The sequence below is a fragment of the Arenibacter algicola genome, from assembly GCF_018860365.1.
GTDB classification, from domain to species: domain Bacteria; phylum Bacteroidota; class Bacteroidia; order Flavobacteriales; family Flavobacteriaceae; genus Arenibacter; species Arenibacter algicola_B.
Window position 1 is genome coordinate 1 of record NZ_JAHKPO010000028.1, and the last position, 47,728, is coordinate 47,728.

The following is a 47,728-nucleotide window of genomic DNA, read 5'->3' on the forward strand; positions in this document are numbered from 1 at the left end:
CCTCGGACAGGGGATGCTTTGATACTCGTAGTATAACTATTGACGAACCTACACTAGTAGATGTAAGCGCAACTGCTACAAGTTTTGCTTGTAATGTCAATAACCAAGCATCTCAGGCCGTGATAACCGCAGTGGGAGCGGGAGGGACAGCTCCATATACTTATAGCATCAACGGAGTGAACTTCTTTAGCTCAAATACCTTTAACATAACCAATAACGGATCTGATAGGATGATAACGGTTACTATAAAGGATGATAACGGATGTACAGATGTTACCACCGTCAACATCAGCGCCCTTAACAAATTTACTGCTACATTGGCCCAGGATGCGGCCATATCTTGTGCAGGACCTGAAGAAGTAACAATAACTGTAAACGACAATGGCAATGCGGCCAATGTTTATACCTATCAGTTGTTACCTGTTGGCAATACCAATGCCACACTAACAGGAAATCCAACTTATAACAGTGCCACCTTTAATTTAACCGCTGTGGGAAGTTATACCTTTAGGATTACCGATACCACAACCGGATGTTATGTGGATACTGCTGCCTATAATATTGCACCTTATGATTTGATCAAGGTAAGCGCTACAGCAATTACGCCTGTAACCTGTTTTGGAGATAATAATGGTGCCTTGCAAATAAATGTAAGCGGCTATTCCGGCCCTTATAACTATACCGTATATACCAGTGCAGGTGTAGCCACCACAATTACGGGATCGGCCAACACATCCACTAATCCATTGACCATTAATGGACTAACAGGAGGAAACTATTATGTAAGGGTTACCGAGACCAATGTTCCATTGTGTTTTGAGAATTCCAATACAGTAAAAATAATTTCTCCTGATAGGGCACTGACTGCAATTGTTGATCCAATTGCCAATGTTACCTGCTCCAATGACCAAGGTGAAATAATAGTAGACCCAAGTGGAGGTTATGGTCCTTATGATATTGTACTGACCAATACCACAACCGCAGAGGTATACAATGCCACCGACGTTAACGTAATAGTATTCATCGAACTCTCAGCGGGGAACTACACCATTCAGATTACGGATGCCAATGGCTGTATCCTAAACGATACCGAAACTTTGGTGCAACCAGCCCCGATTACTGCAGATATCACTCCTTTATCCACAACATTGGATTGCTACGGAGATAGTGATGGTGCATTGACCGCTATAAATATGGCTGGGGGAGAAGGTATATACCAATATCAATTAAATGTTTATGATTCAACAGGCAGCAATATTGTATATACTTCTGGTGGACAAGTTAGTCCAATATTCAACAACCTGAAGTCCGGTATCTATACCATTACTGTATCTGATGGTTGGGGATGTGATGTTGAAACCGTACAGGCCACTATAATAGATCCTACGGAAGTTTTTGCCTCTTTGATAAGGACAAGTCCATTAACTTGCTTAAACGACGCAGAATTGTTGTTAACAGCCCATGGTGGAACAGGTCCTTATGAATATAGTTTGGACGATATTAATTATTTCCCAATGAGCGGTGGTAACACACATACTTTCACAGTGCCTGCAGGAACGTATAGATACTATGTTAGGGATTCATTTGGATGTAATTCCATTTTGTCCAATCAAATCAAAGAAGATGCCATTGAGCCATTAACGGTAACCATGGATACTTCTGCGGCAGTTATTAACTGTAACGGTGATAATACCGCCATATTGATTGCCAAGGCAGATGGAGGATTGGGTAATTACCGTTATGAATTGTTTACCGATGCCTCCTTGACCAATAGTATTGCAGGACCCCAAACAAACCGCGAATTCAGCAACCTTACAGTTGGCAGTTACTGGGTCAGGGTAACAAGTGATGATTGTGTAGTGGTATCCAACGAAAACAGAATAACGGAACCAACCCCGTTGGTGGTGGACGATTCCTTTATGAACGTCACCTGTAATGGTGCCAATGATGGTAGTATAACCGTTTCCTTGAGTGGTGGTTCCGGTGGATATCAATATTCCATTTCACCTAACTTGGACAAATTTGATACGGTAAATACATTCACCGATCTAGCTCCCGGTAACTATACTGTAATTGCACAGGATATAAATGGATGTTTTGAACAATTGAGATATACCATAACAGAACCGGCAATTATAACTGCAGTACCTACTACCACACCGGAAATATGTATTGGTAGTGAGGATGGAACCATTTCCTTGACCATTTCCGGAGGAACTGCACCCTATAGTACTAGTATAAACTCTACTGCAGATAGCGATTTTGTCCTGGACAGAACCATGTTCACCAATCTGGCTGCTGGAACTTATGCAGTATTCGTAAAGGATGCACAGGGTTGTATGATCAACTTGGCTGTAACCATTGATCCAGGAGTAAACTTAAATGCAACAGCTACCCCAATCTATGAATGTACGGGCAACATCCCTAACAATTCAATTGATCTGGTATTGGAAGATCCAACTGTTGGCCCGGATGTAATGTATGCCCTGGACTCCACCGATCCAAATGACATGGTCTTGGAGCCCAATTTTGCCAATATTGCTCCTGGAGCCCACTATATTGCCATTGCCCATGCCAATGGTTGTGTATTGACCATAGATTTTGAAATAGAGAACTTTGAACCCTTGGTTCTTACCTTGGCACCAGGGAACATCAATGAAATTTCGGCTGTTGCCACAGGTGGACAACAAGAATACACTTTCTATTTTAACGACAAGGATAATGGTACGGATAATACCCATTATATAACAGAAACAAAAACCCATATCGTTAGGGTTGTAGATGAGAACGGATGTGAAGCCATTGCGGAAATCTTTATGGAGTTCATTGATATAGAAATCCCAAATTTCTTTACCCCTGACGGTGATGGACAAAATGATTTCTGGAGACCTAGAAATCAAGAAGGATTCCCAAAGATACTAACCATAATATTTGACCGTTATGGTAGGGAGGTTTACAGAATGGGTCTCAATGACCAAGGATGGGATGGACTATACCATAACACCGAACTTCCAACCGGAGATTACTGGTATGTCATTAAACTCAAAGGAGAAGAAGATGATAGGGAATTTGTAGGACATTTTACATTATATAGATAAAAAACTTAACCATAAATACAATGCGCAGTAAACTATTAACTTTTGTGTTGCTTTTAAGTACCTTGATCACTAGTGCCCAAGAACTTAATTCACCCCAGCTTTCACAATATTTGGCAGACAATCCTTTTGTACTATCCCCAACATATGCGGGTATTGGTGACCATGTAAAAATTAGGTTGAACGGACTTGCGCAATGGGTTGGAATCAAGGATGCACCCAGGACCCAGTCCTTGGCTGCCGATATGAGGTTAGGGGAAAAATCGGGAATAGGATTATTTCTATACAACGATTCCAATGGCTATACTAAACAACAAGGTGCACGTATATCCTTTGCCCACCATTTAACTTTAGACCGCTATGAGGACGAATTTTTATCCTTCGGTATCTCCTATAATTTTAATCAATTTAGATTGGATGTAGAAGAATTTATAGATGCCGGTTTCGATCCAGGGGTAACTGATGATAGATCCACATCCAACCACAACTTTGATGTAGGTCTTTTGTACCGAAAAAATTCCTTTTATTTCAGTGTAAACGCCTCCAACGTCATCAACAAGGATGTATATATTTTCGATCCCATCTATGAACCCAACAAACTTAGAAACTTCTATGCCTATACTGGATACCGATATAAAAAATCCAGAAACAGTAATATGGAAATAGAACCCTCCCTTTTGTACAAAATATTTGAAAGTGATGGTAGGTCAGAAGCGGATTTAAACCTAAAATTTAGATGGTATGATTTTGAAGATTACTATTATGCAGGTGTTACCTACCGTTTTTTAAATGATCAAATTGGACGGCCACTATACATAGCTCCTTTGGCCGGACTTAAAAAAAGTAATTTCTATTTCGGATATTCCTATCAGATCATTCTTAACGAAATATTAGGCTATAGTACAGGTACCCACGTGGTAACTATTGGCGTAGACCTATTCCAGGGTATCAGTAATTGTAGATGTACCTATTAACCCATTGTCCTTGGTATATATAAATGGGAATCTAAATTATTTGTAAAATGTATTCTTTTAAGCTTGGATTGATTTAATTTTGTACAAATTATTAATGTGTTGGGGAAAATAAGGGTAAGCAATATTAAAGTTTATGCCAATCATGGTTGTCTTAAGGAGGAGACCCTTATTGGAAGCGATTACCTAGTAAATGTTGAAGTAGATGCCGATTTAAAAAAAGCATCACAAACCGATGAACTTTCGGAAACGGTTGATTACGTTCATATAAATTATATTGTAAAGGAAGAAATGGCTATTCCTTCCAAACTATTGGAACATGTTGCAAAACGCATTCTAGATAGAATATTTGCCGAAATACCCATAGCAAAAAAAGTAAAAGTTGCGGTCTCAAAAATCAACCCCCCTATTGGTGGGGATGTCCAAGAAGTGACCATAATACTCAAATCCAAAAGATAAAGCTTTTAGTTTTTGAAACATAAAAAAAGTATTACCTTTGCACTGCAAAAAGGCATTGTGGCCGAGTGGCTAGGCAGAGCTCTGCAAAAGCTTGTACAGCGGTTCGAATCCGCTCGATGCCTCCAAAACCTTCATCTTAACAGATGAAGGTTTTTTTATGTTACTTACCTTTCTATTACAGCTTATTCTATTTAATAAGTTCTATTCCCTTTTCTATATTCAATTGATCTTTAGGGAGAAAACCTTTTATTATCAGAACAATTCCACAAATAACAAGTATTATTCCAATGACTTTTTTAACCAAAAGAATTCTTCTTTTGGTCAACTTTTTGCGCAATTGTTTGGCCAATAATATTTTAAAGATATCTGTAACAAAATAGGCCCCGACCATAGCCGAGAAGAAAAGTATTATTCTATTTGGATCATTATCCAAGCTAGGTCCTACGACAATAATAATACCCAACCAGAATACCAAAACACCAATATTTATAAAATTCAGCAAGAATCCCTTGATGCACAAGCTAAAATAATCTCCCTTGGTAATCCTTATTTTATTTTCTTGTTTAACGGACTCTTTCTTAAAGACATTGGTAAGCCCATAAACCAATAAAATGGTCCCTCCAAAAACATAGAGACCAGGATGATTACTAAGATTTTCCAACAATTGAAAACTACTGAAATAGGCTAAGGAAATAAAAACAACATCGGCAACAATTACACCAACATCAAAACAAAGTGCAGCTCTAAACCCTTTAATTGCACTAGTTTCCAAAAGAACAAAAAAAACAGGCCCAATCATAAAGCTCAATAAAAAGCCCAATGGAATTGCCGCCTGAATATCCTCTATCATAAAATTTTATTACTTACATTCTGGTAATCTTTCCTCCAAAAACCGTTTTTTCTTCCATTTTGGTAGGATTGCCATATACCATAACCTCTCCACCGGCCTTTACTGCCGCCTTTACATAATCGCTTGCAAAAACTTCCGCCCTAGAACCCGCATTTACATTAATAGTACTAAACTTCGTTTTGAAATCCTTACCCTTGTAAATACCTCCTGTATTTATTTGAACGTCTTGAATGTTGGAAGAACCGGAAGCTGAAATAATACCTCCAGTTACACTTTTTATCAGCATTTGATCTACTTGTGCACTGATTATCAACTCTCCACCTTCCTGAGCCTTCAATTCCAAAATGTCCTGCTTTATAGGTTCTTTGGACGAAATCCTGGCATCCTCGTTAGTATCAATAACAACAAGTTTTTCAGTGTAATGGACATCTACAAAAGTTCTATAGCCACTGAATAGTTTAGTCACTTCCATTCTAATCTTAAGAATGCCATCATTGTTTACAATAGCAACATTGTTAGTATTGGCACCAGTAATTACGGCCTTATTAACATCAGATTTTATAAGGTTCACGGACAATCCATCAAAAGCCTTAACTTCTTTGAACGGTTGTAAATTCTGAGTTACCTTTTCGTTTTGCGACCTTAGTGATTGGGTAGCAACCAGTAACAAAAGTATTACTATTAATTTTTGATCCATTATCTTAGAGCTATAGTTTATTGGCTAATTATTATTAACCAATAAACATATTTTCCGGAACAATTCCGTGACACATATTTATGCAATGGCAACCTTTCTTTTAACTTAACTTATCTAGTTACCCAGTATAGTTAAACAAATTCCGTTCCAAAACAAAAATTTAGGCGTTTTTTCCGATTAAGGAAAAATCCAAATGGCGCTTTATTAAATCTGTACTCTTAACCATCACAACAACTTCATCACCCAATTGATAGGTTTTCTTGGTTTTTTCACCAACTATAGCGTACTCCTTTTCATCAAAGGTATAATAATCATCCTTTATATCCCTAATTCTCACCATTCCTTCGCACTTATTCTCAATGATCTCTACATAAAGTCCCCATTCGGTAACCCCAGAAATTACACCTACAAACTCCCTATCCTGGTGATCTTCCATAAATTTAATCTGCATATATTTTATGGAATCGCGCTCAGCATTTGCAGCCAAACTCTCCATATCCGAAGAATGCTTACATTTTATTTCATAGGGTTCTGCCTTTGGAGTCTCCCCCCCATCCAAATAATGCTGTAATAATCGGTGCACCATTACATCCGGATACCTTCTAATTGGCGAAGTAAAATGCGTATAATAATCAAAGGCCAAACCATAATGACCAATATTTTCAACTGTGTAAATTGCCTTGCTCATACTACGTATAGCCAAAGTATCCACTAGGTTCTGTTCTTTCTTCCCTTTTACATCTTCCAATAGTTGGTTCAAGGAATTACTTATAGATTTTTTATCCTTAAAGTCGAGCTTATGACCAAAACGTGATATTATACCGTTAAGAGCCATTAATTTATCTTCATTGGGTTCATCATGTACCCTATAAACAAAGGTTTTAACAGGTTTTTGCTTTCCAATATACTGTGCTACCCGTCTATTGGCCAATAACATAAATTCCTCTATAAGCTTATTGGCATCCTTAGATTCCTTAAAATAAACTCCTTCGGGTTCCATTTTTTCGTTGAGATTAAAACGTACCTCAATTTTATCGAAAGAGATAGCTCCTTGCTGCATACGATTATCCCTCATGATTTTGGCAAGACGGTCCATGGTCAAGGTAGCATCAACAACCTCATCACCAACGCTATAAGCATCTTCCCTTATGGATATTTCCGAAGGAATAGATCCCTGCCCGGTCTCTATAATATGTTGTGCCTCTTCATAGGCAAATCTTTGATCGGAATTAATTACCGTACGGCCAAACCATTCATTTTTTATAACGGCTTTACCATCAATTTCAAAAATGGCAGAAAAAGTATATTTCTCCTCATTAGGACGAAGGGAACAGGCATTATTGGATAATACCTCTGGTAACATAGGTACAACCCTATCTACCAAATATACAGAAGTTGCCCTATCATAGGCTTCATCATCCAAGATGGTATCAGGTGTTAAATAATGGGACACATCGGCAATATGGATTCCAATTTCATAATTGCCATTTTCCAATATTTTAAAGGAAAGGGCATCATCAAAATCCTTGGCATCCTTGGGATCAATAGTAAAAGTCAAAGTTTCCCTTAGATCCCTTCTTTTAGCTATTTCCTCTTCTTTTATACTTGTATCCAATGTATTGGCAAACATATCCACCTCCACTGGAAATTCATAAGGCAAACCATATTGGGCTAAAATGGAATGTATTTCGGTATTATGTTCCCCTGGTTTCCCCAATACTTGGGTAATCGTTCCAAAAGGAGAATCCGCATTATCCGGCCATTCATTTATTTCTACAATTACCTTATCGCCATCTTCTGCAGTAGAAAACTTATTCTTTGGCACAAAAATATCCGTATACATTCTATAATCCGTAGGCCGCACAAAAGCAAAATCCTTTTGCATATCTACGATACCCACAAAGGAAGTCTTATCCCTGGAAACGACTTTTGTAATTTCTCCTTCCAATTTTTTTCCCTTTCTTCTAGGAAAAATATATACCTCTACAACATCTCTGTGAAAAGCTTTTTTTAATTTATTGAACGGAACAAAAACATCATCATCCAAACCTTCAACTACAATGTATGCATTTCCTCTTCCTGTAATATCAACGGTTCCAGTATGGTAAGTCTTATTGGAAGCTACAGCTTTGTATGAACCTCTTCCTTCTTCCAATATTCTTTTCTTTTCCTTTAATTCTACCAACCTTTTAATTAGAGTATTTCTATCATTAGCCTCTACAACTCCAATTTTAGCAGCAATTTGCTTATAATTAAAAGATTTTTCCGGCTCCTTTTCAAGAACCGTAAAAATACCTCTGGTTATTTCGTTTTTTCTTTGATTTTTGTTTCTCTTGTTATTCTTTGACATTAACACTTTTATTTTTGGAAAATTACGAATTATAATCCATTGTCCTTGGATTCCAATTTTAAGTTTCCTTCTTCTTTAATAAATATTGTTATCAACATTTATATTATATATATATTTTCTTTTTTCTAAAATTTAAAATAAAATGGTGATTATGATGGCTTGTTTATAGTGGATATAAAAATTTACCTTTAAACTTGCTTTAAACCAATAAATAAGTTTATTGACAATTTATACAGAGAGTAAAGATTATAAATCAAGCTTTTAAATGGGTTATTAATATTTGTTGACAACCCATATGAACATAAAAATATTGAAAAGTTAATGTTACGTGAGTGTTAATTACTTCTTTTAATTATTTAATATCTTTCTACAAGAATCTAAGAAGTAAATTATTCTTTTACGATAACATTTTGTAAAGCAAAATTAAGGCGGATAATAAAAATTTAATATTTACTTTTTATAAGTAGTTTGTTAACAATGTGTCATTATTAGTAAACGACTAAATAACAATGCTTTTGAGTTTTTTTAAAATTTATGTTGTTAATAACCCCATTTCTGTGGTGAAACCATAGGTATTTGTACATTTGTGTGAATAGAACTACTTGTTTTGTATAATTTTTATTTTACTTCATTCATTAATAACCATCCATAAACAATGAAAATAGCTATTGGTAATGATCATGCAGGTACAGAATATAAACTTGCCATAATTGGATTGTTGAAATCTATGGGTATAGAAGTAATAAATCATGGTACCGACGGGTCTGACAGTGTTGATTATGCAGATTTTGTACATCCTGTAGCCACTGAAGTGGAGGAAGGAAATGCAGATTTGGGTATTATTATTTGTGGCAGTGGCAATGGTGTTTCAATGACGGCCAACAAACATCAAAAAATAAGGGCCGCCCTGTGTTGGACAACTGAAATTGTACAATTGGCCAAGGAGCACAATGATGCCAATATATTAAGTTTGCCGGCCAGATTTATTTCTTTGCCTCAGGCATTGGAAATGGTGAAAACATTTTTGAATACTTCCTTTGAAGGTGGTCGTCATGAAAGAAGAATAGAGAAAATTCCCTGTAAGTAAAATAATTATTAATAAACCAATAGTTAAAGGGAGTATTATATAACATTCTTTGCCCAATAATGTGGCTGTATTACTTAAATTCCCCTGGTAAATAATCTATTGGATTTTGTAAAATTAAAGACTACTTATATTATTATAGATATATAAAGTATGAGAATTGAAATAAAAAAATTCCAAGAACTTGATTTAGAGGAGTTATATGATGTTTTACAATTGCGTAGCGAAGTATTTGTAGTGGAACAAGATTGTGTTTACCAGGATATGGACTATAAAGATCAGCTTGCCCTTCATATAATTGGGTATAAGGACACAAAAATTGTAGCCTATACCAGAGTATTTAAAAAAGGAGACTATTTTAAGGAAGCAAGTATTGGTAGGGTAGTGGTACGGAAATCCGAACGTCAGTATGGATATGGATTGGAAATAATGAAGGCTTCCATTGAAACTATACACAAGAAATTTGGTCCTACCGCTATACATATTTCTGCCCAGAAATATTTGACCAAGTTCTATACCTCCCTTGGGTTTAAGATTGTTGGTGAGGAGTATTTGGAGGATGGTATTCCCCATGTTGGTATGATCAAGGATTAGCCTTTATATTCCGAAATTAATTTCATAAAAAAAGAGCTGTACTTTACAGCTCTCAATGTATATGATATTAATATTCCAATTTATATTTTAATAGGTGTTTTATCACTTAAATTGATATCCTCCAACATATTGTCGGTAAATTTATAGTGTCCTTTAGTGGTGATAATTTTAAAACGATTGGAATTCATTCGGCTTAGAGTATCCAAAAACAACCATTTGGATTTCAATAATAATGGCCTATCGGATTTTAAACTAATCTCGAAATAGTATTTTTTGCCATTCTTTATAGCCACAATATCAGGGGTAATTTTGGTGTCGCTACCTCTTTTTAAATAGGATTTTGGACAATCATAACCTTCAATATCCGCCTTGATTTTTTCAAAACCGTGCGCTTCCAAGTGGGAAATGGACTTCTTTATGAACTCCTCGTTTGCTGATTTTTCAATTTTTATCATAATTGTAATGTATAAAAAAAATCGATAAAAAGCAAATAAATACGCTGATTAACAGTTATTTAAGTGCATTTTAACAAATTAATGGACATTAAGGGAACTAATCTATTTTGGATCAAGACAATTACAATTAACCTTGGATTTTTTAATTGTTATTTGGAACATTTGTTTTAATAGGGTCCACTAATTAATTTTTTTAGTAACTGTCCGCTGTATAATCTTGGAAGTGAAACCTGCCCACCAATTGATAAGACTAAGGTTTATCATATTTTTTGTTCTTAGCAATCTTTTTCTGAAGCTTCTAATTCCGGCAAATAATTTTATTGTTTTTCAATTTTTGGTGATACAAATGTCCAAAAACCAGGCAAAAAAGTAAGTGATAATATTAAATATTGGAATTGTGCTGCCCGCATTCCTTAAATTTTTATAATTTTCCAAGTTTCAAATAAGATTTTGTATTAACCATCATAGATTTTTTAATGAATTGCTGCCGAAAAGAAATAATTTTTATACTAATTACAGGAGTTTTTTTATTTATATCCTGTGAACAAAAGGTTGAAAAGGATGAGCTTACCATTAATAGGATGATGGAAGACATAAAACAGGAATTTGCCCCGGACAAAAGGGTAGCCCTTTTTAATATAGAATATGTTAGAAAGGGTAATGAAACCATACTTAGGGGAGAGTCCAACCTACCGGAAGCTGTTACCAGCTTTAAGCAAAAGCTGGCGGAACAAAAAATAGACTATCTAGATAGCATTCAATTATTGCCTTCATCCAATTTAAATGGTTTTACCCAAGGTCTTATTACAATATCCGTGGCCAATTTGCGTGGTAAGCCTGCACATTCGTCTGAGTTGGTTACCCAGGCTACTTTGGGAACGCCTGTAAAGGTATTGAAGGAAGAGAATGACTGGTATTTGATTCAGACTCCGGATAAGTATTTGTCCTGGGTAGATAGGGGAGGAATAATGCCATTGTCAACTGAAAAATATACACAGTGGAAATCCACTCCAAAAGTTATATACACCAATACTATAGGTCATTCTTATAACGATCCTAACAAGGATTCCCAGGTCGTTTCCGATATGGTTGCCGGAGGTGTTTTGGAACTGATAGGTGATGAAAAGGAATTTTATTATGTGGTTTTCCCAGATGGTAGAAAGGCTTATGTCCTTAAAACTGAAGCCATGGATTATGACACATGGTTGGCGGCATTGGATCCTAGTCAGGAATCCTTGGTAAGTACTTCCAAAACTTTAATGGGCGTCCCATATTTATGGGGTGGTACCTCTACCAAAGGAGTAGACTGTAGTGGATTTACCAAAACCATTTATTTTTTAAATGGGATTGTTTTACCAAGGGACGCTTCCCAGCAAATACATACGGGCAAGGAGATAGATGCGGTTAAGGATTTTGATAAGTTGGAGCTAGGAGATTTATTGTTTTTTGGAAAACCGGCAACAGATACCACTAAGGAACGCGTAATCCATGTAGGGATGTGGATCGGTAACAATGAATTTATACATTCTGCCGGAAGGGTACATATAAGCAGTGTGGACAAAGACGCGCCAAATTTTGACGAGTACAACCTAAATAGATATTTACGTTCCAATCGTTATCTCAAGGAACCAAAAGACGGATTGATAGAGCTTGCTAAAACCCCTGTTTTTAAGGACTGACCTAGGCTTATTTGAGATCCACAGCCATTATAAAGTCATCTGCGGTCATATAGAGCCTTTTCTGATCCGTATCAAAAGCACAATTGGCCGTAGCCTGTCCAGTATGGATTCTGGCCAAAGCTTTCCCTTTGGGATTAAAGATCCAAACCCCACCGGGTCCAGAGGCAAATAAGATTCCATTGTTGTTTACTTTTAATCCGTCGGGCAAGCCTTGTTGACCTTCATTTCCAATTAGATTCGTTACTTCATAAAAAAGTTTTTTATCGGCTACCTTCCCAGGTTCCGTAATCTTGTATTGATACCAAGCGGCATGTTCAGGATCTGAATTTGCAACATAAAGGACATTACCATCCGGGGATATTCCTATTCCGTTAGGACGGGAAATTGAGTCGAGCAGTATTAATTCCCCGCTAGTCATTAGACAATAAATTCCTTGGAAATCCAATTCCTTGCCTTCATCATCCATTCGTTTTGGTAGGCCATAGGGTGGATCTGTAAAATAGAGGTTGCCGTTATTATCGAATGTGGCATCATTGGGGCTGTTCAATTTCTTGCCCATATAGGAATCCACCAGAGTCGTAAATTCAGATGAAGGGGAATTTAGGGGTGCATTCATTTTAGCTACTTGACGGTTCCCGTGTTGCATCAGCACCAACTCGCCATCTTTATTAAGCAAAAGACCATTGGAGCCCGGTTCTTCACCAGTAAAATCGGTTCCTGAAAACCCCGAGGGATGCAAGTAGGTGACCGTATCGTTATTTTGGGGATCTAACTTATATATCTTATTATTGGGTATGTCCGAGAACAGCAGATAGTTACCGTCTTTTATCCACAAAGGTCCCTCTGTCCAGGCAAAGCCACTGGCGAGAATTTCAATTTTAGATTTCGGATCAATTATTTGAAGTGCTTCATCATCCAGAATGTCAATGGAAAATGGAGAAGCAATAACTTCGTCGGGTATCGTTTTTTTACTCGATTCTTTACAGGAGGCCCCAAAGAGTAGAATGGAACCTACGGTAATACATGCCAATTTTTTCATTTTAGTGCATTATTTTAACGATTATAGTAATAACGGTCATGGCAGTGCCTCCAAGGACGAATGTACCTGCCGATTGGATCTGATAACCTTGTTTAACGTTCATGCCGGTAAGTTGGGTAAGTACCCAAAAGAAACTGTCGTTTACGTGCGATACAACAGAAGCTCCTGCACCTATCGCCAAAACGGTCATAGTAGCCATAAAGGGATCGTTAAGACCCAAAGCGGGCATTAATGGGGCTATTATGGAGGCGGTGGTTACCAAGGCCACTGTGGAGGAACCTTGTGTGGTCTTAAGACAGGCAGCTAATAAAAAAGGAAGGAACAAACCCAGTTCCATACCGGTAAACTCTGAGGTAATGGTATCGGCAATTCCTGAATTTTGCAACATCTTTCCAAAAATGCCTCCTGCACCGGTAATAAAAATGATAGGGGCTGCCTCCCTTAAGGATTCCCCAAACCAACCTGTGGAGGAGAAAATCTTTTCGTCCAATTTTTTGGGTAAAACAAGGGACAATAAAACTCCAACCAAAAGGGCAATTACAGGCGTGCCCAAAAATGATATGATCGTCTTGAATAGGGAAGGTTCAAAGGTAAATTCAGGATAATCCATGACCGATTTAAAAATAATCAGCAAAATGGGAATAACAATGGCCAATAATGATTTCCAAAGGGCGGGTTGTTCCTGTTTGGTAGTCACTTCTTCGAGGATTATAGGAACATGAATTCGGGATGCGAATTTGGTGGCAAAGAAATAGCAGGCAATTAGTGAAATGCTACTTATAAGCAAGCCCCATATCATAACACTTCCCAAATCTGCTCCTAAAATACCGGCAGCAGCAATAGGTCCCGGGGTAGGCGGTACCATGGTATGCGATGCGGTCAATCCCAACGCCAGTGCTGCAGTGGTACCTGCAAAGGAAACACCTGCCTTGGAGGAGAGCACCTTGTTTAACGGGTTCATTATTAAAAGTGCACTATCTGCAAATACGGGAATAGAAAGTATATATCCTGTAAGGAGCATGGCCAAGTGGATGGATTTTGCACCTATTAGTTGTAAAATTTTGGAGGCGATAACAAAAGCACCACCAGATTTCTCCAGAACCTTGCCTATTGTAACTCCAAACAAGATTATAAGTCCTATTTTACCCATTATATCCCCAAATCCATTATTTATGGAACTGATTATGGATTCTATATCCATCCCGGTCATAAAGCCGTAGGCGATGGCCGAGAAAAGGAGAACAAAAAAGGGATGCACTTTAAATTTGATGATGCCTATGATCAATAGGGCAAGGGAAAGAACTAAGGCGATTAGGTAAGTCATGGTTTTTTTTGGTTGGTTATTGGTATTGTTCGGTTATTATTTTACCATTCTGTAAAGTTTCCATCGGCTCCTCGCCATATAGGGTTGGACCAATTATGGCCAATTTTCTGGCCTTCCCTTAATTTTTCTTCATTCATTTCAACACCCAATCCTGGTTTCTGAAATAACTCTATATAACCATCCTTGATATCGAAAATTTCTGGATTCAGTACATAGTCCAACAGATCAAATCCTTGATTATAATGGATGCCTATACTGTTTTCTTGGATAACGGCATTGGCAGAAACAAAGTCGACATGTAATGCTGAAGCCAAGGATATAGGCCCCAATGGGCAATGGGGGGCCAAAGCTACGTCATAAGCCTCGGCCAAGGTAGCAATACGCCTTACCTCGGAAATACCTCCAGCGTGACTAAGATCTGGCTGAATAATGTCTACAACACCCTCTTCCAGAATTTTCTTAAAATCCCAACGGGAAAACATACGCTCTCCTGTGGCAATAGGGATGCTGGTGTAAGGGTAAATATGTTTTAAGGCATCATTATTTTCGCTAAGTACCGGTTCTTCAATAAACATGGGTTCATAAGGTGCAAGCTCATCTATAAGTCTTTTTACCATGCCTTTATGTACACGGCCATGAAAATCCAGTCCTATGTCCAAATCGGTTCCAAATTCCTCCCTTAATAATCTAATGTTGTTGGCTACCTGTTTCACATCTTTCAAGGTGGAAATCCAGTCCATACCTCCGGTAGCGTTCATTTTTACAGCTTGGAAACCGGCCTTTATCTTTTCGTGCGCCTGTTCCAATAATACTTCCGGGTGATCTCCTCCTATCCAGCAGTACATCTTCATTTTATGTCGAACCGCCCCACCCAATAAGTCATAAACAGGAACACCAAGAAATTTCCCCTTTATATCCCATAGTGCCTGGTCTATACCGGAAATGGCACTCATTAGGATTGGACCACCACGGTAAAATCCTCCGCGATAGAGTATTTGCCATATGTCTTCAATATTTGTGGCGGACTTTCCAATGATATACTGTTGCAGTTCCATTACACAGGCTGCCACCGTATCTGCCTTACCTTCCACAACCGGTTCACCCCAACCAATAATCCCTTCCTTGGTGGTTATTTTAACAAAAAGCCACCTTGGTGGGACTTTAAAAAGTTCAATTTTTTCAATAATAAGTTGTTCCTTCATAATGATTTTACAAATTCTTTAGCCCTTTGCAGGACATTCTAAAAATCGTTTTTTTTGGTTGGTTATATAGATCGAAGCCTTTCCATAGGCACGTGATTCTATAAACTATTTCGGAATTAAATATAACTAATTGTTATGTATATATAGAATATCGGAATTTTTTAACAGATTAAATTAAAGTATAACAGTTTTTCCAGTTCTTACCGACTCGTCGGCAGCCAATACAATTTTTAGACTATTAATGGCATCCGTTAAATGGGAAGAAAGGTCGTGGTCGTTAACAATGGCATTAAACAAATACTCCTGTTCCAATAGACAGAGTCCGTCATGATCCGGCTCATCTTCAGTCCTAATAAAATCGTTTTTTTTTACAAAATCCCCTTCTTCGTTTAATTCGCTGTAATGAAGTTGTAGACTGCCCGTTTTTGTATGTCCCTCTATATCCTGTGAACTATCTTTGGGGTTGTCCGAAATCGAAACAGCTCCTTTTGGGCCAATAACGTCTTTGATAAACACCGCTGTTTCACTCATCATAGGTCCCCATCCGGCCTCATACCATCCTACGGAACTGTCTTTAAAACGAACTTGTAATTGACCGTAGTTGTACATTTTAGCATCAATTTCTTTACTCAAATTAGCTCCAATGGCACTGACACTAATTGGAATGGATTGAGTCATTAAACACATAATATCCACGTAGTGAACGCCACAATCCACTATGGGCGACATGCTATTCATTAACTGTTTATGGGTATACCATTTGTCCCCAGAACTTTGTTGGTTTAAGTTCATGCGCATTACCAAGGGCTTGCCAAGGGTACGGGCAACCTCCACAAACTTGGTCCACGACGGATGTACCCTAAGAATATAACCTACTACCATTTTTCTGTTCTTTTCCTTTGCCAACGCCACTAGTTCCTCGGCCTCTTCTACCGTGAGGGCAAGTGGTTTTTCTACGAAAACATGTGCTCCTGCATTAAGACTTTTTCTAACATAGTCGGCATGGGTATCTGGATAGGTATTAATGGATACTACATCTGGTTTGGATTTCTTCAAGGCGGTATCAAAATTATCATAGGTAGGCAACCCTCCCAATTCTTTGGATAATTTTTCCCTACTTTCCGGTTTACGGCTTACCAGTCCCACAATTTCAAATTCAGTGAGTTGGTGATAGGCTCTGGCATGGGAAATACCCATATTTCCACAACCTACAACAAGGGTTTTTAGTTTGTTCATATTCCTAAGGATTAATATTTCTTAATTTTTTTATTCCAGGGAAAAGGCAAGGATCTTGTTTCCTTTTTCTGTTCCTAATTTTTCGCCACCACAGGCAATGGCAATATATTGCTTGCCGTTTACTTCATACATGGCGGGTGTTGCAAATGCTGCAGCAGGGAGTTTGTATTCCCAAAGTAGCTTGCCATTGTTTTTATTAAAAGCTCTAAAATATCCGTCTTTTGTGGCTCCTATAAACAATAGTCCGTTTTCGGTAACTATAGCCCCGCCATAGTTTTCCGAACCTGTTTGGGAAAATCCCTGTTCTTTCAAGCTCAATGTTTCCCCGAAGGGAATGGACCATAGGTAATCCCCAGAATTTAGGTCTATAGCATGTAATGTACCCCATGGCGGGGATATGGCCGGCAGCCCGTTACTGTCCAGAAATTTTTTATATCCGCGGTGTTTATAGGTTGTTTTTATAGGTTTTGTATTGTTCTCGGTAACAATTGGTCCAACTTCTTCCCCATATAAAAACCGTATCAAAGCTTCCATTTCCGTTTTTTCAATTTGAGGGAAACCTGTCATCATGCCTTTTCCTTTATTTATGGTCAGGGCAACTGCTTCTTTATTATGGGTCGATTTAAGGTTTAATAAAGATGGATATCCACTTGCAACATTACCTTTACGGTCTTTTTGATGGCATACAACACAATATTGGTTATAGGCATATTCCCCTGGAGCCATGCTTGTGTTTAGCGTATCCTTGTCCATTTGAAGGAACCAGGCCATTTCATTGGAATTTACGTACAAAATGCCATCTTCGGGATCGGCGGCGGCACCTCCCCATTCCGCGGCCCCGTCATATCCAGGAAGAAGAAGTACCGGTTCTAAACTAGGTGGAGCATAGATTCTTTTATCCGCTTCGTTGAATTGCGTCAGTAATTCCTCCTTGTTTTCGGCGTACGGACTAAGGTCTTTTTCGGTCAATAAATCGGATTGTCTTGCAAAAGGCTTGGGCTTGGTGGGAAATGGTTGGGTTGCCCATGTTTTTTCTCCTTCCAAGGTAGATGGAGGTACAGGTATCTCCTCAATATCAAACAAAGGCTCACCTGTGATTCTGTTAAAAAGAAAAACATATCCTTGTTTGGTTACTTGTGCCACGGCAGGAATTTTTTCTCCCGCTCTGGTAATCGTCAAAAGGTTGGGCGGTGCCGGTGGATCCCTATCCCACAGGTCGTGATGGGTAAATTGATAATGCCAAAGCAGTTTTCCTGTTTGTGCGTCCAAAGCCAATAGCGTATTGGCATAAAGATTACTGCCCTTTCTGTCGCCACCATAAAAATCGGGGGCTGCTGAACCTGTTGGGATGTATAGGATTCCCGTTTTTTCGTCCAATGCCATACCGGCCCAGTTATTGGCAGCACCAACAATTTCGCTTTTATAGCTATCCGGATCTTCCCAGGTTTCGTTACCGAGCTCTCCTGGATAGGGTATGGTGTGAAAGGACCATTCCAATTGGCCTGTTATTATATTAAATGCCATGATATCCCCTGGTGCAGCACCGCTACCTTCCGAGAGGCGAATTGGCATTACAATTAAATCCCGGTAAATGGTTCCAGGAGTGTTGGAGACGACAAATTTATTCCTTGCGCTTGTTGGCAATCCGGAGTGGAGATCAATTTTTCCATTTTCACCGAAAGAAGAAATTGGCGTACCCGTTATGGCATTCAGGGCAAAAAGATTGGGTCCTCGGGTAAACAGAATACGCTTATCATTGTTCTTTGACCAATACGCTACGCCTCTACTAGTGGAATTTGTAAGGTGTAGTGAATCCCCAAATCTCCATATTTCCCTCCCAGTTCCAGCGTGCAATGCCACTGCCCTTAAGGCCGCTGTAACCCCGTACAAAATAGTGTCCACTACAATAGGGTTCATTTGCATTTGACCACTATCGGGAGCAGAGTAGGACCAGGCCACCTTAAGCTCCGTTACATTGTCCAAGGTAATTTGTGATAGTGTGGAGTAATGGTTGCGATCTGGTCCACCTAAATAGGAGGTCCAAGTTGTGTAATTATCGGAGTCCGTTTTGGTGGAATTATCAAGCTGGCAACTTATTAAACAAATTGCCGCTATGGTTATTAGCGATAAATGCTTTGTGGTATTAAGCGACATTGGTAGTGGTTTTATCGCTTAAATTAATTAATTTTTAAGAACTAAGGGGTTATTTCTTTGTTGTACTATAGTCTAATATTTTTGGACAGGGAAACAATCGTTCTTTTCCTTATAGATCCAAATCCTACAAAAGTGGATTGGTTTGAGGTTTAGAAAAGGAATATTTAATTGCGCTATAACCTTTTCAAGGTTTTGTTGAGCACAGGAACAATTAGTTCGCCAAGTTCTTTATATCCCTCCTTGTTATAATGAACGTCCTTATCCCCCAAACCATTTTTGTGGTGGATGGCAATGGATTTTTTGTAGATATCATTGATAATAACACCATTTTTTTTCATTACGGATTTTGCTACTGCATTGTATTTTGCTACATCGTCAGAAAATCTACCCGCTTCATTAACAGGAACATAGGTGGTTGTTACAAAGATTAATTTTGCTGAGGTACTGGCTTTTAGGATACTCACCAACTCTTCCAGATTTTGTTTATAGGTTTGCAATTCATAGGTAATTGTACCCTTAATTTTATCCCTATTGCCATAAACTTTGGAATCTGGATGTCTGTAACAAAGATCCCATAACCCCCAATTAAATTGGATTATATCCCAATCTTCCTGACCTATCCAATCCTTGATTTTCTCCAGTCCTGTTCCTGTGTGTTGTGCGTTTCCAGGATTGTGCATTACTATTGCCTTAGTGGCCAGTGCTTCTTTTACCTTTGAAAAATAACCTATGGAAATAGAGTCGCCTATGATCAGTATTTTAGGCTCTTTAGGTTTGTATCCCAGACAAAGAAAAATACATAAGGTTATTAGGAGGTAAAATTTGTTATTCATGCTTTTAATCTTTACAAAGATGAAAAATAATTAAAAAATTTAGAAAGGGAATGGTGAGGGTGCCATTATGCCGGTATTTTTTGTTTCCTGAAAACCGGATTGCCCATAATCCTGGATGGGATAATTTGCCACCATTCACAATATTTTATGAAGGTCTAGAGAAAATCACTACATTGTTATTGCCAAATAATCAACCATATACAAAATGACAAACGAATCTACCAACCTTTCCAAGAGGTTGTTTTCCTTGGACGTATTCCGGGGATTGACCATGTTTTTATTAATTGCGGAGGCTGCCGGGTTTCATGGTAGCTTTGGGGACTTTACAGAAAACAACACCTTTTTACATCCTTTGGCGGAACAGTTGCACCATCATCCATGGAACGGGTTGCGGTTTTGGGATCTTATACAGCCTTTTTTTATGTTTATAGTGGGGGTGGCCATGCCATTTTCATTGAGAAAGCGTTTGGCTAGTGGATCCCGCAAGGCTGCTACCAAACATATTTTGAGAAGATGTTTTTTGCTTTTTGCTTTTGGGGTATTGTTGCACTGTGTGTATAGCCATGCATTGGTTTGGGAACTCTGGAACGTATTGGTTCAATTGGCCTTTACTATTCTTATAGCTTATGCGATAATGAATCTTCCCCACCGTACACAGATTTTTATCTGCTTGGGAATTTTGATACTTACCGAGATTCTCTATCGGGCTTATAATCCACAGGACCCATACAATCAAGGGCAGAGTTTTGGGTCTTGGGTAGATATGTTGGTAATGGGTAAAATTAACGGCGGGGGATGGGTTTTCATTAACTTCTTACCTACTGCGGTACATACGGTGATGGGTGTTATTTGTGGACAAATATTACTTTCCAACAAATCCGCTAAAGAGAAATTAAATCCCTTATTAATGTGGGGAGCGGCTCTACTTTTGTTGGGCTATGGGATGGATCTATTGGGAATAACCCCTATTATTAAAAGAATAGCGACTACCTCATTTACCTTGGCTTCGGGGGGATGGGCCTTGTTGGCCTTGGCTTTGTTTTATTGGTGGATCGACATTAAGGACCATAAGAACAAATGGCTGAAGATTTTTTCTGTGGTAGGGACCAACTCTATATTTATTTATTTGTTTGCAGAAACCGTAGGGGCACAGTGGTTTAGGGGTTTCGGGCTTATTTTTACCGAAGGAATATTGGCTCCCTTAAGTGTAGAGGAAGGTTTAATATTGGTCATAAATTCCTTGTTTGTGCTCTTTATGTTCTGGTATATCACCTACTTTCTAGATCAGAAGAAGGTTTACTTTAAGATATAGAGGTTCAATACCTAGACACTATTTGACCGGCATTTTTTTATTTTAGAATATTCGTGTATTTGCCATTGTCATTCAACAGAACGGTAGCGGTCATAATGGCTTCGTCATTTTGTAAATGGTAATCATATAGACCGTCCCTATAGAAATAGCGTTTAAGAATTTCATCCTCCAAATTCTTTTGGATTTCCGCTTTGTATTTATCCAAGGCCATAAGTTTGTTTTTATCCATCTCCAACAACAGCGCTTTATACTGCTCCGTGACCTCATTGCCAAATATGGTACTGTCCTCGCCGGACATGGCCTCTTTTAGTGCTTTTTCGGCCTTAGTCTCAAATTCAAAATTACTTTTGGAGACATAATTTTTAAAAGATGCAAAATCACTATCCTTATAATTGAAGTCCAATACATTTTCTATCTTGTTATTATAATAGAAATCGGTGGCGTAGTCGAAAATAACATTACCGGATAACAGGGCCTGGGTAAGCGTATTTGTTTTGGCTGCAGCAATTTCTATATCTGGCAAAACACCGCCACCATCTTGGACTTTTCGCCCATTTCTGGTTTTAAAATCCCTGAACTGCGTATTCTTAACTGCATTTCCATTCTCATCCCTATTCCAATAATCCAAGGATTGTATACATCTTCCGGATGCTGTATAATATCTGGAGATGGTTACCTTTAGTTGTGTACCATAGGTTAGTTTTAAAGGGCGCTGTACCAATCCCTTTCCAAAACTTCTTGCACCCACTATAACGGCTCGGTCCAAATCCTGTAGACTTCCTGAGACAATTTCACTGGCCGAGGCACTTCTACCATTAACCAATACAACCAATGGTATTTCTGTATCTACGGGTTGGTTGGTAGTTTTATACTCCCTGTTGAATTTCTTGACCTTGGATTTGGTGGTTACCACAAGTTCTCCTTTTGGAATAAAAAGATTGGTTACATTGATGGCTTCGGTCAATAGACCACCTGGATTATCCCTTAGGTCCAAAATAATTTTTTCCGCGCCATCGTTTTTTAAGTTAAGGAGTGCTTCCTTGGTTTGTTCAGAAGCTTTTTTATTGAATTTTGACAAAACAATATAACCCGTGTTCCCTTTGATCATCTTGTAATAGGGTACGGCATCAACTTCTATAGATTCCCTGTTAACTGTTGTTGACTTGGTTTCTCCCTGCCTAACATAGGTAATGTTTACACTGGTATTATTGGCTCCTTTTAAAAGTTCATCGGCGTCATCCTGAATATCCGCAATGGCAATATCACCGATCTTAATAATTTCATCCCCGGCTTTAAGGCCCGCCTTATCTGCGGGGTAACCTTTGTAAGGTTCAATAATAACCACTTTATCCTTGTAACTCCGGACCACGGCCCCAATACCTGAATATTCACCTGCATTGTTTATTTTAAAGGATTCAACGTCTTGTTCATTAAGGAATTTGGTATAGGGATCCAGATCTTCCAACATGTTTTTAATGGCCGTATCCATTAATTCTGCAGGATTGGTTTCATCCACGTAGTTCATGTTCAACTCTTTGAAAAGGGTTGTAAAAATTTCGATCTGTTTGGCAATCTCAAAAAAATCGCCCTTAAAACTACTTCCTGCAATGAGTAGGGCAATGGCGATAATGGGAATAAGTACCCGCTTTTTTATTATCTCTTTCATATGTTCATAAGTTACTTGCTAGCCTTTGCAATTTCATCGACAAATTTCCGCATTAAAGGAATCATGGCATCTGTTATTTTGGATTGCGAGGGCATCTCCTTACCAAGATATAAAAACATAAACGCAAAGTTACTCTCTATGTTGTTAAAAATTAGGTGTTTGTTCAACCTATAGCTTTCCCGCATCAACCTTTTAATTCGATTTCTTTTTACGGCACTTTTAAAATTTCTTTTGGACGCTGTTACCCCAACCTTGCACTTGGAACCATCATCAAAGCTGGTTTTAAGATAAACAAGTTTAATAGGATAATTGGTAATACCAATCCCTTCCGCAAACAACTGTTCAATTAGTTTTTTGCTCTTTAGTTTTTCTTTTTTTGGGAAGCTAAATGACATTTTGCCGTAAATGTAAAATAAAAACCACAGTTATGGGATATGACAACCATCATAGTTCAAAATCCATTTAGCCATTATCTTGGGTTATATTTTTTACAAAACTATAAATAAGGGATTTATGGGAGAATTGAATGTTGAAAAATTGAGGAACAATCCTCTTAAGGCCAGGTATATTAAACATTTGTTGGCAGACATTGTGGCCTTGGAACAAATACTGGATAAAAAGATGTTCGAACGAAGTCCAATTAGGATCGGGGCCGAACAGGAATTCTGTTTGGTCGACGAATCATGGCAGCCATCCAATAAGGCCTTGGAAGTTCTTGAAAATATAGATGATCCCCATTTCACCACTGAATTGGCCCTTTATAATCTGGAAATTAATTTGGATCCCATTCCATTATCCGGGAATTGCTTTTCAGAAATGCATTTGCAGCTGGACCATTTATTGGCTATGGCCAATAAGGTTGCAGAGGAATCCGCTACTAAAATTATATTGTGTGGTATTTTGCCCACCATTTCAAAAAGGCATCTGAATATTGAATATTTGACTCCTATTCCCCGATATAAGATTTTGAACGATGTTATTAAGGAAATAAGAAATAATGATATAGAAATTCATGTAAAAGGGGTAGATGAGTTGAATATCCGCCATGACTCCGTGCTGTTCGAAGGATGCAATACCAGTTTTCAGTCGCATCTGCAGATAGACCCATATGATTTTGAGGATACCTATAATTGGTCCCAGGCCATTGCAGGGCCCATCCTGTCCATTTGTACCAACTCCCCAATGCTCTTTGGCCGGGAATTGTGGGAGGAGACCAGAATTGCCTTATTTACGCAAAGTGTGGATACCAGGGCCAGTAATTTTCTTTTGAATGAAAGTGAACCTCGGGTGAACTTCGGAAATAGTTGGGCAAAAGGAACAGTGGTGGATTATTTTAAAGATTCCATAACCGGATTTAGGAGCTTACTTACTTCCGATACCGATGTGGATAGTTTAAACGAATTGAAACAGGGAAAAATGCCCAAGTTAAAGGCGCTGTCGCTCCATAACGGAACAGTGTATGCTTGGAACCGTGTCTGCTATGGTATTACCAATGGCAGGCCCCATATTAGAATTGAGAACAGATATATACCATCCGGACCCACTACCGAGGACGAAATTGCCAATATGATGCTATGGGTGGGAGTAATGATGGGAAGGCCTAAAAAGTTTAATGCCATTCATACCAAGATGGATTTTAGGGATGCGAAAAGTAATTTTTTCAATGCTGCCAGATATGGTATGGCTGCTCAATTTTATTGGGATGGACAACTAATCTCCAGCCAACAATTATTGTTGGATCATTTCTTGCCAATCGCCTTTAAGGGATTGTACAGTATGGGGGTAGCACCAAAAGATGCAGAGCATTACTTAAAAATTATTGAGAAGAGGATTGCCACTAACAACGGTTCACGATGGACGATTCAAAGTTATAGAAAACTGAGAAAGGAGTTTAAGCTTTCAGATGCCCTGAGCATATTAACGGCCAAAATGTACCAAGGTCAACAAAAGGGATATTCCGTAGATGCATGGCAATTGCCAAGGGGTGATGAATTTGTAATTGACAAAAACGAGAGAAAGGTGTACCAGATTATGAGCGTACGAACCATTACTGCTCAGGATAGTGATAGTTCGGAATTGGTGTTGAAAATGATGCAGTGGAAAAATATTCACCATATACCCATTCTAAATGACGATTTGGATTTGGTTGGATTATTGACTTGGACCGATCTTAAAGAGTATTTGAAGAATCCGGACAAGTTTATCGGACCTGTAAAGGATATTATGAAAACAGAACTGATTACTATAACCGAGGAGGAAAGCATGAACAGGGCAAAGGCCTTAATGGAATCGAAAGGTATAAATTGTCTGCCAGTGGTACACGGAAAGAAATTGGTAGGTATTATTACAACCAATGACATATGATAACAACGGAAAACCAAATAGGCAAGAGCCGAACCATTGGTCATTTAAAAGGCGGTAAAAATGGCCCTACAATGATATTCTTTGGGGGTATTCATGGCAATGAACCTTCAGGTGAGAAGGCAATACAAGAAGTTTTCCTGAAAATTGAGAAAGAAAAAATACCTGTAAATGGTAACATTTATGGTATTCGGGGCAATGTTGCGGCACTCTTGGCCGGGGAAAGATTTTTGGATCGGGACCTTAACAGATTATGGACCGATGAAAAGATTGAAAAAATTAAAGCCAAAGCCGAAAATGAACTTCTTAATGAGGACAAGGAGTTGTTATCCATTCACCAAGTCTTATCGGCTATCCTAAAAACAGCATCCGGGCCTTTTTACTTTATAGATTTCCATACTACTTCCAGCAAGACCCTTCCGTTTATTACCATTAATGATGCCTTGATCAACCGGAAATTTTCAAAGCTTTTTCCTGTCCCTATAATTTTGGGGATAGAAGAGTATTTAGAGGGCCCTCTACTTAGTTTTATAAACGAACAGGGCTACTTGTCCGTTGGTTTTGAATCTGGCCAGCATACCGCAAGGGAAGCGGTAGATAACAGTATAGCATTTATGTGGTTGGCCCTTGTCTATGGTGGAGCACTTAAAAGTAAAGATGTTAATGGGTTTGAAGGACATTATCTTCAACTTCAAAATTCGGCAAAGGAGAACGCCAGCTTTTTCGAGATAATTTATAGACATCCTATAGGAACTGGGGATAAATTTGAAATGTTGCCCGGATTCAAAAGTTTTGATGTCGTAAACAAAGGAAAAATATTGGCCGAACACAACGATAAAGCGGTATTGGCGCAGCAAAAATCGAGCATTTTTATGCCTTTGTACCAAAGCCAGGGAGAGGATGGTTTTTTTTTAATTCGTAAGACGCCTAAGTTCGCCTTGTGGTTATCCGTCCTATTGAGAAAAATAAGAATGCCCGCTTTGTTACCAATTTTGCCTGGGGTTTCGTGGGTAGATAAGGAAAAGGGTACTTTATTGGTGAACGAAAGAACTGCCAGATTTATGGCAAAACCTCTTTTCCACCTGCTGGGGTATAGGAATAGGGTAATCAATAAAAGTGAAATTTTAATGACCAGTAGGGAAGCCACTGCCAAGAACAGGATGTATAGTGGCACATGGTGGTATCAAAATAAAAAATCCGTTTAAGATAGCCATTGTCTGCCATCTTAAACGGATTAAAACATTTAATGTTTTTTACTCTTGGGCCTGCCAAACATTGTTTTCTTCATTTACATCTGCCATAAGTTGGGATGGGTCCAATACAATGGCCTTAACGTTAGTGAGCTCCTTATCCAAGATAAAGTCGTAGTTGGAATATGCCCAGGGCCAATCTTGCAATACGGTTCTTTTTAAATTAGGATATGGATTCTCTTTTTCGCCATGCATCATACGCAAGGGAGCATAAAATGTTTCTTGGGTACCATCATTGTAAAGTACCAAAATGTCTATGGGCATGGGCATAAGACCAATTCGTTCCAAGCTTACCTTGGTTTTTTGTCCCTCTGCCTCAACGGCCTTAATACCGTAATCTATGGTATTGGTCGTTTGGGTCCAATCTGTAAGGTACCAGTCCAACTCCATCCCCGAGACCTTTTCGGCGGTTCTTTTTATATCGTTAGGGGTTGGGTGTTTAAATTTAAAGTCCTGATAATATTTCCTTAGGGTTATCATAAGCTTATCCTGGCCTATTATATAGCCTAATTGCGATAGGAAAATAGCTCCTTTGCTATAGGCAGCAACCCCATAGGCAAAATTTAGCTCATATCTATCGGAATGGGTGGTTTGGGGCTGTTCTTTGCCGGAAGCCACCAAATTATAATATCCTTGATAGGAACCTGCAAAGGGATTTTCCTTGTTTTGGTCCATGATCTGGTCCATGCACAGGCTGGAGATAAAGGAGGTAAAGCCTTCATCCATCCATTCGTGTTTGGATTCGTTGCTCGCCAGTACATGTTGGAACCAGGAATGTGCCATTTCATGCACCATAACTCCTACCAGGCTTCCAAAATTTCTACCCCCGGTGATAAGGGTACTCATGGCGTATTCCATGCCACCATCGCCTCCTTGTATCACCGAGTATTGATCATAGGGATAATCACCAATATTTTTATTGAAGAACTGCATGGCCTCGGCCGTTTTTGGTTGAAGTTTTTTCCAATTTTCTACAATTTCCTTATCGTTTTTATAGAAAAAATGGAGCATTGGCCCATTTTCTACCTTTAAGGTATCGTGAAGGTAATCTGGATCGGCAGCCCACATAAAATCGTGGACCATTGGGGCTTTAAAATGCCAAGTAAGGGTTTTGCCCTTGGTCTTTTTTATTTTTGTTCCAGGGGTTTCATAACCATGACCTATTTCTTCCGGGTTCTGTAAATATCCAGTTCCCCCTACCACATATTTCTTGTCCAGGGTAAGTTTAACATCAAAATCGCCCCATACTCCATGAAATTCACGGGCAATATAAGGATCTGCATGCCAGCCTTCAAAATCGTATTCCGCCAATTTTGGGTACCACTGACTCATGGATAGCGCAACCCCTTCACTGCTGTTTCTACCACTTCGTCTTATTTGTAAAGGTATTTGCCCATTAAAGGTCATTTCAAAGGTGGTTTTTCCACCAGCGGGAATGGGTTTATTTAATTCAACAACCAAAATTGTACCTTCTTCCACATAGGAAACGGCTTGGTTGTCCTGCGTTAGGGAAGTAACCCTAAGATATCCTATTTCTTCGGGACTAAGGCTTGCAATCCTACTTTTTCCGTCTGCCATCATTCTACCGTCCGGATCAGCAATACTTTGTAAACGCATGTCCATTTCACTGCCAGGTTGAAAAGCATTGAAAAAAAGATGGTAATACACTCTGCTGAGTTCATCCGGGGAGTTATTGGTATAGACCAATTTTTGGGTTCCCTTGTATTGATAATTGTCAACGTCGACGTTTACATCCATGGAATAATCCACATGCTGTTGCCAATAGGAAGTATTGTTTTGTGCTTCCAATTGTGCTGTTAAGCTGAAAATGGCAATCACTAAACCAAAAAAAAGTCCTTTGTTATGTCTCATACCTTCAATTTGAATAATCTATTTTTTAAAGTTCAAAGGCAGCCTACGTTTTTAGGCTGTGCCATGAGTCTTATTTATCCATTATAGTTTTATTTTCCCTTTGGACACAGCATCTGCCATAACTAAGGCATTGTATGCGTTGACCATTTTACCGGATTTTGAGATTTTTTGAAAATCCATTGCCTTTGAGGCATCACCATCTACCACTACTTTGGATTTGGTAGTAAGTCCGGAATTCAACAATATTGCCTTTACTTGGGAAGCTGATAATTTTGGATAAAAAGATCTTACAAGGGCAGCGACTCCTGCAACAGCAGGTGCGGCCATGGAAGTACCTCCCTGAAAATCGTATTCATTGTTGGGCATTGTGGAATAGATATCGTCACCAGGAGCAAAAACATCTACGTTTATAAGGCCATAATTGGAAAAGGAGGCCACCATTTCGGAACCATATTTGCTTGTCAAAGCCCCCACGGTAATCACATTATCTGCCATCTCAGGTCCGTTATTGATTTGATCGTTGGGGAAATTTGGGTTATTTGGGTCATCAAGATCTTCGCCGGAGTTTCCTGCTGCATGTACAAAAAGAACATCATTTTCCGCTGCATATTTAATGGCGTCATAAACCCACTCGGCATTTGGAGAATAGGCTTTTCCAAAACTTCCATTAATAATTTTGGCTCCGTTATCCACGGCATATCGTATTCCCAAAGCAATATCCTTATCATATTCATCTCCATTGGGTACGGCCCTGATACTCATAATTTCTACATTGTCCGCAACCCCGTTAGCTCCAAGACCGTTATTTCTTTTTGCTGCAATAATACCGGCAACGTGGGTTCCATGACTTTCATCATCAACCCTGTTTTTTGGATTTCCGTTTCCGTAGCCCCTATCGTCAAAATTATAAGGATCGTCCCCTACCATTTTTCTACCATCAAAATCTACATTTAAATTATAGTTCAGTTGATCGGTAAAATGTTTAATGCCATCCTTAAGTTCTGAAATAACTTCTGGAATAGTATCCTTTATGCTCAACATTTGCATTAAAATACTAACGTTTCTCTGCATGGTCTCGTCATTGGATTTAATTTCGGTCAGGTCTTTTTTGTTATAGCTATCCTTCCCCAAAAGTTCCTTTACCTCTTCATCCGCATTTTGGACTGCTTGCAGTATTTGTTCGTACTGCCCTTTATTTTGAAGAGCTTTTTGATAATCTTTGTCCAGGTCGCTTTTGGCCTTGGCCTGAAGGGAGGCATCCCCTAATTTTTTGGCCACAATTCTGGCCATTTCCAATTGCTCGTTGTAGGATTCCCCTAAAAAGTTGTAACCGTGTATATCGTCTACATAGCCATTATTGTCATCGTCTTTATTATTCCCGGCAATTTCTCCTTTGTTAGTCCAAAGGACATCCACCAAATCCTCATGGGTAAGGTCCATTCCTGAATCCAGCACAGCCACTATTACCTTTTCCCCTTTTTTATTCCCTATTATTTCGGAGTAGGCTTTGTCTACGCTCATCCCAGGAATGGTATCGGTAAGCAGGTCCGTGTGTCCCCAATTCTTTTTTTGAGCCTCGGTTAATTCTGATATTTTTAGGGGCAGGGTATCTATATTTTCAATTGGGGTGGAAACTAGCGCAGTACTACCACAGCCATAAAGTAAAATAGAGGCCGACACGGCCAAAATAGTTCTGTTCAATGTTAGTGTCATTTATTTATAGTGTTAGATTAGAATGTCTTAATTAATTGATTTCCAGGAAATTTTGCTTGAAATTTTGCTGTGTAGCCATGGTCTGCCGTGTATAGGAGTTTACAATTGATCATATTATTCAAAAAGCTGGGCAAAGGTATGTATTTCTTTTAAACGTATTCCCTTGTCCGTTGTTTGTAGGGTACAGATTTGGTTGTGGGCATCGTGTTCCAAAAACAGATAGTAATTGTCTTTTACGGCCTTTTCCAAAAACAGCGCTTTTTCTGAAAGTGTTAATAGCGGCCTTGTATCATAGCCCATAACATAGGGCAGTGGTATATGACCTGCCGTGGGGAGTAGGTCCGCCGCAAATACCAGGGTTTTGTCCTTATATTTAATATGGGGTATCATCTGTTTTTCCGTATGTCCGTCCACAAACAAAATGCCAAAATCCAATTCCGATTTTTCCGAGAAAGTCTTTTCCGTTCTTTCAACAAATCGCAACTGTCCACTTTCCTGCATGGGCATTAGGTTTTCTGTTAGAAAGGAAGCTTTTTCCCGTACATTGGGTTCCGTGGCCCATCGCCAATGGGCTTCGTTGGTCCAAAAAACGGCATTTTTAAAAGCGGGTTCGTAACCGGTTCTATCCTTGTTCCATTGAATGCTTCCCCCACAATGGTCAAAATGTAAATGGGTCAGGAAAACATCTGTAATATCATCCCTGTGAAAGCCGTATTTTTTTAGGGATTTATCCAAGGAATGGTCTCCCCACCTATAGTAATACCCAAAGAATTTATCGGATTGTTTATTGCCCATCCCGGTATCTATTAGGGTAAGTCGATCGCCATTCTCGATTAATAGACACCTAGCGGCCATATCTATCATATTATTTGAATCTGCCGGATTGGTCCTGTTCCATATCGATTTTGGAACCACACCGAACATGGCTCCTCCATCCAACTTAAAATTTCCAGATTCAATAGGGTATAATTTCATAGATAACCTAGCGTAAAGAAGGTGCAAATTAACAAAAGCACTAGGGATATTTCTTGAAACTTGGTTTTATTAGAGGTTTTTTAACACTTTATCAGCAATTTATCTGTGGTGTTTAGCTACTGGAGGTAGACAACACTTTCCTTGGGTTTTATAATGTCTTTGTAATGAAATGGTCGTTTCAGGCCATTTTCATCGAGAATTAAAATGGGTAGGATATCCTTATTTTGGGCATTGTTTTTAAACCAATTTCTGGTGGAGATCTCCTTTTCCATTTTTTCGGTCCTTTCCTCAAAATTGTTCGTGGTAATTTTATAGGACCAAGGTACCATATCGGTTTTATTGGCAAACAAGGAAGAGGCATCCATGTGATCCAATAGATTTAGACCTACCCCATTTTCAACTGGGGAGACAAGTACTATTCTGTTCGGGATATAAAAGGAGTTGTAGGCCAATTGTGCGGAAAGAAGATTAATTTCACTATTGCCCGTTAGTGCTATAAAGGTATTTTTATTTAAGGCGTTTGCCTCTTCAAACGCGTCTTCCCTAAGTCCGTTTCCATAGATTGCTTTTACCCCCTGTGCATTGGCTTCGTTCACTAAATCCTTATTGTAGTCTATAAGGATTACTTCGTTCTGTTCGGCCAGTTGCTTGGCGATGTAAAGTCCCAAGGGATTTGCGCCTAATATCAGGTAACCATTTCGTGCGTCCTGTTTTACCAGTTCTCCGCGTTTTTTGAGCCAATTGGTGGTCCAAGTAAGGAACACCGGCACCGTAAGGGTAGTAGAAATGGCCATAAATACCAAAATTGAAAAAATTTCCTGTGAAATAATGTTCATTTGAAGGCCTATCCCTGCAATTATTATCTCCACAGCTCCCCTTCCGTTCATACCGGTACCAATAGTGAACCCTTCCCGCCAGCCGTAACCGCTGGGTAAATAAAAAAGTGTGGTCCCTAATATTTTTCCGACGACGGCACCTGTAATAACACATATCAAAAGGGCTAGGTCCGTCTGAAATACATCCAAAGTAACATGAAAGCCGGCTGTAACAAAAAAAATGGGAGCTAGAAAACCTATGGAAATATCATGAAAGACAGCTGAAACGTCCTTAAGAATATGCCTAGAAAACACACTATCCCTTATAAAGAGTCCGGCCATAAAGCTTCCCAAAATACCATGAAGTCCGGCAAGTTCGGCCAATTCTGAAAAACCCAGCACCATAATAATTAAAATGGTAAAGAGTATTGTCCGGCTTGTTAGCTTGGCCTTGGTCAGTAATTTACCCAAAAGAGGAAATAAATAGATGCCGATTAACAGGGCAATGGAGAAAAAAAGAATTGCTTTCCCTGCCACCCAGGCCAGCCCTGCGGTATCAATACTTCCAGCTTCTACATAACCTATAATTCCAGCAAAAATAATAAGCGCCAAGGTGTCCGATATTAAGGCTCCGGCCATAAGCACATAGGCTATTCGTGTATCCAAAAGTTTTAGATCTACAAGAATTCTGCTCTTGGTGGCCAAGGAAGTTACCCCAACAGCAATACCTACAAATAGTCCGGCAATTTGGGTGCCCCCAAAATGCAAAATGGTGTAATAACCAAGACCAAAAGGAACTACGAATCCACCAATGGCTGCAAGTAGACCTGCCCATGAGGCTTTCCCCAAATCCTTAAAGTTGATTTCCATGCCGATATAGGCCATAAGAAAGAGAATTCCCACTTCCGCCAAAATGTCCAAGTCAGCTGAAGTTTCCAATACGGCCAACAAAGCAGGACCAAAAATGATTCCAATTAAAAGCTCACCCAAAATGGAGGGGAAACCCATACGTTTGGCCAAAATCCCCCCAAGCCAGGCGGCAGCCAATACCATCAATAAGTTTACTATATTCAGTTCTACCATAGCAGAGAATTATTTGTGGGAAAACCGATGATAAAATACCTAAAAATTGGTTAATCCCAAAGAAACCAGGGACTTTATATTATTACCCCCAAAAGTCGGCTCTTTTACCTTATCCTTTAAAATAAATTGCCTATTCCAGATAGGGAAAACGGGTATTTTTTAATGAGGTGCCAAGGTTTTTTTTCCTTAGATGGATTTTTTCTATATTAAAACTTATCTTGCTTCAAATTTTTTTATGGTAGAACTAGCGGGAATAATTGTTCTTGGTATCATTGCACAGTGGGTGGCTTGGCGCTTTAAATTACCGGCCATTTTGCCCCTGATTCTTATAGGTTTATTGGTAGGACCTATATCTACTTTGTTTACAGAGGACGGCACAAAATTAATAAGGCCTATCTGGAATAAGACAGAGGGCTTGTTTTTAGGGGAGAGTCTTTATCATTTTGTATCCCTGGCTATAGGTGTTATTCTATTTGAGGGTGGCCTTACCCTGAAACGTTCCGAGGTAACCAGAGTAGGCCCTGTTATTACCAAGTTGATTACCTTGGGTAGTGCAGTTACCTTTTTTTTAGCAGGTACAGCCGCACATTTTATATTTGATTTGCCTTGGCAAATATCCTTTTTGTTCTCTGCTCTCATAATTGTTACAGGACCAACGGTGATTACCCCGATTCTTAGAAATATTCCTTTGAAAAAAGATCTATCGGCGGTACTGAAATGGGAGGGTATTTTGATAGATCCCATTGGTGCACTTGTGGCGGTATTGGTCTTTGAGTTTATCAGTATCGGCGAAGGCCAAGGGTATACCCAAACCGGTCTTTTGGAGTTTGTAAAGGTGTTGTTATTGGGTTTCACCTTTGGTTTCTCTTTTGCACATGCTTTGACCTTGGCCATTAAAAAGAATTACGTACCTCATTATTTGTTAAATGTGGTATCCTTATCCGTAGTGCTTTCGGTTTTTGTTATTTCCGAGCTTTTTGCACATGAATCCGGGTTACTCGCCGTGGTAGTTATGGGCATGGTCATGGGAAATACCCAGCTGCCCAATATTAAGGAGCTGCTCTATTTTAAGGAGTCCCTAAGTATACTTTTGATTTCCATGCTTTTCATTTTGCTTTCGGCAAGTATGAATTTACCCGAACTGGAATTGTTGTACAGCCCTAATACGCTTATACTTTTTGCTATTGTAGTTTTTGTGGTAAGACCTTTGGGGGTATTTTTGAGTACCATGGGTTCCAATCTTAATTTTAGGGAAAAATTGTTTATTAGTTGGGTTGGTCCCAGGGGGATTGTTGCTGCAGGGATTGCCTCATTATTTGGTTCCAAATTAATTTTGAGGGGAGAACCTGGAGCGGAATATATTACACCATTGGTTTTTATGATCGTTTTGGGAACAGTACTTCTCAATGCTTCAACCGCAAGGTTCATGGCAAAATTACTTGGGGTATTCTTGGAAAAGTCCGAAGGCATTCTCATTATAGGTGCTTCCAAGGTGCCTAGATTAATAGCCAGTTATCTTAAGAAGAATAATAGGCATGTGGTATTGATAGATAATAACCAAAACAATATTGAAAAGGCCAAAAACCTTGGGCTGGAGGCCTTTGTAGCCAACATCTATTCCGATGCCCTGACGGACAATATAGAATTGAACGATGTTGGATATTTAATGGCATTGACGGGTAACTCGGACATTAATGAATACGCCATAGAAACTTTCAAGAAAGAATTCGGGGAACAGGGTTCATTTAGATTAGTGAATTCTGATGAGATGAACGACCCTGAAAATAATCCAATGGAGGGTCTTTTTTCGCATACCGATGATTTTATTACCTTGACCGAAGCCGCTAGAAGTAATCCTGTAATTCATGAAATAGAATTAAAGAGCAAGGAACATTATGAGGGCCTTATAGAAATTACCAAAGCGGATAAGGATATTGTTCCAATTTTTATTAAGACCTTGGATGGGGACTTAAAAATTATTTCTTCGTTTAGCAAAAATTTTGAAGACATTAAGGAAGGTAGTAAGTTGGTGTATCTTGGAAAGTTATTGGAGGCTGACAAGCATGATAAGAAACAGAAAATTTAAGTGGCCAGTTACAATACATGGGCGTGTAGCCCATATGGCCTTTCCAAAAATAATTGTTGAATAATACCAAATAGAAAGAATACTTTTAGTTATAATTTAATCCATCTGTATTGAATCCACTTCTAGTTTTAGCGATCATTTCCATTTATTTTGTTTTGTTAATGACCATTTCCTATTTCACGTCAAGAAATAGAAGTGACGAGTCTTATTTTACCGGGGATCGGCAATCGCCTTGGTTCTTGGTGGCTTTTGGAATGGTGGGCGCCGGGCTTTCGGGAGTAACCTTTGTATCCCTTCCGGGAATGGTGGGCAATAATAATTTCTATTTCTACCAATTTATACTAGGGAATGTTGTGGGCTATCTTTTCATAACCTTTGTCCTGATTCCACTGTACTATAGATTAAGGCTGGTATCCATTTATGGCTATTTGGATCAGAGATATGGTGTAAAAACGTATAAGACAGGGTCGCTTTTCTTTTTGGTTTCACAGTCCTTTGGAGCTGCCCTGAGACTATTGTTGGCCTCAAAAATTCTTCAATTTGCACTATTTGATAAGCTGAATATTCCGTTTCCCATAACGGTAATCATCATCTTGCTTTTGGTTTGGTTGTATACCAATAAGTCAGGAATAAAGACCATTGTTTGGACAGATACCTTGCAAACGACCTTCTTGGTCCTTGGGGCCATAATTACGATCTATACCATTACCTCGTCCTTAAATCTGTCGTTTTCGGGAGCTATTCAACAGGTTACGGAGCATAAGTATTTTGAAGTGTTTAATTGGGAAAACAAATCGAGCAATAATTTTTTCAAACAGTTTATTGCCGGTATTCTTGTGGCCATCGCCATGATAGGATTGGATCAGAATATGATGCAGAAAACATTGACCTGTAAGAATCAATGGGACGCGCAAAAGAACACTTTGACCTACAGTTTAATTTTGGCCATAACCCAATTCTTGTTTTTGGGGTTGGGAATCCTATTATATATTTATGCGGAGAATAATGGAATTGCTTTGGCCGTAGGTGAGAACGGGGCACTTTTGGATACCGATAACCTGTTTCCCGATCTGGCACTGAACCACCTTGGCGTTTTTGCAGGGGTTAGTTTTTTGTTGGGAATCATTGCAGCATCATTTTCCAGTGTGGATTCATCCCTAACTGCACTAACCACTTCTTTTACCTATGATTTTCTGGATATCTCACATAAATCCAGTGCTGATAAAAAAAGACTTAAGAACTGGGTCCTACTTGGTTTTTCGGCAGTCCTATTTTTAATAATTATGCTATTTGCAAACAGTAGGGGAGATGTGGTATCGCTTATATTCAAAGTAGCAGGGTACACCTATGGCCCCTTACTCGGCCTTTACATGTTGGGGATGTTTACCAAGATTGCCGTTAAGGATAAATGGGTACCCCTTATTTGTGTGTTGGCTCCGGTACTTACCTATTTATTGAGTGTGTTCTTTGCCCAATCCTTTAATTTCGACTTTGGATTTATCAATATAGCCGTTAATGCCGGGCTTACTATTTTAGGATTGTTATTGGTAAAACGTAAGGCGGAAACCGCTTGATTTCCAAAGGCTAGGGCTATTGTTCACTATTTGGGGCATCGCCCCAGAATGTTTTGACCCCTTTATTGAGCCTGTTATTGAAACAAGTACAATTCCTTTTTTGTTTAATCGTTTAGTTTAAGTACCGCCATAAATGCCTGTTGTGGTATTTCTACATTTCCAACCTGACGCATACGTTTTTTACCCTTCTTTTGTTTTTCCAACAATTTTCTCTTTCGCGAGATATCACCACCATAACATTTGGCGGTTACATCCTTTCTCAACGCCTTTATAGTTTCCCTGGAAATTATTTTGGCCCCTATTGCGGCTTGGATAGGAATATCAAATTGTTGTCTTGGAATCAGTTCGCGCAGCTTCTCGCACATTTTTTTTCCAATATTGGCAGCGTTGTCTGCATGTATTAAGGCAGACAGGGCATCTACAGGTTGTGCGTTGAGCAATATGTCTACCCTTACCAACTTGGAGGTTCGCATACCAATGGGTGCATAATCAAAGGAGGCATATCCTTTGGAAACCGTTTTTAACCTATCGTAAAAATCGAATACAATTTCTGCAAGGGGCATGTCAAAATTTAATTCCACCCTTTCTGTGGTCAAATAAGTTTGATTGGTAATCTGCCCTCTCTTATCAATACATAAGGACATAACATTCCCAACAAAATCGGCCTTGGTGATAATCGTTGCCTTAATGTACGGTTCCTCTACGTGATCTAAAGTTGATGGATCCGGTAGATCGGATGGATTATTGACTATAATAGGCACTTCTGGATTCTTACGGGTAAAGGCATGGTAACTAACGTTTGGTACGGTGGTGATCACCGTCATGTCAAACTCCCGCTCCAAACGTTCTTGGATGATCTCCATGTGCAGCATTCCCAAGAAACCACAGCGAAACCCAAACCCAAGGGCAGCACTACTTTCCGGTGTAAATACTAAAGAAGCATCATTTAACTGCAACTTTTCCATAGAGGAGCGCAGTTCTTCATAATCTTCCGTATCAACAGGATAAATACCGGCAAACACCATGGGCTTAACATCTTCAAACCCTCCAATAGGGTTCTTTGTAGGGCTCGCAGCATCTGTAATGGTGTCCCCTACTTTTACTTCCCTGGCATCCTTTATTCCGGTAATGAGATAGCCAACATCTCCTGCTTTTATACTTTGTTTGGGGTGTTGTACCAGTTTTAGCGTACCCACCTCATCAGCGTAATAGTTTTTGTCCGTAGCGACAAATTTTATTTTTTGACCTTTTTTTATTTCCCCGTTAATAACCCTGAAATAGGTTTCAACCCCTCTGAACGGATTGTATACGGAATCGAATACCAAAGCCTGTAGGGATTCATCCGGATTGCCCTTTGGAGGCGGTATACGTTCTATAATGGCGGTCAAAATTTCTTGGATCCCAAGGCCCGATTTAGCACTTGCCGGGATAACGTCCTCTGGTTTACAACCCAATAAATCAACAATATCATCGGTAACTTCTTCGGGGTTGGCACTGGGAAGGTCTACTTTGTTCAATACAGGAATAATTTCCAGATCGTTCTCCAAAGCCAAATATAGATTGGAAATGGTCTGTGCCTGGATGCTCTGTGCGGCATCTACTACCAATAAGGCACCTTCACAGGCAGCTATGGAACGCGATACTTCATAGGAAAAATCCACGTGTCCCGGAGTATCTATAAGATTAAGTATATATTTTTCGCCTTCATGCTCATAATCCATTTGAATGGCATGGCTCTTAATGGTGATCCCACGCTCGCGTTCAAGATCCATACTATCCAATAATTGGTCTTGCTTTTCCCGTTCCGTTACCGAACCAGTAAAGTCTAATAACCTATCGGCCAAAGTACTCTTGCCGTGATCAATATGTGCAATAATGCAGAAATTCCTAATGTTTTTCATTTATGCTGAATTTACCCGGTCTGAATTTACCTTGTCAAAAATAATAGTTGCAAAAGGCATTTCAAGCTCCATTTTTCTATGATTTGTACTCCAATAAACCGTCGTACAAACCAAAGCAACTGCAAATATAGGCTTTATCCATGATTTTTAATGCAAAAATCTCCAGTGTGGTTTTTATGCTTCTACAGGGATATAATTTGGTAGCTAGTAATAGGGAATTTTAAAAGCCAAATTTAAAATTGGTGGATTTTTACTACAAATTTTGGAGAAACCATTGTGGGTTGTTAATAATAAGTTAACTTTAAAAATTTTTATAACGGATATGCCACTGTTTGTGACAATGTTAAAGGTTTCGACCCTATTCTTACTTCTATTTTGCATCCCTGTTATGGGGCAAGAATACAAGGTTTCGGGCCATGTTAAGCAAACAGATGGTGCTGAGGTTGCCTTTGCAAATATACTGCTTTATAAAGTAAGCGATACCAGTTTTTTTAAAGGTGCCGCATCTGATGATAAAGGTTTTTTTTCTTTCCATAATATAATCCTCAACCAATACTTGATACGCGCCAGTTATATTGGGAGCCATTCCAACTATAAATTGGTAGAGGTAAATTCCGATTTGGACATAGGTCCACTCTATATAGATGATAAAGGCCAGGAATTGAATGAGGTGGTGGTAGTCTCCCAAAAGCCAACATTGGAACAAAAGGTAGATCGTTTGGTCTTTAATATTGAGAACACAGCGCTTTCAGATTCGGACTTATGGGATGTTCTTAAGAGTACTCCTACCGTATTTGTTATGAACGATGAGATTAAGGTGAAAGGGGAAAGCGGAGTGCAAATAATGATAAACGACAAGAAAGTGAACCTTCCACCGGAGGATATTCTTAATCTTTTAAGTGGCACTTCGGCAAAAGGGGTACAGTCTATTGAGGTAATAACCACACCACCGGCTAAATATGATGCCGAAGGTGGGACCTTGATCAATATCAAAATGAAAAAGAATTTAATTGCGGGCTACAACGGAGCCGTATATAATAAATATAGTCAAGCGGTATTTCCACGGCAAATGCTCGGTACCAGCCACTTTTTTAAGAGTAAGCAATTGGAAGCCTCTTTTAATTACAGTTATACACAAAACAAGATTTTAACAAATTTTACGGATATCACCAATTTTATTGAGGATGGGCAAATTAGGGATACCTGGACTTCGGATCTGGAGGTTATTTATAGAAGCAAAAAACATAATACCAGTGCCTTTTTAGATTATGCTTTTAATGACAATAATACCATCAGTTTTTCTTCCGTCGCTACCTTTACGCCATCTTATTTGACAAGGGATTTATCCGACACCCAAATAATGGACGCTGATAATGGCAGTACCTCAGGTTTTTACACCTTGAATGATGGCAAATTTGAATCGATCAACGCAGCCTTTTATTTGGATTATAAACACAATTTTAATGACCAAGGCTCCAATTTAGCGGCGAATTTACATTACACCCATTATGATTATGATAAAAACCAGGAATTGGAAACCGATTTTTACGATGGCAACCGGGCTATAGTCGGGGAGAACAATTTTAATACCTTTAATCAGCAGCACACCCATTTATACAGTGCACAGACAGATTTTATCTCTCCTATTGGGGAAACTGCCAATTTTGAATCAGGAATAAAGTATGCACTAATAGATTCTGAAAGTTATATTGTCCAAGAGGGTTTTGACCGGGACCAGGAAGGCATAGAGTCCACGGAGGAAGGCACATTTTTTTACGACGAAGAAATTTTTGCGGGCTACGTCAGTTTTGATGCGAAATGGAACAATTGGACGTTGAAATCCGGGTTGCGAGCTGAATATACGAATACTAAAGGCGATTTTAGTTTGAGTACCGACAAGATAAAGAATCATTATTTGGAATTGTTCCCTACCCTATTTTTACAATTTAACCCCAATGTAAAACATAGATTTGGTGCCAGTTATAAAAGAAGCATCATTAGGCCCAGCTACAATAAGATTAATCCTTTTCAGGTATTTCAAAGTAATAATTCCGTGGTAGAGGGCAATGTAAATCTTCAGCCGTCCTTTAAGAATTCGGTGATACTCTCCTATACGTATGATAGGGATTACACTTTGGAGCTTTTTTATAGATATCATAGGAATATTATGCGTTTGTTGACCTTTCAGGAAAACGAAAGCAATCTACTGAGATTTATTACGGATAATGTTGATAGGGAGTTGGCCTACGGAGTGGATTTTATTTATAGGAACGAGATATCCAATTCCTGGGACACCTATTTTTTATCTTCCTACTACTATGGGGCAGAGCGTTTTACCGATATTCTATCGCAACAAAGCTTGGACCAGGGCCAGTGGACGCTTTTAATTCAATTAAATAATAATTTTACCCTGCTGGAAGACCGTTCTTTAACGGCCAGCCTTAATTACAGCTACGTTTCTCCTATCGTTATTGGGAATTCCAGACAGGAGTACTACAATGAATGGGGAATTTCCTTGAAAAAGAATATTTGGGGTAAAAAAGGAACCATAACTATGGGCCTTACCGATGTTCTTAAGCAGTTTAAACTAACAAACACCCGTAAGTACGGCAATCAGGACAATACATCCATATATAAACCGGACGGGAGGGTATTTTCACTTGGATTTAGGTATAACTTTGGCAATATGAAGATTAGGGACAACTATAAATCCAAAGATACGGATGAACGGGACAGGCTCTAAAATCCGCCCAACAAGGCTCCACAAACCCCAAGGCTGACCAGCATATAAACTCCGGCCAAAATAAATAATATCTTGCCGGCTTTTTTCTTCTGCTTGGACCGCAATATAAAGCCGATTATTATTAATAGAATTGCCGGACCGAACATTATCAAAAAAAGGATTGCCACTAGTCCGTCTAGGTTACCTACTTCTAAAGGAAGGGATAAAATATACATAGCTAAAATTGAAGATTAAATATACCATAAAATTATATTAGACCTTGGAGAAAAATGGGGTCACATGTAATTTTCACAATTAAGATTTACCGCACTACCCACTTTATGCCAAACCATGGACTGTAGGGTTATTGAGGAGAAGCAATTTTATATTATTTAATTATTGGTTGTGTTCCGCTTCCGCTTTTAGTTCGTTTAGACGTTGTATTTTATCGTCCCGGTAGAAGAGGTTCATGGTTTCGAAGGGTATAATTTTATAATCTTTGTTAACGATGTGTACGCAAGACTTTTTAATGGCCCGAACGTCAAAATTATAGGCATCTATAAATTGCATGATAATAATTCTGAATAAATTGTCGTAGCCCATATTGGGGGCATCGATTTCGGGAAGACAGCACATGATGGATTTTAAATTTTCCGAAGCTTTTTCAACCGAGTTTCCTGTGCTGAAAAGCTGTATCATTTTTTCGTGTAGCTGTTCGTCCTGTTCATAGATAATGGTATTCTTACCACTATTTAGCAGGTCGTCCGGATTTATAAATCTTGTCAAAGGTGTTACCTCTTCCCCAATCTTTAGGGCATATCCCATGACCAGTGCATCTGGATTGCAGGGAACGGGAATTAGGTCGTCCGGTTCAAAAATTGGAGATTGTTCCAAAATCTTGCGTCTAACCTCGGTAATGGTAATCCTATTTTCATGGACCTGAAAATTTTCCAGCCTTCCAGCAATTTGGGTAGGCTGAAAAGTTACTCCACGAACGCATTTTTGTTTAAGTGCAAAATCTATAGTGGAGCCCATTTCATGGTCGTTCAAACCTTTCTGCAAGGTAACCACCAAGGTGGTGGACAGGTTAAGTGCATTTAGATGTTCAAGAGCCTTTAGTCTGGTCTGTTTTAAATCGGCACCGCGGAGCGTTCTTAGAACTTTATCGTCCAAAGAGTCGAACTGTAGATAAATTTCAAAGTCCGGAGCGTAAGTGGCCAGCCTTTTCGCGAAGGCAAAATCCTTGGCAATTTCAATACCGTTTGTATTTACCATAAGATGCCTAATGGGTAACGACTTGGCATAATCCAATATTTCGAAAAATTGTGGATGTATGGTAGGTTCACCGCCGCTGATCTGCACCACATCGGGCTCACCTTCGTTTTTTACAATAACATCCAACATCTTTTTTATTTCTTCCAGTGTCCTATGTCTTCCGTAGTGTGGCGAAGAGGACGCATAGCAGGTAGGGCAGCTAAGATTGCAGCGGTCTGTAACTTCTACGACGGTTAGGCAGGAGTGTTGCTCATGGTCGGGACAAAGTCCGCAATCATAAGGGCAGCCATAATGGGTTTTGGTGTTAAAGGTCTTTGGGTATTCGGAAGCCTTGTTGTAGTTCCGTATATTTTTGTAATACGCAATATCATCAGCAATGATCACTTTTGATCTTCCATGCTCCCTGCAATTTTTAAGCATGTATACTTTTTCATCTTCAAAGACGATCTTGGCATCTACCCGTCTTAAGCATTCGGGGCAAAGACTTAGGGTAAAATCATAGTAGGTATAGTTTCTTGTAGGCATAACGAATGGCTTCTCCAATGGATTTATAATAATACAGCAAACAAAGTAAACATAAATATTGAATGCTGCTCAGGCCAAATAGGAAATAGGAATTGGGTTTTAAAAATTCCAACATAAACCTAAACGAAAAGTACCCGATCATGAAAATTTTGAAATGGCTACCTTTTTTAAGGGGTTGTCTAGATTTCTGAAGTTGTTGGATCAGGAAGAACAGACCTAGTAAAAAAACTATCTCATAAAGCGCAATAGGATGTCTGGAAAGTCCGTCCCCTAAATCCATACCAAAATAAAAGTTAGTTTCTTTCCCGAAGGTAAATTCCTTTGTTCCTGCCAAAAAGCAGCCCAATCTACCTATTATGATACCAACAATAATGGGTAAGGTGAACAGATCCCCGGAAGACTGCTTTTCCCCGATCACTTTTTTTACCAGCTCCACACCCAATAACCCACCAAAGAGTCCGCCCATAATAGTTTTGTTGTTAAGGAGGGGTATTATGCCTTGGGAATAGTGTAGGGGTGGGTTTTCTAAAAAGGCCATAAGTCTTGAAAAGAATAATGCCCCGAATATGGCACCAATAATTATGGACAAACGGTTATTGGTGGAGATGGCGTCCGTTGTGCGCTTTCTTAAATAGAGATAATATCGGAAACCAACAAAAAAAGCCAAATATTCCAAAACCAAGTGCATATTGACCTTTATGCCAAACAGAATTGGCTCGTATGGTAAGGAAATAAGAGATAACATGAGGGCTAATTTACTCTATAATTAAATCTCCCTATGCATTATTAGGATCAAAGTGTATTTAAAATTGAACTGTGTTATTCGTTCCGTTTAGCTGTTAAACTATTCTTATCCCTTGAAATTTAGGATTATAGAATTTTTCAGTAATTTTGCAGTCCCAAAAATTAAAGGATATATACTGTGCCTAAAATAGGAGACATTCAATTACCGGATTTCCCATTGTTGCTTGCACCAATGGAAGATGTTAGTGACCCACCCTTCCGTGCCTTGTGCAAGGAGCAGGGAGCAGATGTGGTGTACACAGAATTTATCTCCTCGGAAGGCCTTATCCGGGATGCTGCCAAAAGCGTAATGAAGTTGGATATTTATGAAAAGGAACGTCCGGTAGGGATCCAGATTTTTGGGGCCAACCTGGACTCCATGCTACAATCTGTAGAGATAGTGGAAAAGTCCGGGCCCGATATTATCGATATCAATTTTGGATGTCCCGTAAAAAAAGTGGTCTGTAAAGGTGCTGGGGCCGGAATCCTCAAGGATATAGACCTAATGGTTTCCTTGACCAAGGCTATGGTAGAGCATACCAAGTTGCCCGTTACTGTAAAAACGCGTTTGGGTTGGGATTCCGATTCCATTAAAATAGTTGAGGTTGCAGAGCGGCTACAGGACGTAGGTTGCAAGGCCATATCCATTCACGGCAGAACTAGGGTACAGATGTACAAGGGGGAAGCCGATTGGAGACCTATAGCAGAGGTAAAGAACAACCAGCGTATGCATATTCCGGTATTTGGAAATGGTGATGTGGATTCTCCTGAAATGGCCATGAAAATGAGGGACGAATATGGCTTGGACGGAGCCATGATAGGTAGAGCCAGTATAGGGTATCCTTGGTTCTTTAAAGAAGTGAAGCACTATTTTAAAACAGGAACACATGCCGCTCCCCCCACCATGGAGGAACGGGTTAATGCTGCCCGTCGTCATTTACAAATGGCCATAGATTGGAAAGGGGAACAATTGGGTGTTTTTGAAACCCGCAGGCACTATACCAATTATTTTAAGGGAATACCAAATTTTAAGGAGTACCGTATGAAGATGGTCACCAGTGATCATTCGGTAGATGTCTTTGAGGCTTTTGATGAGGTAATGGAAAAATTCGGAGATTTCGAATTTGTAGGCTAGTGTGCTATTAATTTTTTATTGATCCTACTGCTGGCGATCAAGGAGGCAATTATGCCCAAGACAATAATGGTGGCCAATACTATCAAAACATTGATCAAGCTGTATTCCACTGGATAGGACAGGCTAGGCGTTATTTTTAACCATCCAAAGGCCAATTGGGACCATATTAACAAGGAACCCAAAAATACACCGATCAGGCCGCCCAATCCCGTTACCAATATACCCTGTACAAAGTATATTTTACGAAGTGCCTTTATGGTAGTACCCAAGTTATACAAGGTCTTGGAGTTCTGCTGCTTGTCCAGAATCATCATGATGATGGCGCCCACCACATTAAAAAGGGCAATGATAAGTACTAGGGTAAAAATAAGATAGGTGGCAAGGTTCTCCGTATTTAACATTCTATGCAGGGTACTGTTCAATTCCCTGCGGTCTTTTAGTACGACCTGACCTGGAAAAATAGCTTCAATTTGCTGTCTCAGATCAGCAATATTGGCGGCGTCCTTGAATTTAAAGTTTATACCGGATATCTGGGTACTGTCCTTTTCCAACAGGGCCTGTACCATGGGCAGGTCCGCGAAGACATATTTTCTGTCCAGTTCCTCCTCAATCTGGTATATACCACTTATGACCAGGTTGGTCTCATTATAACTGTCCTTTAACAAGCGTTGGCCCAAGAGGCCCTTTCCCGGTTTGGGGACACGAATGACCAACGGACTCCGAAAATTGTTGATGCTCAATCCCAATAGATTAACAATTCCTTGTCCGGCTACCCCCTGTAAGCCGTTTATGGCCCAATCTCCATAAAAGTACAGGCTACTATCTATGGGCGTAGTTTTTAAAAAGGTAGAATCTATTCCTTTTATATAGGCAATATGGGCCTTTTGGTCATGGGTCAGGTAAACCTTTTCCTCAATTTCCTTGGAATAGGCCACAACGCCATTCAGTTGTTGAAGTGCCTGGTCCTGGGATTCCGATACGCTAAAGAATTTGCCGGTTAGCGGTAATGCCTTAAGATCGGGATCTACCATGTTGGTATAGGAAAGGCTAAAGGTTTTTAGTCCGGCAAAACCGGAGAGCACAATAAAAAGGGCTGCCGATCCAATTACGATGACCAGAAATGTAATAAAATTGATGATGTTTACGGCATTTTGGCTACTCTTGGAACGTAAGTACCGCTTTGCTATGTATAAAGGGAAGTTCAATCTTATGATTTTTTCCTTTTTTCCAACAGATCAGGATTCTTAACAGGGTTTTCTTCGCCCTTTAGCGATTTTTCAATGCCGTCTATATATTCCAAGGAATCGTCCAAAAAGAACAAAAGTTCTGGAACCCTCCTTAACTGATGCCTAGTACGTTGCGCCAGTTCGTGCTTTATCATGGGCTGATTGGATTTAATGCCTTCCAATAATTCCTTGCCTTTGGTAGCAGGAAAAATGCTCACATATATTTTGGCAATGGAAAGGTCTGTGGTGACCGACACTTTGGATACCGAAATTAACGTACCTTTTAGTCCGCCATCGGTGGCCGCACGTTGTAAAATATCGGCTATATCTTTTTGTATGACCCCGCCTATTTTCTTCTGTCTTTGTGTCTCCATGGCACAAAAATACGATATATTTATATAGATTCTATGATTGGGTACCGATTAGCTTTGGATTATGGGTAATGTGGTATTTTTGAAAGAAAGGGCAGGAGGGGCCATTACGGAATCCAATGAATTTGGGATAGTATAAAAAGGGTGAATATGAACAAAATTGAACATTTGGGTATAGCGGTACATGATTTGGAAACCTCCAATGCCTTGTTTGAAAAAATATTGGGGGTGCCCCATTATAAAATTGAGGAAGTAGCATCGGAAGGGGTAAGAACCTCTTTTTTTAAAGCTGGTCCCAATAAGATAGAATTGTTACAAGCGACTGATGACAATAGCCCTATAGCAAAATTTTTGCAGAAAAGGGGAGAAGGGGTGCACCATATTGCTTTTGCTGTAGACGATATAGAAGCTGAAATAAAGCGTTTGGCCAAAGAAGGATTTACGGTTTTAAATACAATTCCCAAAAAGGGTGCGGACAACAAATTGGTGGCCTTTTTACATCCTAAGGGTACCAATGGGGTGCTGATAGAGCTTTGCCAGGAAGATTCCTCTGCAACTCCCCAAAGCGGAGAGGAATGATATTTGCGGCGGTAGTGTATAGCTAAGCCCAATTAAGCTTGTAATTTTGTTTGCAGCGTTGAAAAATAAGTAGTAATATTGCATCCGCAATTTGCGGTTCCCGATTGCTTTTTCAAATAAGCGTATTTGAAGCTGGAAGCAAAAAAGGAAATGGTCCTATAGCTCAGTTGGTTAGAGCACCTGACTCATAATCAGGTGGTCCCTGGTTCGAGCCCAGGTGGGACCACTAGTAAAATCAAGCCTTCCCAGATGGGAGGGCTTTTTTGATTGTATTGGGTACAACATAGGTACAACAAGTTTAAAACAATTCATTTTTCGATTTTGTATGTTGAATATGGATTTATTTGATAACCTCATAAAAATCTTCCCATACTTGATTCAACCCATCTTCTACTTTAATATTTAGGCTTCAGTCCTTAATACAGCATTAATCGATTGGGATAAATTCAAAGAGTTAAAAATGGATCAAGTCCAAAATCTGG

The 47,728-nt window shown here is 39.2% G+C and carries 35 protein-coding genes and 2 tRNA genes; 16 read left to right on the forward strand and 21 right to left on the reverse strand.

Annotated elements, in window-relative coordinates; all coding sequences use genetic code 11:
- From KO529_RS21705 to KO529_RS21720, 4 genes are all read left to right on the forward strand, one after another.
- The coding region (locus KO529_RS21705) for a T9SS type B sorting domain-containing protein (protein ID WP_215949959.1) at nucleotides 1-3,098 on the forward strand (3,098 nt) is incomplete at its 5' end.
- Nucleotides 3,099-3,118: 20 nt separating this feature from the next.
- Nucleotides 3,119-4,069 carry a PorP/SprF family type IX secretion system membrane protein gene (locus KO529_RS21710; RefSeq protein WP_215949960.1) on the forward strand — a complete coding sequence of 317 codons (951 nt, stop codon included), beginning with the start codon at nucleotides 3,119-3,121 and terminating at the stop codon, nucleotides 4,067-4,069.
- Nucleotides 4,070-4,168: 99 nt separating this feature from the next.
- Nucleotides 4,169-4,525: a dihydroneopterin aldolase gene (gene folB, locus KO529_RS21715; RefSeq protein ID WP_215949992.1), complete on the forward strand. Its 357-nt coding sequence runs from the start codon at nucleotides 4,169-4,171 to the stop codon at nucleotides 4,523-4,525.
- A gap of 51 nt (nucleotides 4,526-4,576) precedes the next feature.
- Nucleotides 4,577-4,650, forward strand: a tRNA-Cys gene (locus KO529_RS21720).
- Nucleotides 4,651-4,712: 62 nt separating this feature from the next.
- Here the strand turns inward: KO529_RS21720 and KO529_RS21725 are convergent.
- From KO529_RS21725 to rnr, 3 genes are all read right to left on the reverse strand, one after another.
- The gene (locus KO529_RS21725) at nucleotides 4,713-5,375 is read right to left on the reverse strand and encodes a LysE family translocator (RefSeq protein WP_215949961.1); all 663 of its coding nucleotides are present in this window, start codon (nucleotides 5,373-5,375) and stop codon (nucleotides 4,713-4,715) included.
- A 13-nt stretch (nucleotides 5,376-5,388) separates the two neighbouring features.
- On the reverse strand, nucleotides 5,389-6,072 hold the full coding sequence (locus KO529_RS21730) for a head GIN domain-containing protein (protein WP_215949962.1): 684 nt from the start codon (nucleotides 6,070-6,072) through the stop codon (nucleotides 5,389-5,391).
- A 160-nt stretch (nucleotides 6,073-6,232) separates the two neighbouring features.
- Nucleotides 6,233-8,422 carry a ribonuclease R gene (rnr, locus tag KO529_RS21735; RefSeq protein ID WP_215949963.1) on the reverse strand — a complete coding sequence of 730 codons (2,190 nt, stop codon included), beginning with the start codon at nucleotides 8,420-8,422 and terminating at the stop codon, nucleotides 6,233-6,235.
- A 655-nt stretch (nucleotides 8,423-9,077) separates the two neighbouring features.
- On the opposite strand from rnr, the gene rpiB reads away from it, so the two are divergent.
- Nucleotides 9,078-9,509 carry a ribose 5-phosphate isomerase B gene (rpiB, locus tag KO529_RS21740; RefSeq protein WP_215949964.1) on the forward strand — a complete coding sequence of 144 codons (432 nt, stop codon included), beginning with the start codon at nucleotides 9,078-9,080 and terminating at the stop codon, nucleotides 9,507-9,509.
- A 150-nt stretch (nucleotides 9,510-9,659) separates the two neighbouring features.
- Nucleotides 9,660-10,100, forward strand: a complete 441-nt coding sequence (locus tag KO529_RS21745) for a GNAT family N-acetyltransferase (RefSeq protein ID WP_215949965.1) — start codon at nucleotides 9,660-9,662, stop codon at nucleotides 10,098-10,100.
- An 80-nt stretch (nucleotides 10,101-10,180) separates the two neighbouring features.
- On the opposite strand, the gene KO529_RS21750 is transcribed toward KO529_RS21745, so the two are convergent.
- Nucleotides 10,181-10,555 carry a hypothetical protein gene (locus KO529_RS21750; RefSeq protein WP_215949966.1) on the reverse strand — a complete coding sequence of 125 codons (375 nt, stop codon included), beginning with the start codon at nucleotides 10,553-10,555 and terminating at the stop codon, nucleotides 10,181-10,183.
- Nucleotides 10,556-11,136: 581 nt separating this feature from the next.
- Between KO529_RS21750 and KO529_RS21755 the strand changes: the two genes are divergently transcribed.
- Nucleotides 11,137-12,234 carry an SH3 domain-containing C40 family peptidase gene (locus tag KO529_RS21755; RefSeq protein ID WP_252734515.1) on the forward strand — a complete coding sequence of 366 codons (1,098 nt, stop codon included), beginning with the start codon at nucleotides 11,137-11,139 and terminating at the stop codon, nucleotides 12,232-12,234.
- Between the two features lie 7 nt (nucleotides 12,235-12,241).
- Here KO529_RS21755 and KO529_RS21760 read toward each other — a convergent pair whose 3' ends face one another.
- From KO529_RS21760 to KO529_RS21785, 6 genes are all read right to left on the reverse strand, one after another.
- Nucleotides 12,242-13,273, reverse strand: coding sequence for an SMP-30/gluconolactonase/LRE family protein (locus KO529_RS21760; RefSeq protein WP_215949968.1), 1,032 nt, complete (start codon nucleotides 13,271-13,273; stop codon nucleotides 12,242-12,244).
- Between the two features lies 1 nt (nucleotide 13,274).
- Nucleotides 13,275-14,597 carry a GntP family permease gene (locus KO529_RS21765; protein ID WP_215949969.1) on the reverse strand — a complete coding sequence of 441 codons (1,323 nt, stop codon included), beginning with the start codon at nucleotides 14,595-14,597 and terminating at the stop codon, nucleotides 13,275-13,277.
- A gap of 41 nt (nucleotides 14,598-14,638) precedes the next feature.
- A complete protein-coding gene (gene dgoD / locus KO529_RS21770; protein WP_215949970.1) occupies nucleotides 14,639-15,799 on the reverse strand; it encodes a galactonate dehydratase in 1,161 nt (386 codons plus the stop codon).
- Nucleotides 15,800-15,973: 174 nt separating this feature from the next.
- Nucleotides 15,974-17,035, reverse strand: coding sequence for a Gfo/Idh/MocA family protein (locus KO529_RS21775; RefSeq protein WP_215949971.1), 1,062 nt, complete (start codon nucleotides 17,033-17,035; stop codon nucleotides 15,974-15,976).
- 30 nt (nucleotides 17,036-17,065) lie between these two features.
- Nucleotides 17,066-19,189, reverse strand: a complete 2,124-nt coding sequence (locus tag KO529_RS21780) for an outer membrane protein assembly factor BamB family protein (RefSeq protein ID WP_215949972.1) — start codon at nucleotides 19,187-19,189, stop codon at nucleotides 17,066-17,068.
- Between the two features lie 173 nt (nucleotides 19,190-19,362).
- Nucleotides 19,363-20,022, reverse strand: a complete 660-nt coding sequence (locus KO529_RS21785; protein ID WP_215949973.1) for an SGNH/GDSL hydrolase family protein — start codon at nucleotides 20,020-20,022, stop codon at nucleotides 19,363-19,365.
- Between the two features lie 205 nt (nucleotides 20,023-20,227).
- Between KO529_RS21785 and KO529_RS21790 the strand changes: the two genes are divergently transcribed.
- Nucleotides 20,228-21,334, forward strand: a complete 1,107-nt coding sequence (locus KO529_RS21790; protein WP_215949974.1) for an acyltransferase family protein — start codon at nucleotides 20,228-20,230, stop codon at nucleotides 21,332-21,334.
- Nucleotides 21,335-21,371: 37 nt separating this feature from the next.
- Here the strand turns inward: KO529_RS21790 and KO529_RS21795 are convergent, their stop codons facing one another.
- Together KO529_RS21795 and rnpA are read right to left on the reverse strand one after the other, a co-directional pair.
- Complete coding sequence (locus tag KO529_RS21795) at nucleotides 21,372-23,000, reverse strand: S41 family peptidase (protein WP_215949975.1); 1,629 nt, start codon at nucleotides 22,998-23,000, stop codon at nucleotides 21,372-21,374.
- Nucleotides 23,001-23,011: 11 nt separating this feature from the next.
- Nucleotides 23,012-23,395, reverse strand: a complete 384-nt coding sequence (gene rnpA, locus KO529_RS21800; RefSeq protein ID WP_215949976.1) for a ribonuclease P protein component — start codon at nucleotides 23,393-23,395, stop codon at nucleotides 23,012-23,014.
- A gap of 118 nt (nucleotides 23,396-23,513) precedes the next feature.
- Here rnpA and KO529_RS21805 point away from each other — a divergent pair, with 118 nt between their 5' ends.
- Entirely contained in the window at nucleotides 23,514-25,364 is a 1,851-nt protein-coding gene (locus tag KO529_RS21805) for a CBS domain-containing protein (protein ID WP_215949977.1), read from the forward strand.
- The gene (locus KO529_RS21810) at nucleotides 25,361-26,566 is read left to right on the forward strand and encodes a succinylglutamate desuccinylase/aspartoacylase family protein (RefSeq protein WP_215949978.1); all 1,206 of its coding nucleotides are present in this window, start codon (nucleotides 25,361-25,363) and stop codon (nucleotides 26,564-26,566) included. The genes KO529_RS21805 and KO529_RS21810 overlap by 4 nt, the downstream gene beginning before the upstream one ends.
- Nucleotides 26,567-26,614: 48 nt before the next feature.
- Here KO529_RS21810 and KO529_RS21815 read toward each other — a convergent pair whose 3' ends face one another.
- The 4 genes from KO529_RS21815 to KO529_RS21830 all read right to left on the reverse strand — a co-directional run bounded on the left by KO529_RS21815 (nucleotide 26,615) and on the right by KO529_RS21830 (nucleotide 33,069).
- On the reverse strand, nucleotides 26,615-28,483 hold the full coding sequence (locus KO529_RS21815) for a M1 family metallopeptidase (RefSeq protein ID WP_215949979.1): 1,869 nt from the start codon (nucleotides 28,481-28,483) through the stop codon (nucleotides 26,615-26,617).
- A gap of 81 nt (nucleotides 28,484-28,564) precedes the next feature.
- Entirely contained in the window at nucleotides 28,565-30,196 is a 1,632-nt protein-coding gene (locus tag KO529_RS21820) for a S8 family peptidase (protein ID WP_215949980.1), read from the reverse strand.
- A 114-nt stretch (nucleotides 30,197-30,310) separates the two neighbouring features.
- Nucleotides 30,311-31,171, reverse strand: a complete 861-nt coding sequence (locus KO529_RS21825; RefSeq protein ID WP_215949981.1) for an MBL fold metallo-hydrolase — start codon at nucleotides 31,169-31,171, stop codon at nucleotides 30,311-30,313.
- A gap of 116 nt (nucleotides 31,172-31,287) precedes the next feature.
- Nucleotides 31,288-33,069, reverse strand: coding sequence for a cation:proton antiporter (locus KO529_RS21830; protein ID WP_215949982.1), 1,782 nt, complete (start codon nucleotides 33,067-33,069; stop codon nucleotides 31,288-31,290).
- A gap of 235 nt (nucleotides 33,070-33,304) precedes the next feature.
- Here KO529_RS21830 and KO529_RS21835 point away from each other — a divergent pair, with 235 nt between their 5' ends.
- Together KO529_RS21835 and KO529_RS21840 are read left to right on the forward strand one after the other, a co-directional pair.
- Nucleotides 33,305-35,155 carry a cation:proton antiporter gene (locus tag KO529_RS21835; protein WP_215949983.1) on the forward strand — a complete coding sequence of 617 codons (1,851 nt, stop codon included), beginning with the start codon at nucleotides 33,305-33,307 and terminating at the stop codon, nucleotides 35,153-35,155.
- Between the two features lie 110 nt (nucleotides 35,156-35,265).
- Entirely contained in the window at nucleotides 35,266-36,729 is a 1,464-nt protein-coding gene (locus KO529_RS21840; protein ID WP_215949984.1) for a sodium:solute symporter, read from the forward strand.
- A gap of 104 nt (nucleotides 36,730-36,833) precedes the next feature.
- On the opposite strand, the gene lepA is transcribed toward KO529_RS21840, so the two are convergent.
- Nucleotides 36,834-38,630 carry a translation elongation factor 4 gene (gene lepA, locus KO529_RS21845; RefSeq protein ID WP_215949985.1) on the reverse strand — a complete coding sequence of 599 codons (1,797 nt, stop codon included), beginning with the start codon at nucleotides 38,628-38,630 and terminating at the stop codon, nucleotides 36,834-36,836.
- 388 nt (nucleotides 38,631-39,018) lie between these two features.
- Here lepA and KO529_RS21850 point away from each other — a divergent pair, with 388 nt between their 5' ends.
- Complete coding sequence (locus KO529_RS21850; RefSeq protein ID WP_215949986.1) at nucleotides 39,019-41,373, forward strand: outer membrane beta-barrel family protein; 2,355 nt, start codon at nucleotides 39,019-39,021, stop codon at nucleotides 41,371-41,373.
- Between the two features lie 375 nt (nucleotides 41,374-41,748).
- On the opposite strand, the gene KO529_RS21855 is transcribed toward KO529_RS21850, so the two are convergent.
- Nucleotides 41,749-43,152, reverse strand: a complete 1,404-nt coding sequence (locus KO529_RS21855) for a radical SAM protein (protein ID WP_215949987.1) — start codon at nucleotides 43,150-43,152, stop codon at nucleotides 41,749-41,751.
- The gene (locus KO529_RS21860) at nucleotides 43,124-43,897 is read right to left on the reverse strand and encodes a prolipoprotein diacylglyceryl transferase (protein WP_215949988.1); all 774 of its coding nucleotides are present in this window, start codon (nucleotides 43,895-43,897) and stop codon (nucleotides 43,124-43,126) included. The genes KO529_RS21855 and KO529_RS21860 overlap by 29 nt, the downstream gene beginning before the upstream one ends.
- 177 nt (nucleotides 43,898-44,074) lie before the next feature.
- Between KO529_RS21860 and dusB the strand changes: the two genes are divergently transcribed.
- The gene (dusB, locus tag KO529_RS21865) at nucleotides 44,075-45,070 is read left to right on the forward strand and encodes a tRNA dihydrouridine synthase DusB (protein WP_215949989.1); all 996 of its coding nucleotides are present in this window, start codon (nucleotides 44,075-44,077) and stop codon (nucleotides 45,068-45,070) included.
- Here dusB and KO529_RS21870 read toward each other — a convergent pair.
- Both KO529_RS21870 and rbfA read right to left on the reverse strand, forming a co-directional pair.
- A complete protein-coding gene (locus KO529_RS21870) occupies nucleotides 45,067-46,275 on the reverse strand; it encodes an ABC transporter permease (RefSeq protein ID WP_215949990.1) in 1,209 nt (402 codons plus the stop codon). The genes dusB and KO529_RS21870 overlap by 4 nt on opposite strands.
- Nucleotides 46,276-46,277: 2 nt before the next feature.
- Nucleotides 46,278-46,670, reverse strand: coding sequence for a 30S ribosome-binding factor RbfA (gene rbfA / locus KO529_RS21875; protein ID WP_031446071.1), 393 nt, complete (start codon nucleotides 46,668-46,670; stop codon nucleotides 46,278-46,280).
- A gap of 147 nt (nucleotides 46,671-46,817) precedes the next feature.
- On the opposite strand from rbfA, the gene mce reads away from it, so the two are divergent.
- On the forward strand, nucleotides 46,818-47,246 hold the full coding sequence (mce, locus tag KO529_RS21880) for a methylmalonyl-CoA epimerase (RefSeq protein WP_215949991.1): 429 nt from the start codon (nucleotides 46,818-46,820) through the stop codon (nucleotides 47,244-47,246).
- 152 nt (nucleotides 47,247-47,398) lie between these two features.
- Nucleotides 47,399-47,472: transfer RNA gene (locus KO529_RS21885), tRNA-Ile, on the forward strand.
- The last annotated feature ends 256 nt before the right edge of the window (nucleotides 47,473-47,728 follow it).

Excerpts from the sequence above, each read along its gene's own strand:
- KO529_RS21795 (WP_215949975.1), bottom strand. The coding sequence starts at position 23,000 with ATGAAAGAGATAATAAAAAAGCGGGTACTTATTCCCATTATCGCCATT.
- KO529_RS21725 (WP_215949961.1), bottom strand. The coding sequence starts at position 5,375 with ATGATAGAGGATATTCAGGCGGCAATTCCATTGGGCTTTTTATTGAGC.
- mce (WP_215949991.1), top strand. The coding sequence starts at position 46,818 with ATGAACAAAATTGAACATTTGGGTATAGCGGTACATGATTTGGAAACC.
- KO529_RS21820 (WP_215949980.1), bottom strand. The coding sequence starts at position 30,196 with ATGACACTAACATTGAACAGAACTATTTTGGCCGTGTCGGCCTCTATT.
- KO529_RS21825 (WP_215949981.1), bottom strand. The coding sequence starts at position 31,171 with ATGAAATTATACCCTATTGAATCTGGAAATTTTAAGTTGGATGGAGGA.
- KO529_RS21850 (WP_215949986.1), top strand. The coding sequence starts at position 39,019 with ATGGGGCAAGAATACAAGGTTTCGGGCCATGTTAAGCAAACAGATGGT.
- lepA (WP_215949985.1), bottom strand. The coding sequence starts at position 38,630 with ATGAAAAACATTAGGAATTTCTGCATTATTGCACATATTGATCACGGC.
- KO529_RS21745 (WP_215949965.1), top strand. The coding sequence starts at position 9,660 with ATGAGAATTGAAATAAAAAAATTCCAAGAACTTGATTTAGAGGAGTTA.
- KO529_RS21710 (WP_215949960.1), top strand. The coding sequence starts at position 3,119 with ATGCGCAGTAAACTATTAACTTTTGTGTTGCTTTTAAGTACCTTGATC.
- KO529_RS21760 (WP_215949968.1), bottom strand. The coding sequence starts at position 13,273 with ATGAAAAAATTGGCATGTATTACCGTAGGTTCCATTCTACTCTTTGGG.
- KO529_RS21785 (WP_215949973.1), bottom strand. The coding sequence starts at position 20,022 with ATGAATAACAAATTTTACCTCCTAATAACCTTATGTATTTTTCTTTGT.
- KO529_RS21790 (WP_215949974.1), top strand. The coding sequence starts at position 20,228 with ATGACAAACGAATCTACCAACCTTTCCAAGAGGTTGTTTTCCTTGGAC.
- KO529_RS21755 (WP_252734515.1), top strand. The coding sequence starts at position 11,137 with ATGATGGAAGACATAAAACAGGAATTTGCCCCGGACAAAAGGGTAGCC.
- rnr (WP_215949963.1), bottom strand. The coding sequence starts at position 8,422 with ATGTCAAAGAATAACAAGAGAAACAAAAATCAAAGAAAAAACGAAATA.
- rbfA (WP_031446071.1), bottom strand. The coding sequence starts at position 46,670 with ATGGAGACACAAAGACAGAAGAAAATAGGCGGGGTCATACAAAAAGAT.
- KO529_RS21860 (WP_215949988.1), bottom strand. The coding sequence starts at position 43,897 with ATGTTATCTCTTATTTCCTTACCATACGAGCCAATTCTGTTTGGCATA.
- KO529_RS21775 (WP_215949971.1), bottom strand. The coding sequence starts at position 17,035 with ATGAACAAACTAAAAACCCTTGTTGTAGGTTGTGGAAATATGGGTATT.
- KO529_RS21830 (WP_215949982.1), bottom strand. The coding sequence starts at position 33,069 with ATGGTAGAACTGAATATAGTAAACTTATTGATGGTATTGGCTGCCGCC.
- KO529_RS21815 (WP_215949979.1), bottom strand. The coding sequence starts at position 28,483 with ATGAGACATAACAAAGGACTTTTTTTTGGTTTAGTGATTGCCATTTTC.
- KO529_RS21855 (WP_215949987.1), bottom strand. The coding sequence starts at position 43,152 with ATGCCTACAAGAAACTATACCTACTATGATTTTACCCTAAGTCTTTGC.
- rnpA (WP_215949976.1), bottom strand. The coding sequence starts at position 23,395 with ATGTCATTTAGCTTCCCAAAAAAAGAAAAACTAAAGAGCAAAAAACTA.
- KO529_RS21810 (WP_215949978.1), top strand. The coding sequence starts at position 25,361 with ATGATAACAACGGAAAACCAAATAGGCAAGAGCCGAACCATTGGTCAT.
- KO529_RS21730 (WP_215949962.1), bottom strand. The coding sequence starts at position 6,072 with ATGGATCAAAAATTAATAGTAATACTTTTGTTACTGGTTGCTACCCAA.
- rpiB (WP_215949964.1), top strand. The coding sequence starts at position 9,078 with ATGAAAATAGCTATTGGTAATGATCATGCAGGTACAGAATATAAACTT.
- KO529_RS21780 (WP_215949972.1), bottom strand. The coding sequence starts at position 19,189 with ATGTCGCTTAATACCACAAAGCATTTATCGCTAATAACCATAGCGGCA.
- KO529_RS21765 (WP_215949969.1), bottom strand. The coding sequence starts at position 14,597 with ATGACTTACCTAATCGCCTTAGTTCTTTCCCTTGCCCTATTGATCATA.
- KO529_RS21750 (WP_215949966.1), bottom strand. The coding sequence starts at position 10,555 with ATGATAAAAATTGAAAAATCAGCAAACGAGGAGTTCATAAAGAAGTCC.
- KO529_RS21805 (WP_215949977.1), top strand. The coding sequence starts at position 23,514 with ATGGGAGAATTGAATGTTGAAAAATTGAGGAACAATCCTCTTAAGGCC.
- KO529_RS21835 (WP_215949983.1), top strand. The coding sequence starts at position 33,305 with ATGGTAGAACTAGCGGGAATAATTGTTCTTGGTATCATTGCACAGTGG.
- dgoD (WP_215949970.1), bottom strand. The coding sequence starts at position 15,799 with ATGAAGGAACAACTTATTATTGAAAAAATTGAACTTTTTAAAGTCCCA.